At 67.0% G+C, this 54,815-nt stretch carries 54 protein-coding genes and 1 riboswitch (2 of these 55 cut by a window edge); of the genes, 28 read left to right on the forward strand and 26 right to left on the reverse strand.

Annotated features, from left to right (window positions below; all coding sequences use genetic code 11):
* The 3 genes in view from Q0632_RS10355 to Q0632_RS10365 are tightly spaced (at most 9 nt apart) and all read right to left on the reverse strand, a layout consistent with a single transcriptional unit that may run on beyond the window.
* On the reverse strand, positions 1-186 hold the start of the coding sequence (locus tag Q0632_RS10355; protein WP_298928508.1) for a bifunctional adenosylcobinamide kinase/adenosylcobinamide-phosphate guanylyltransferase. Its footprint begins 390 nt before the window's first position; 186 of the gene's 576 nt are visible here — the first part of the coding sequence; it begins with the start codon at positions 184-186; its stop codon lies off the left edge, out of view.
* Positions 179-991 carry a cobalamin-binding protein gene (locus Q0632_RS10360; protein WP_298928511.1) on the reverse strand — a complete coding sequence of 271 codons (813 nt, stop codon included), beginning with the start codon at positions 989-991 and terminating at the stop codon, positions 179-181. Before Q0632_RS10360 ends, Q0632_RS10355 begins: the two co-directional genes overlap by 8 nt.
* Positions 992-1,000: 9 nt before the next feature.
* Positions 1,001-2,788, reverse strand: coding sequence for a TonB-dependent receptor (locus tag Q0632_RS10365; RefSeq protein WP_298928909.1), 1,788 nt, complete (start codon positions 2,786-2,788; stop codon positions 1,001-1,003).
* Between the two features lie 101 nt (positions 2,789-2,889).
* Positions 2,890-3,135: riboswitch (cobalamin riboswitch) on the reverse strand.
* Positions 3,136-3,169: 34 nt separating this feature from the next.
* On the opposite strand from Q0632_RS10365, the gene Q0632_RS10370 reads away from it, so the two are divergent.
* Both Q0632_RS10370 and Q0632_RS10375 read left to right on the forward strand, forming a co-directional pair.
* Positions 3,170-3,382 carry a DUF904 domain-containing protein gene (locus Q0632_RS10370; RefSeq protein ID WP_298928514.1) on the forward strand — a complete coding sequence of 71 codons (213 nt, stop codon included), beginning with the start codon at positions 3,170-3,172 and terminating at the stop codon, positions 3,380-3,382.
* Complete coding sequence (locus tag Q0632_RS10375; protein ID WP_298928517.1) at positions 3,379-3,729, forward strand: cell division protein ZapA; 351 nt, start codon at positions 3,379-3,381, stop codon at positions 3,727-3,729. Before Q0632_RS10370 ends, Q0632_RS10375 begins: the two co-directional genes overlap by 4 nt.
* Before the next feature lie 49 nt (positions 3,730-3,778).
* On the opposite strand, the gene Q0632_RS10380 is transcribed toward Q0632_RS10375, so the two are convergent.
* Both Q0632_RS10380 and Q0632_RS10385 read right to left on the reverse strand, forming a co-directional pair.
* Positions 3,779-5,854, reverse strand: a complete 2,076-nt coding sequence (locus Q0632_RS10380; RefSeq protein ID WP_298928520.1) for a TonB-dependent receptor — start codon at positions 5,852-5,854, stop codon at positions 3,779-3,781.
* A 117-nt stretch (positions 5,855-5,971) separates the two neighbouring features.
* Positions 5,972-6,823, reverse strand: coding sequence for a helix-turn-helix transcriptional regulator (locus Q0632_RS10385; RefSeq protein WP_298928523.1), 852 nt, complete (start codon positions 6,821-6,823; stop codon positions 5,972-5,974).
* A 162-nt stretch (positions 6,824-6,985) separates the two neighbouring features.
* Between Q0632_RS10385 and Q0632_RS10390 the strand changes: the two genes are divergently transcribed.
* From Q0632_RS10390 to Q0632_RS10420, 7 genes are all read left to right on the forward strand, one after another.
* The gene (locus Q0632_RS10390) at positions 6,986-8,152 is read left to right on the forward strand and encodes an iron ABC transporter substrate-binding protein (RefSeq protein ID WP_367181188.1); all 1,167 of its coding nucleotides are present in this window, start codon (positions 6,986-6,988) and stop codon (positions 8,150-8,152) included.
* Complete coding sequence (locus Q0632_RS10395) at positions 8,149-9,066, forward strand: alpha/beta hydrolase-fold protein (RefSeq protein ID WP_298928526.1); 918 nt, start codon at positions 8,149-8,151, stop codon at positions 9,064-9,066. The genes Q0632_RS10390 and Q0632_RS10395 overlap by 4 nt, the downstream gene beginning before the upstream one ends.
* The gene (locus tag Q0632_RS10400; RefSeq protein ID WP_298928530.1) at positions 9,063-10,097 is read left to right on the forward strand and encodes an iron ABC transporter permease; all 1,035 of its coding nucleotides are present in this window, start codon (positions 9,063-9,065) and stop codon (positions 10,095-10,097) included. Before Q0632_RS10395 ends, Q0632_RS10400 begins: the two co-directional genes overlap by 4 nt.
* Entirely contained in the window at positions 10,094-10,921 is an 828-nt protein-coding gene (locus tag Q0632_RS10405; protein ID WP_298928533.1) for an ABC transporter ATP-binding protein, read from the forward strand. The genes Q0632_RS10400 and Q0632_RS10405 overlap by 4 nt, the downstream gene beginning before the upstream one ends.
* Entirely contained in the window at positions 10,909-11,202 is a 294-nt protein-coding gene (locus tag Q0632_RS10410) for a DUF2218 domain-containing protein (RefSeq protein ID WP_298928537.1), read from the forward strand. Before Q0632_RS10405 ends, Q0632_RS10410 begins: the two co-directional genes overlap by 13 nt.
* 265 nt (positions 11,203-11,467) lie before the next feature.
* Positions 11,468-12,268, forward strand: a complete 801-nt coding sequence (locus Q0632_RS10415) for a sulfite exporter TauE/SafE family protein (protein ID WP_298928539.1) — start codon at positions 11,468-11,470, stop codon at positions 12,266-12,268.
* Positions 12,269-12,289: 21 nt separating this feature from the next.
* Positions 12,290-13,213, forward strand: coding sequence for a methionyl-tRNA formyltransferase (locus Q0632_RS10420; RefSeq protein WP_298928541.1), 924 nt, complete (start codon positions 12,290-12,292; stop codon positions 13,211-13,213).
* Here Q0632_RS10420 and Q0632_RS10425 read toward each other — a convergent pair.
* Positions 13,197-14,141, reverse strand: a complete 945-nt coding sequence (locus Q0632_RS10425; RefSeq protein ID WP_298928543.1) for a LysR family transcriptional regulator — start codon at positions 14,139-14,141, stop codon at positions 13,197-13,199. The two genes, Q0632_RS10420 and Q0632_RS10425, sit on opposite strands and share 17 nt — an antisense overlap.
* Before the next feature lie 145 nt (positions 14,142-14,286).
* Between Q0632_RS10425 and Q0632_RS10430 the strand changes: the two genes are divergently transcribed.
* Genes Q0632_RS10430 through Q0632_RS10440 form a run of 3 tightly spaced genes read left to right on the forward strand, consistent with a single transcriptional unit; the run spans position 14,287 to position 16,421 of the window.
* Complete coding sequence (locus tag Q0632_RS10430; RefSeq protein WP_298928545.1) at positions 14,287-14,604, forward strand: hypothetical protein; 318 nt, start codon at positions 14,287-14,289, stop codon at positions 14,602-14,604.
* 18 nt (positions 14,605-14,622) lie between these two features.
* Positions 14,623-15,390 carry a fumarylacetoacetate hydrolase family protein gene (locus Q0632_RS10435; protein WP_298928547.1) on the forward strand — a complete coding sequence of 256 codons (768 nt, stop codon included), beginning with the start codon at positions 14,623-14,625 and terminating at the stop codon, positions 15,388-15,390.
* A gap of 23 nt (positions 15,391-15,413) precedes the next feature.
* Positions 15,414-16,421 carry a 2-dehydropantoate 2-reductase gene (locus Q0632_RS10440; RefSeq protein WP_298928549.1) on the forward strand — a complete coding sequence of 336 codons (1,008 nt, stop codon included), beginning with the start codon at positions 15,414-15,416 and terminating at the stop codon, positions 16,419-16,421.
* A 115-nt stretch (positions 16,422-16,536) separates the two neighbouring features.
* Here the strand turns inward: Q0632_RS10440 and Q0632_RS10445 are convergent, their stop codons facing one another.
* The gene (locus Q0632_RS10445; RefSeq protein WP_298928551.1) at positions 16,537-17,433 is read right to left on the reverse strand and encodes a hypothetical protein; all 897 of its coding nucleotides are present in this window, start codon (positions 17,431-17,433) and stop codon (positions 16,537-16,539) included.
* A 314-nt stretch (positions 17,434-17,747) separates the two neighbouring features.
* Here Q0632_RS10445 and Q0632_RS10450 point away from each other — a divergent pair, with 314 nt between their 5' ends.
* The 3 genes from Q0632_RS10450 (at position 17,748) to Q0632_RS10460 (ending at position 20,970) form a co-directional block, all read left to right on the forward strand.
* The gene (locus Q0632_RS10450; RefSeq protein WP_298928553.1) at positions 17,748-18,773 is read left to right on the forward strand and encodes a tripartite tricarboxylate transporter substrate binding protein; all 1,026 of its coding nucleotides are present in this window, start codon (positions 17,748-17,750) and stop codon (positions 18,771-18,773) included.
* Positions 18,774-18,889: 116 nt separating this feature from the next.
* Positions 18,890-19,399, forward strand: coding sequence for a tripartite tricarboxylate transporter TctB family protein (locus Q0632_RS10455; RefSeq protein WP_298928555.1), 510 nt, complete (start codon positions 18,890-18,892; stop codon positions 19,397-19,399).
* A gap of 41 nt (positions 19,400-19,440) precedes the next feature.
* On the forward strand, positions 19,441-20,970 hold the full coding sequence (locus Q0632_RS10460; RefSeq protein WP_298928557.1) for a tripartite tricarboxylate transporter permease: 1,530 nt from the start codon (positions 19,441-19,443) through the stop codon (positions 20,968-20,970).
* Between the two features lie 86 nt (positions 20,971-21,056).
* On the opposite strand, the gene Q0632_RS10465 is transcribed toward Q0632_RS10460, so the two are convergent.
* The gene (locus tag Q0632_RS10465) at positions 21,057-21,665 is read right to left on the reverse strand and encodes a Crp/Fnr family transcriptional regulator (protein WP_298928560.1); all 609 of its coding nucleotides are present in this window, start codon (positions 21,663-21,665) and stop codon (positions 21,057-21,059) included.
* 207 nt (positions 21,666-21,872) lie between these two features.
* Here Q0632_RS10465 and oxc point away from each other — a divergent pair, with 207 nt between their 5' ends.
* The 6 genes from oxc to fdhF all read left to right on the forward strand — a co-directional run bounded on the left by oxc (position 21,873) and on the right by fdhF (position 31,373).
* The gene (gene oxc / locus Q0632_RS10470; RefSeq protein WP_298928563.1) at positions 21,873-23,603 is read left to right on the forward strand and encodes an oxalyl-CoA decarboxylase; all 1,731 of its coding nucleotides are present in this window, start codon (positions 21,873-21,875) and stop codon (positions 23,601-23,603) included.
* Between the two features lie 26 nt (positions 23,604-23,629).
* Entirely contained in the window at positions 23,630-24,901 is a 1,272-nt protein-coding gene (gene frc, locus Q0632_RS10475; protein WP_298928566.1) for a formyl-CoA transferase, read from the forward strand.
* A 97-nt stretch (positions 24,902-24,998) separates the two neighbouring features.
* Entirely contained in the window at positions 24,999-25,442 is a 444-nt protein-coding gene (locus tag Q0632_RS10480; protein WP_298928569.1) for a PAS domain-containing protein, read from the forward strand.
* Positions 25,443-25,517: 75 nt separating this feature from the next.
* Entirely contained in the window at positions 25,518-26,765 is a 1,248-nt protein-coding gene (gene frc, locus Q0632_RS10485; RefSeq protein WP_298928572.1) for a formyl-CoA transferase, read from the forward strand.
* 56 nt (positions 26,766-26,821) lie between these two features.
* Positions 26,822-28,519: an NADH-ubiquinone oxidoreductase-F iron-sulfur binding region domain-containing protein gene (locus Q0632_RS10490; RefSeq protein WP_298928575.1), complete on the forward strand. Its 1,698-nt coding sequence runs from the start codon at positions 26,822-26,824 to the stop codon at positions 28,517-28,519.
* A 13-nt stretch (positions 28,520-28,532) separates the two neighbouring features.
* Positions 28,533-31,373: a formate dehydrogenase subunit alpha gene (gene fdhF / locus Q0632_RS10495; protein ID WP_298928577.1), complete on the forward strand. Its 2,841-nt coding sequence runs from the start codon at positions 28,533-28,535 to the stop codon at positions 31,371-31,373.
* On the opposite strand, the gene Q0632_RS10500 is transcribed toward fdhF, so the two are convergent.
* From Q0632_RS10500 to Q0632_RS10540, 9 genes are all read right to left on the reverse strand, one after another.
* Positions 31,374-32,576: a M20 aminoacylase family protein gene (locus Q0632_RS10500; RefSeq protein WP_298928580.1), complete on the reverse strand. Its 1,203-nt coding sequence runs from the start codon at positions 32,574-32,576 to the stop codon at positions 31,374-31,376.
* Positions 32,573-33,970: a M20 family metallopeptidase gene (locus Q0632_RS10505; RefSeq protein WP_298928583.1), complete on the reverse strand. Its 1,398-nt coding sequence runs from the start codon at positions 33,968-33,970 to the stop codon at positions 32,573-32,575. Before Q0632_RS10505 ends, Q0632_RS10500 begins: the two co-directional genes overlap by 4 nt.
* Positions 33,967-34,956: an ABC transporter ATP-binding protein gene (locus tag Q0632_RS10510; protein WP_298928586.1), complete on the reverse strand. Its 990-nt coding sequence runs from the start codon at positions 34,954-34,956 to the stop codon at positions 33,967-33,969. The genes Q0632_RS10505 and Q0632_RS10510 overlap by 4 nt, the downstream gene beginning before the upstream one ends.
* A complete protein-coding gene (locus tag Q0632_RS10515; RefSeq protein WP_298928589.1) occupies positions 34,953-35,933 on the reverse strand; it encodes an ABC transporter ATP-binding protein in 981 nt (326 codons plus the stop codon). The genes Q0632_RS10510 and Q0632_RS10515 overlap by 4 nt, the downstream gene beginning before the upstream one ends.
* Positions 35,930-36,781, reverse strand: a complete 852-nt coding sequence (locus tag Q0632_RS10520; protein WP_298928592.1) for an ABC transporter permease — start codon at positions 36,779-36,781, stop codon at positions 35,930-35,932. Before Q0632_RS10520 ends, Q0632_RS10515 begins: the two co-directional genes overlap by 4 nt.
* 3 nt (positions 36,782-36,784) lie before the next feature.
* Positions 36,785-37,702: an ABC transporter permease gene (locus Q0632_RS10525; protein WP_298928595.1), complete on the reverse strand. Its 918-nt coding sequence runs from the start codon at positions 37,700-37,702 to the stop codon at positions 36,785-36,787.
* A 47-nt stretch (positions 37,703-37,749) separates the two neighbouring features.
* Positions 37,750-39,291 carry an ABC transporter substrate-binding protein gene (locus Q0632_RS10530; protein ID WP_298928598.1) on the reverse strand — a complete coding sequence of 514 codons (1,542 nt, stop codon included), beginning with the start codon at positions 39,289-39,291 and terminating at the stop codon, positions 37,750-37,752.
* Between the two features lie 78 nt (positions 39,292-39,369).
* Entirely contained in the window at positions 39,370-39,714 is a 345-nt protein-coding gene (locus Q0632_RS10535; RefSeq protein ID WP_298928601.1) for an antibiotic biosynthesis monooxygenase, read from the reverse strand.
* Positions 39,715-39,732: 18 nt separating this feature from the next.
* Positions 39,733-40,800 carry a cytochrome P450 gene (locus Q0632_RS10540; RefSeq protein ID WP_298928604.1) on the reverse strand — a complete coding sequence of 356 codons (1,068 nt, stop codon included), beginning with the start codon at positions 40,798-40,800 and terminating at the stop codon, positions 39,733-39,735.
* 106 nt (positions 40,801-40,906) lie between these two features.
* Between Q0632_RS10540 and Q0632_RS10545 the strand changes: the two genes are divergently transcribed.
* From Q0632_RS10545 to Q0632_RS10555, 3 genes are read left to right on the forward strand one after another with little or no spacing between them, the layout of a single operon-like run.
* Positions 40,907-41,611 carry a winged helix-turn-helix domain-containing protein gene (locus Q0632_RS10545; protein WP_298928607.1) on the forward strand — a complete coding sequence of 235 codons (705 nt, stop codon included), beginning with the start codon at positions 40,907-40,909 and terminating at the stop codon, positions 41,609-41,611.
* A 29-nt stretch (positions 41,612-41,640) separates the two neighbouring features.
* Positions 41,641-42,255: a DUF4124 domain-containing protein gene (locus tag Q0632_RS10550; RefSeq protein ID WP_298928610.1), complete on the forward strand. Its 615-nt coding sequence runs from the start codon at positions 41,641-41,643 to the stop codon at positions 42,253-42,255.
* Positions 42,256-42,281: 26 nt separating this feature from the next.
* Positions 42,282-42,479 (forward strand): hypothetical protein, encoded by a 198-nt coding sequence (locus tag Q0632_RS10555; RefSeq protein ID WP_298928613.1) that lies wholly within the window; start codon positions 42,282-42,284, stop codon positions 42,477-42,479.
* A 23-nt stretch (positions 42,480-42,502) separates the two neighbouring features.
* Here the strand turns inward: Q0632_RS10555 and Q0632_RS10560 are convergent, their stop codons facing one another.
* The 5 genes from Q0632_RS10560 to Q0632_RS10580 form a co-directional block, all read right to left on the reverse strand.
* The gene (locus tag Q0632_RS10560; protein WP_298928616.1) at positions 42,503-42,742 is read right to left on the reverse strand and encodes a hypothetical protein; all 240 of its coding nucleotides are present in this window, start codon (positions 42,740-42,742) and stop codon (positions 42,503-42,505) included.
* A 56-nt stretch (positions 42,743-42,798) separates the two neighbouring features.
* Positions 42,799-43,587 (reverse strand): enoyl-CoA hydratase/isomerase family protein, encoded by a 789-nt coding sequence (locus tag Q0632_RS10565; protein WP_298928619.1) that lies wholly within the window; start codon positions 43,585-43,587, stop codon positions 42,799-42,801.
* The gene (locus Q0632_RS10570; protein ID WP_298928622.1) at positions 43,584-44,801 is read right to left on the reverse strand and encodes a CoA transferase; all 1,218 of its coding nucleotides are present in this window, start codon (positions 44,799-44,801) and stop codon (positions 43,584-43,586) included. The genes Q0632_RS10565 and Q0632_RS10570 overlap by 4 nt, the downstream gene beginning before the upstream one ends.
* Positions 44,798-45,763 (reverse strand): tripartite tricarboxylate transporter substrate binding protein, encoded by a 966-nt coding sequence (locus Q0632_RS10575; protein WP_298928625.1) that lies wholly within the window; start codon positions 45,761-45,763, stop codon positions 44,798-44,800. The genes Q0632_RS10570 and Q0632_RS10575 overlap by 4 nt, the downstream gene beginning before the upstream one ends.
* Before the next feature lie 63 nt (positions 45,764-45,826).
* Positions 45,827-47,056, reverse strand: coding sequence for an aminotransferase class V-fold PLP-dependent enzyme (locus tag Q0632_RS10580; RefSeq protein WP_298928628.1), 1,230 nt, complete (start codon positions 47,054-47,056; stop codon positions 45,827-45,829).
* Positions 47,057-47,170: 114 nt separating this feature from the next.
* Here Q0632_RS10580 and Q0632_RS10585 point away from each other — a divergent pair, with 114 nt between their 5' ends.
* Genes Q0632_RS10585 through Q0632_RS10595 form a run of 3 tightly spaced genes read left to right on the forward strand, consistent with a single transcriptional unit; the run spans position 47,171 to position 51,430 of the window.
* On the forward strand, positions 47,171-47,866 hold the full coding sequence (locus Q0632_RS10585) for a GntR family transcriptional regulator (protein WP_298928631.1): 696 nt from the start codon (positions 47,171-47,173) through the stop codon (positions 47,864-47,866).
* Positions 47,863-50,946: an FAD-binding and (Fe-S)-binding domain-containing protein gene (locus Q0632_RS10590; RefSeq protein ID WP_298928636.1), complete on the forward strand. Its 3,084-nt coding sequence runs from the start codon at positions 47,863-47,865 to the stop codon at positions 50,944-50,946. Before Q0632_RS10585 ends, Q0632_RS10590 begins: the two co-directional genes overlap by 4 nt.
* A 16-nt stretch (positions 50,947-50,962) precedes the next feature.
* Positions 50,963-51,430: a GNAT family N-acetyltransferase gene (locus Q0632_RS10595; protein WP_298928639.1), complete on the forward strand. Its 468-nt coding sequence runs from the start codon at positions 50,963-50,965 to the stop codon at positions 51,428-51,430.
* 1 nt (position 51,431) lies between these two features.
* Here Q0632_RS10595 and Q0632_RS10600 read toward each other — a convergent pair whose 3' ends face one another.
* Both Q0632_RS10600 and Q0632_RS10605 read right to left on the reverse strand, forming a co-directional pair.
* Positions 51,432-51,704, reverse strand: a complete 273-nt coding sequence (locus tag Q0632_RS10600) for a hypothetical protein (RefSeq protein ID WP_298928642.1) — start codon at positions 51,702-51,704, stop codon at positions 51,432-51,434.
* A 14-nt stretch (positions 51,705-51,718) separates the two neighbouring features.
* The gene (locus Q0632_RS10605; protein WP_298928645.1) at positions 51,719-52,111 is read right to left on the reverse strand and encodes an energy transducer TonB; all 393 of its coding nucleotides are present in this window, start codon (positions 52,109-52,111) and stop codon (positions 51,719-51,721) included.
* Between the two features lie 58 nt (positions 52,112-52,169).
* Here Q0632_RS10605 and Q0632_RS10610 point away from each other — a divergent pair, with 58 nt between their 5' ends.
* Complete coding sequence (locus tag Q0632_RS10610) at positions 52,170-52,793, forward strand: pyridoxamine 5'-phosphate oxidase family protein (RefSeq protein WP_298928648.1); 624 nt, start codon at positions 52,170-52,172, stop codon at positions 52,791-52,793.
* A gap of 4 nt (positions 52,794-52,797) precedes the next feature.
* Here Q0632_RS10610 and Q0632_RS10615 read toward each other — a convergent pair whose 3' ends face one another.
* On the reverse strand, positions 52,798-54,324 hold the full coding sequence (locus Q0632_RS10615; RefSeq protein WP_298928651.1) for a malonyl-CoA synthase: 1,527 nt from the start codon (positions 54,322-54,324) through the stop codon (positions 52,798-52,800).
* 143 nt (positions 54,325-54,467) lie between these two features.
* A protein-coding gene (locus Q0632_RS10620; protein WP_298928913.1) for a tripartite tricarboxylate transporter substrate binding protein crosses the window boundary here: on the reverse strand, positions 54,468-54,815 show its 3' portion. 612 nt of this gene lie beyond the right edge of the window; only the last 348 of its 960 coding nucleotides appear in the window; its start codon lies off the right edge, out of view; its stop codon occupies positions 54,468-54,470.

A 54,815-nucleotide genomic window follows, 5' to 3' on the forward strand; every position in this document is an offset into this window, starting at 1 on the left:
GGCGCGATGGCGCGCGATGCGCTCGCCCATCTCGGCATCCCAGGCCTGTGCGGTGGCGATGTAGACGGCCTTGTGCGCATCCGATTGCGCGAGCCAGGCAGCCGCAAGCTTCTCGGCGCGCGCCGTCTTGCCGCTTTTCTGGCCGCCCAGGATCAGCTCGCTGCGGGCGATGACCAGACTATCCATGGGCCTTGCTCCAGTCCATCACGATCCTGTGCAGTTGCTCCACACCGTCGCTCAACGCGGCCGGGCCCGGCTGCAGGATGTCGGCCGACTTGATCTCGAACAGCTGGCCATTCTTCACCGCCGCCACGTCCTGCCAGCCGGCGCGCGCCGCCACCTTCTCGGGACGGAACTTCTTGCCGCACCAGGAGCCGATGATGATGTCGGGATTGCGCGCCACGATCTGCGCGCTGTCGGCAATGATGCGGTCCTTGCCCAAGGGCATGGCCGCCAGTTCGGGGAAGCAGTCGTCGCCGCCGGCGATGCCGGTCAACTCGCTGACCCAGCGGATGGCACTGATGTGTGGCTCGTCCCATTCCTCGAAGTAGACGCGCGGGCGGCGCGGCAAGGCGCGCGCCGCATCGGCAATCGCGTCCAGCCGTTCGCGCAGCGCGGCCAGCAGGTCCAGGCCGCGCTGGGCCTCGCCGACCATGGCCGCCAGCTGAAACAGCATGGAAAAGATCTCCTGCACGCTGCGCTGGTTGAACACCGTCACCTGCACGCCGTGGCGGATCAGCTGCGCCGCGATATCGGCCTGCAGGTCGGAAAAGCCGAACACGCAGTCCGGCTGCAAGGCCAGGATCTTGTCGATCTTGGCGCTGAGGAAGGCGCTGACCTTCGGTTTTTCCTCGCGCGCCCGGCGCGGCCGCACCGTGTAGCCGGAGATGCCCACGATGCGCGCCTCCTGCCCCAGCAGGTACAGCCACTCGGTCGTCTCCTCGGTCAGGCAGACGATGCGTTGCGGGCCTAGCGCGAAGTCGGGCGTCATCCTGTCAGCTTACTTGGGCTGCCAGCGCAGGGTCAGGTAGGCGCCGCGGCCCGGCTGGTTGTAGCCGTAAGCCGTCTCGTAGACCTTGTCCGTCACGTTATTGAGCTTGAGCTGCAGGCCGAAGTCCTTGCTGAACTGCCAGTCGGCGCTCAAATCCACCGTGGTGTAGGCGCCCAGCTTGCGCACGTTGGCTGCATCGTCGAAGCGCTCGCCCACGTACAGCAGCGAGCCGCCCAGCTTCCACGGACCGCTAGCCCAGTCGGCGCCCAGCGTGACCTGCTGCTCGGCGCGGCGCGGCAGCTGCTTGCCGCTGACCTCGTTGCGCGGGTCCAGCGCGTCATACGCCGCGCGCAGTGCCAAGGCATCGATGCTGCCTTCGTAGCCCAGGGTCCAGCCCTCGATGCGCGCATGCGGAATGTTCTGCGGCAGCGTGGTGTTGGTCATGAAGCCGCGGATCTTGTTGTCGTAGCGCACCAGCTTGACCTCATGGCTGCCCTGGGTCCAGGTCAGGCCCAGGTCCAGGTTCTTGCCCTCTTCCGGCTGCAGGTTGGGATTGCCAAAGCCCGGGTAGTACAGCTGGTTGAACGAGGGCGCGACGAAGGATGTGCCATACGAGGCATTGGCGCGCCAGTTCGGCGTGAAGCGGTAGCCATAGCCGGCAAAGCCGGTGGTGCTGCCGCCGAACTGCGAGTTGCTGTCATGGCGAACATTGGCCTGCCAGCTGTGGCTGCCGGCATTGCCGTGGAGGCCGGCAAAGACCGATTCGATGTCGCGCTGGGTGACTGTGTAAGCGGTGGAGCCGCTGACCTTCTGGGTGCGCTGCTCCAGCCCCGCCAGCACCATACCGACGGCCGTATCGATGTTGTTCTGCCAGCTCCACTGCGATTGTTCGCTCTTGAAGGCGCCGGGCACGGTGGCCTGGATCACGTTGGAGGTGTCGTCGCCCTGGGTGAAGCGCAGCTCGCTTTGCCAGTTGGCGGCCAGCCGGCCCTTGAGGCCGATGTTGGCGGCCAGGGCCCGCACCGCGTTCTGCGAATTGACGCTGGGGCCATCGTCGAAGTTGCTGACGCCGTCGGAGTACAGCGCGCCGACATCCACGCTCCAGTCCTTGCTGAATTCGTAACTGGCCGAGGCATTGACCGCATCCTGCTTGAAGGGGTCGCGGTCGGCGTTGTAGTTGCCAAACTGCACCTTGGGGTTGGTCGAGGAAAAGCCCTTGTCCTGCACGTGCTGCAGGCCCAGCGCATAGCGCCAGGCGCCCTGGCCAGCGCTCAGGCCGGCGGAGGCCAGCACATAGCCCTCGCTGCCCGCGCCCAGCGTGGCGTAAGGGTGGAAGCCGTCCCTGCCCTTGCGGGTGAAGACCTGCACCACGCCGCCCACGCCTTCGCTGCCGTACAGCGCCGAGGCCGGGCCCTTGAGGATCTCGATGCGCTCGATCATCTCGACCGGGATGCCTTCCAGGCTGGGGGTGCCGGCGGTGGCCGAGCCCAGGCGCACGCCGTCGACCAGCAAGATGGTGTGGCGGCTCTCGGTGCCGCGGATGAAGATGTTGGATGTCTTGCCCAGGCCGCCCGAGGCGCTCATCTGCACGCCGGCGGTGCGGGCCAGCAGCTCGGCCAGGGTGCGGGCTGTGGAATTCTCGATCGCCTGGCGGTCGACCACGGTGACGTCACTGACCAGCTGGTCGGCACGGGTCGGGCTGCGGGTGGCGGTGACCACGGTTTCGCCCAGGGCGCTGGTCTGGGCGGAGGCGGGGAATGCGGCGGCAAGCGCCAGCGACAGTGCGGCAAGGCGCACGGGGAGCAAGGAGTTTTTCATTGGTAACGGACACGGATCGGTAACCCGGGCCGGCTTCCCCGCCGGCCCATTGGGCGTCACGGCCGCACCCCTCTTGGGAAAGGCGCGGCCTCCTCGTTGGCCGGTATCCGGGCTGGCGGGTCGTCTCCATCGCCTTCCCAGGCGCGCTGTGTCAGGCGCGCCCAGTGGCTTTGCTTGGATGGAGACGGAAGGCCGCGAGGGCCTTCATCCGCTTACCGTTGCGGGGGCAGCGCAGGTTAGGTCGGCCTGGTCGGCTTCCCCTCCTGCTTCCCGTTGAACTGCGGCATGTGAACCACACCGCGAGCACCAACGCTCTGAATTCTAGTTGGGAAACTGTCTCAAAACCCTACAATCCCCGTCATGCCCAGTGCCGCCCAGATCGACCAGATTGCGGAACGCGTGGAGCGCCTGCTGGTGCGCTACGAGGAACTGCAGCGCACGAACGCGCTGCTGACGCAGCAGGTCGAGGTGCTGACGCAGGAGCGCGACTCGCTCAAGTCGCGCCTGTCGGCCGCCCGCTCGCGCGTCGACGCCCTGCTCGAGCGCCTGCCCGACATCAAGTCCGCCGCATGAAGCAGCTCGAGGTGCAGATCATGGGCCAGAGCTACCTGCTGGCCTGCCCCGAAGGCGGCGACGGGCGCCTGCTCGACGCGGTGGAAAAAGTCGACACCGCGATGTGCCGCATCCGCGATGCCGGCAAGGTCAAGGCGCGCGACCGCATCGCCGTGCTGGCCGCACTCAATCTGGCCTTCGACGTCAGCGACCGCGCCGCCCCGGTGTTCACTTCCAGCCTGGCCGCGCCGCAAGCGCCGGCGTCCGCCAGCGCCACGGTGCTCGCCGATGGCGAAACCGACCCGCGCCTGGGCCAGCTGCTGCAGCGCCTGGACCGCGCCCTGGGCGACGACGGCCGCCTGCTTTAAAGCAGCGCTTGCGCCGGCCCGGCGCTCTACCGGCCGCCCTCTCCCCGCTCTAGAACTGCGCGTCCAGCGTCACCGACAGGCGGCGCCCCTCGTCGACCATCCAGTTGCCATTCAGGCCGGCCGTGCGTGCGCGCGGATCGACCGGCACGATCTTGTCGGTGATGTTCAGCAGCGCGGCCTTCACGCTGAAGCTCTTGTTGATGATGTAGCTGCCACCCAGGTCGAAGGTGGTGGACGAGCCGCGCTCGCGCACGCCCAGCGCGCCGTTGCGGAAGGCCGCCCATTGCTGCTCGCCAAAGTAGGTGGCGTGGGCATAGAGCTTCCAGGCCGCGGTCGGCGCCCAGTCCAGCTGGGCGTTGAACATGTGCTCGGGCGTCTTGTCCAGCGGGCGGCCTTCCAGCGAGCTGCCATTGAAGGCCGGCTCGCCACCGCCCTTGCGCGAGGAGTCGGTGTAGGTGTAGTTGCCCGCCAGCGCCCAGGCGGCCGAGAGCTTGGTCGAGGCGCCCACTTCCAGGCCGCGCAGCGTCACCTTGTCGACGTTGTCGTAGACATAGATGTTGCGGCCGGCCGAGCGCGGGTCACGGATGCCGGTGTCGTAGCTGGCAACCTTGTTCTTGAAGTCGTTGTTGAACAGGGTGGCCGACACGCTGGAGACGCCGCTGTCAAAGCGCACGCCGATCTCGCTGGAGACGCTGGTCTCGGCCTTGAGGTCCGGGTCGCCGCACAGGGTGCCGGGGATGGCGCCGCCCTGGCCGCCGGTGGTCATGCAGTAGCCGGGCGTGCTCTGGCGGATGGTGGGCGCCTTGAAGCCCTTGGCCGCGCCGCCGCGCAGCGTCCAGGCCGGTGCCATCTGGTAGACGCCGTACAGGCGCGGCGTCCAGTGGCTGCCGTAGCGCTCGTCGTCGTCCAGGCGCAGGCCGCCGGTCAGCGTGAACTTGTCGGTGAGGAACAGTTCGTCCTCGGCGAACAGCGACCAGGACTTGAGGCTGACCGTGTTGGGGTTGACCGTGTAGCCGCCGGGCGGCGCATCCTGGGCCGAGATGCCTTCGAGCTCGTTGTGGATGTACTGGCCGCCGAACTTGGCCAGGCTGTTGCCGATGGGCGCGGTCAGCAGCGCGTCCAGCACCGTGTTGGTCAGCTCGGGCACGACCGGGTTCTGGCCGCCCGGGCGCCACTGGATCTGCTTGGCCGATTCGCGGTACAGGGCCACGGTGGACTGGCCGAAGCTGTAGCGGCCGTTGTGCGTGAGAGCCCAGTTGTCGCGGGTATGGCGCGTCTTGAGCACCGTGGTGGCCGCGGCCGGGGTGGTGATGGTGCGGCCCGGCGTGCTGGTGTAGGTGAAGTCCTCGGTGCCCAGCTCGAAAGTCAGCTCGTGGTTGGCCGCCGGCTTGACCGTGAGCTTGGCGGTGAGCGCTTCGTCCTTGGCGCCGTACGCGCCGCTGGTGGCGTTGAGCGGGTAGAAGACGCTGTCTTCCTTGCGGTCGCGCACCTGGCCGTAAAACTGCAGGCCAACCACGTCGTCCTTGACCGGTCCACCGACCCAGAAGCTGCCCAGGGCGGTGTTGCCCAGCTCGTCGTGCTGCTGCAGTGTGCCGCCGGCCGTCAGCGAGCCGCTCCAGGCCTTGGGCACCTTGCGCGTGATGATGTTGATGACGCCGCCGATGGCGTCGGCGCCGTACAGCGCCGACATCGGGCCGCGCACGACCTCGATGCGCTCGATCGCATTGAGCGGCGGGATCAGGTTGGCCTGCACGCCGCCGGTACCGCGGTTCATGGTCTCGCGGGTGTTCTGGCGCTTGCCGTCTACCAGGATCAGGGTGTACTCGCCGGGCATGCCGCGGATGGAGATGTCGGTTTCGTTCGGGCTGCCGCCGACGATGCTCACGCCTTCGAGTTCGCGCACCACCTCCTGCAGGCTGGTGTAGGGCTTCTTGTCCAGGTCTTCCCGCGTAATCACGCTGACGCTGGCCGGCGCGTCCTTGATGGCCTGCTCATGGCCGCTGGCGGTGACGACCACGGGGCTGAGCATGGGCTGGACCTGCTGCGCAAGCACCGGGGCCATGCAGGCCGAGGCGGCCAGGGCAATGACGGAGCGCGACAGATGGAAGGGATGAAGTTGGAGCATGGAGAGCCTGAAGAAGAATTATTCGCATTTGCAAGCTCGGCAATTCTTCCACCCGGTCCGGCGCGCTTTGTTTGCGCGGCCAACAAAATCGTTTGCGCCGCGGCGCGGCGCCGGGCTTCAGACGCGGCTGCGCGCCAACTTGGGCGAGATGCCGAAACGGCGGCGGTAGGCCGTGGAGAAGTTCGCCGCGCTGGAATAGCCGGCGCAGATGGCAGCCTGGCCCACGGTGACGCCGTCGCTTTCCAACGCCTGGCGGGCACGCTGCAGCCGGCTCTCGCGCACGAATTCGAATACCGTCATGCCGTACAGCGCGCGGAACTGCTTTTGCAGCGTGTTGGCATTGGTGCAGGCCTGACGGGCCAGGCTGTCCAGGCTGATGTCGTCGTCCTCGCAATGCGCCAGGTAGTCCCGCAGCTCGCGCATGCGGCGGTGTTCCTGCGGCCGCAACTGCGCGGGCACGGCCATGCCGGGGGCAGCGCCCGGAACCGCGGCCAGCGCGTCGGAAACGATCTCCAGCGCCCGGCTCTCCAGGTAGAGGTGCTGCATCAGCGGCTCGAACTGGGGCGGGCGCACGATCTGTTCGGCCACCGCAGCAATGCGCGGAGAGACGCGCCATTGGTGGACCGACAGGTGTTCGCGCATGAAGTCCGCGATTGCGCTGGAAGCGCCCTCGCCCGCCGCCTGGTCCAGCCAGGGCGCCCCCAGGCCCAGGCTGACACGGCGCGCGTAGCCGCCGCCGCGCGCGCGCCGCACGAACACGTCGGGCTCGGCCACCGAGATCAGGGCCGCGCAGGCGCCGCCGTCACGGGTGGCCAGGCGCATGTTCCGGGCGCCGTAGGACACGTCAACCGCGCCTTCGAGCAGCACCACGATGCGCAAGCCCTCGCTCATCTCGCCCTGGGCGGTCAGGTCGTGCATGTCACGCGCGTCGTCGGCGTGCAGGTGCAGGCCGGGCCGCAACTGGCGCATACGCTGGAAGTGGGCGTGCAGCGTGGAATCGGTGGGAACCGGTCCGTGCCGGCTGTAAGCCGGGGCATCGCTTGCGTGATTCGACGATGGATCAAACATCTTTGTTGGTGCCGCAAACGTCCACGGCCAGGGGTGTGAAATGCTAGCAGTTACACTTCTTGAATGCAAATGATTCTCAATAAGCAGGCCCTCGGCATGTGGCTGAAGCGGTACAGCGCCCTGCTGTTTGCAGGCCTGGCCATGGCCTGCACGGCCCATGCACAGGCCGACAGCGTGCTGGTCCAGGACATCGCCGGCCGCAGCGTGCGCATCCCTGCCAAGGTCGAGCGCGTCCTGCTGGGCGAAGGCCGCCTGCTACCGGCGCTGGCCGTCCTGGACAAGGACGATCCGGCCCGCCGGCTGGTCGGCATGATGGGCGAGTTCGAGAAGCTCGATGCGCCCGGCTACGGCCAATGGCGCGCCCGCTTCCCGAACATCGACAAGGTGCCGCGCGTCGGCCGCACCTCGGGCGGCAGCTTCAGCGACGAGCAGGCCATCGCGCTCAAACCCCAGGTGGCAATCTTCAGCATCGACAGCGGCCACGGCCCGGGCGCGCGCGACCGCGAAACCCTGGCGCGGCTGGAAGCCGCCGGCACGGCCATCGTCTTCATCGACTTGCGCCAGCAGCCCCTGAAGAACACGACGCGCAGCATGGAGATCCTGGGCGAGGTGCTGGGCAAGCGCGCCGAGGCCGCGGCCTTCAACACCTACTGGCGCCAGCAGCTGGACACCGTGACCCAGCGCCTGGCCAGGGCCAGACCCGAAGCGCCCACCGTCTTCCTGGAAAACCGCGTGGGCCTGAACGAGGGCTGCTGCGACACCATGGTGGGCCTGGTCGGCGTGCTGCTGGACGCCGCCGGCGCGAAGAACGTGGCCAAGGGCCTGATCCCCGGCGAACACGGCACGCTCAACCCCGAGCTGCTGATCGCCCAGCAGCCGCAGATCTACATCGGCACCGGCATCGGTTCCATGGCCGAAGCCAAGGCCACGCCGATGCGCATCGTCCTGGGCGCGGGCGCTACGCCCCAGGCAGCGCGTGAATCGCTGCAGCGCGCCGTGCAGCGCCGCGGCATCGGCCAGCTCAAGGCTGTGCAGGAAGGCCGGGCCTACGCGGTCTGGCACCATTTCTACAACTCGCCCTTCAACGTGGTGGCGGTGCAGGCGTTCGCCAAATGGCTACACCCCCAGTTGTTTGCCGACCTGGACCCGCGCGCCACCCTGCAGACCATGTACACCCGCTTCCAGCCGATCCCGCTGGACGGCACCTACTGGACCGGGCTGCAACCGTGAGCACCGCTCCCGGACGCAGGTCCCTGCTGGGATGGGGCCTGGGCATGGGCCTGGCAGGCGCGCTGCCGGGCTGCGCCAGTGCGCCGACAGCGGTCGTGAGCCTGCCCAACACGCGGCAGATCGACACCAAGATGGCGGACGGGCGCGTGCGGCGCATCTTCGTCCTGCTGCCGCAAACACCGGCACCGCCACAAGGCCATGCGGTGCTCTATCTGCTGGACGGCAACGCAATGTTCCCGTTCGCGGCGCAATTGGCCCGCATGCGCGCAGGCCGGCCCGACGCGGCGACGGCCGCCAGCCTCGTGGTCGTCGGCATCGGCTACCCGACGGACGCCTTGTACGACATGAGCGCGCGCGCCCGCGACCTGACACCGCCCGCGCTGCCGCCCGGCAGCGATGCGCCCAACGAAGGCGGCGCCGACCTGCTGCTCGACGACATCGCACAGCAGATCCGCCCGATGGTCGAGCGCATCGTCCAGACCGATCCGGCCCGCCAGACGCTGTGCGGCCACTCGTATGGCGGCCTGTTCACGCTGCATACGCTGTTCACCCGGCCCGCGATGTTCACCCGCTATGTCGCCGCCAGTCCCTCGGTCTGGTGGCGCCAGCACGCCATCCTGGCAACGCGCGACCGCTGGCTGGCGCAGCAGCGCGCCGGCACGGGCGCGGCAACAGGCGAACTGCTGGTGACGGTGGGCTCGCTGGAACAGCAGGCACTGATTCCTGCGCGCGCAGCCCTGGTGCGCGAGCGACGCATGGTCGATGGAGCCCGTGAACTGGCCGCCAGTCTGCAGGGCGTGGCCGGCTGGCCGGTGCGCTTCCAGCTGTACGACGGCGAAGACCACGGCGGCGCCATGGTGCCGGCAGTGGCCCAGGCCGTTCTGATGGCGCAACGCAGCGGCCCGCCCCAATGACATCGCTGGCATCGCGCTACCGGCGCTTCGCGCTGCGCCGCATGGCCGTGCTTGCGCTGCTGGCCAGCGTGCTGGTGCTGGCGCTGGCCATCGACATCGCCACCGGCCCCTCGGTTTTCGCATTGCGTGACCTCTGGACGGGCCTGCTCGATCCCGGCGCACTGCCGGTCGGCCAGCAGGTGATCCTCTGGCAGGTGCGCCTGCCCTATGCGGTGATGGCTGTTCTGGTCGGTGCTTCGCTGGGCCTGGCCGGCGGCGAGATGCAAACGGCGCTGAACAACCCGCTGGCCAGCCCTTTCACCCTGGGCCTGTCCGCCGCGGCGGCCGTCGGCGCCTCGGCGGTGGTGGTCAGCGGCATCACCTGGACGGCCTTCGGTGAGAACCTGGCCGTGCCCCTGGGCGCCTTCCTCGTCGCCTGCCTGGCCACACTGCTGATCCAGGCCCTGGCCTGGCGCTTCGGCGCCAGCGTCGATTCGGTCGTGCTGTTCGGCATCGCCCTGCTCTTCACCTTCGAAGCGCTGCTGTGGCTGCTGCAGTTCGTGGCCGACAGCAATGCGCTGCAGCAGATCGTCTTCTGGACCATGGGCAGCCTGGGCCGTTCGACCTGGAACAAGATCGCCATCGTGGGGGTCGTGCTTGCCGTCTGCGCGGCCTGGACGGCACGCAGCACCTGGGCGCTCACGGCCTTGCGGGCGGGCGAGGACCAGGCCCGAAGCTTCGGCGTGCCGGTGGAACGCCTGCGCCTGCTCACGCTGCTGCGGGTCAGCCTGCTGGCCGCCACGGCGCTGTCCTTCGTCGGCACCATTGGTTTTGTCGGCCTGGTCGGGCCGCACATCTCGCGCATGCTGCTGGGCGAAGACCACCGGTTCTACCTGCCTGGCGCGGCCCTGGCCGGAGCGCTGATGCTCTCGGGCGCGTCCATCCTGAGCAAGACCCTGATTCCCGGCGTGGTGCTGCCAATCGGCATCATCACCGCGCTGGTGGGCGTGCCCATGTTCATGCTGCTGATCCTGCGGCGGCCCAGAACATGAGCGGCGCCGGTCTCTCACTGCAAGGTCTGACGGCGGGTTACGCCCAACGCAGGGTGATCGACGCGCTGGACTTGCCGCTGGTGGAACCGGGGATGCTGGTCGCCGTGGTCGGGCCCAACGCCGTCGGCAAGTCGACCCTGCTCAAGGCCATCGCCGGCCTGCGGCCATCCTCGGGCCGCATCCTGCTCGATGGCCAGGAACTGGGCCGGCTGCCGCCACGCGAGCGGCTGCGCCACGCCGGCTACCTGCCCCAGGCCCTGCCGCAATCGACCTCGCTGGTCGGCTACGAAGCGCTGATGAGCGCGCTGCGTTCGGGCCGGCCGGAGTTGAGCCGCGCGCAGAACGAGGCAGCCATCGAATCGGTGCTCGATGCCCTGGGCCTGCGCGAGCTGGCGCTGCGCCGGCTGGACGAACTCTCCGGCGGCCAGCGCCAGATGATCGGCCTGGCCCAGGTCACCGTGCGCGAGCCCCGCCTGCTGTTGCTGGACGAACCCACCAGCGCGCTGGACCTGCGCTGGCAGCTGCGCGTGCTGGAAAGCGTCAAAGCGCTGTCGGCACGGCGCGGCAGCATCGCCCTGCTGGCCATGCACGATCTCAATCTGGCGCTGCGCTTTTGCGACCGCGTGCTGGTGCTGGGGCCGGGCGGTTTCGTCGCCTCGGGCGATCCGCGCGAGGTGATCGATGCGCCGCTGCTGCGCCGCGCCTGGGGCATCGAAGCGCGCATCGAGCGCTGTTCGCTCGGCCATCCGCTGGTCCTGGCCGACCGCGCCATCGACGAACAACAAATCCACGACGACACAGGACCTACACCATGCTCCAGTTGAAAGGCCGGGTAAGCACCCCGGAGGCCAGCCGCTACATGCAGCGTCTGTGCTACCACTTCAGCAAGAAAATCCAAGTCAGCTACGACGAACACCAAGGCCATGCGCAGTTCCCCTGGGGTACTTGCCGGTTCACGGCGGAAAGCGAATCCCTTGGCTTCGACTGCGAAGCGGCCAGCATCGAGGAACTGGCGCGGGTGAAGTTCGCCATCGACGAACACATCAAGCTGTTTTCGCGCAAGTCCCCCTTGCAGGTCGCGTGGGAGCCGGCCATCGGGTCATGACAGCCGCCGGCCACACGGCCGGCGCCAAGCGCCTACAATGGACCGTGTCTGCAGTGCATGCCGGGCTTTATATTTCCTTGAACCAATGCTCTCTGAGCAAGGGCTGGGAACATCCCCTGGTGAGCGTGATCGTCTCGCGTCAGACGAACCCAACGCCAGGTTGACCCGGTCCGACCTGAACCCTGGTTCAGGATGCCGGTCCGGTGGCAACTGCAGACACCTTTTTTCTCCGCTTCCTTCCGCCATCGGGCCCCGCCCGGCCCGCATGCTGCTCGAACCCCAGCTCATCGCCGAACTCCTCTTGCTGGGCGCCTGCACCGGCTTTCTCGCCGGCCTGCTGGGCATCGGCGGCGGCATGCTGATGGTGCCGTTCATCACCTTCATCCTCACGGCCAAGGGCTATCCGGCCGAACACGTGGTGAAGATGGCGGTGGCCACCTCACTGGCGACGATCTGCTTCACCTCGCTGTCCTCGGTGCGCGCCCACCACAAGCGCGGCGCCGTGCTCTGGCCCATCGTCTGGGTGCTGGCGCCGGGCATCGTGCTGGGCTCGCTGGTGGGCGCGCAAGTGGCCGTGGCCCTGCCCGGGCGCGTGCTGTCGGTGCTGTTCGCCGTGTTCGTGGCCTTCTCGGCCACGCAGATGTTCCTGGACCGCAAGCCCAAGCCCACGCGCACCCTGCCCGGGCGCCTGGGCACCTTCGGCATGGGCTGGGCCATCGGCATGCTGTCGGCTCTGGTGGGCGCCGGCGGCGCCTTCGTCTCCGTGCCCTTCATGACCTGGTGCAACGTGAAGATCCACGATGCCGTGGGCACGTCGTCGGCGCTGGGCTTCCCCATCGCCCTGGCCGGCACCCTGGGCTACATCTGGGCCGGCCAGGGCCTGCCGCAGATGCCGCCGGGCTCGCTGGGCTACCTGTACCTGCCGGGCCTGGTCGTGATCGCCCTGGCCAGCATGAGCACCGCGCCGCTGGGCGCTCGCACCGCCCACCGCATGGACATCCGGCCGCTCAAGAAGGTGTTTGCGCTGGTGCTCTACGTTCTCGCGGCATACTTCCTGCTGCGCTGAGGCAGCGCCACACGGAGACAAATGAGAATCGCATTCATCGGCCAGCAGGAGTTCGGCAAGGCAGCGCTGCAGGCCTTTCTGGCGCGCGGCGACGAGGTCGCCGGGGTTTTTTGCGTGCCGGAGAAAGCCGGTGCCAAGCCCGACGCCCTGCGCGAGGCCGCGCAGGCCCTGCACCTGCCGGTGTTCCAGTTCAGCAGCCTCAAGAGCGAGTTCGCCGAACACGCCATGCGCGAGCTCAACGCCGACATCGGCGTGATGGCCTATGTGGTGCAGTTCGCGCCGCAGGCCTTCGTCAGCATCCCGCGCTGCGGCACCATCCAGTTCCATCCATCGCTGCTGCCGCGGCATCGCGGGCCGTCGTCGATCAGCTGGCCGATCGCGCTGGGCGCGCAAGAGACCGGCATCACCATTTTCCGGCCCACCGACGGCCTGGACGAAGGGCCGGTCATCCTGCAAAAGGCCTGCCCCATCGGAGCCGACGAAACCCTGGGCGAGCTGTACTTCAACAAGCTGTTCCCCATGGGCGTGGCGGCGCTGCTGGAGGCGGCCGACCTGGTGGTGGCCGGCCGCCACCAGGAAACGCTGCAGGACGAGTCGCAGGCCAGCTACGAGGGCTGGGTCCATGAGGAGGAGTCGCGGGTGCGCTGGGCCGGCCCGGTCGATCATGCCTACAACCTGATCCGCGCCTGCAACCCGGCGCCCGGCGCCTGGACCACGCTGGACGGCGTGCGGGTCTGGCTCTACGACTGCCGCAAGCACCCGGCGCGCCGCTTTGCCGACGTGGCGGGCAAGCCCGGCACCATCGCCGCCGTCACGCCCAACTCCATCATCATCAACGCCCAGGGCGGGCAGATCGAGGTCTTCAAGCTCAAGCCCGAGGGCGGCAAGAAGATGGGGGCCGGCGACTACGCGCGCGAGCGCGCCCCGCTCACTTCCGCCGAGTAGGCCGGCGCGGCCTGGCCCCTATCGTCTGCTCGATCAGGGCGGGGCCGTCGCTGAGCAGAAAGCTGCGGAAGGCCTGTGCCACCGGCGGCAGGCGCTTGGTGCGCCGGTGCACCACGTACCAGTGCAGCATCAGCGGGAAGCCCTGCACGTCCAGCACGGCCAGGCTGCCCTCTTGCAGCTCGCGGCCGATGGTGTGGGCCGACAGAAAGCTCAGCCCCATGCCGGCGATCACCGCCTGCTTGATGGTCTCGGTGCTCTTGATCTCCATGGCGATGTTCAGCCGCGCCATGTGGTCGCCGAAAGCGTCCTTCATCGAGTTCCAGGTGTCCGAGCCCTTCTCGCGCACCACGAAGGGCTCGCGCGCCAGCCGTGAGACCGGGATGCGCTTGCGGCCCGCCAGCGGATGGCCGGGCGGCGCGACCAGCACATAGGGGTGCGGCGCGAACGGCTGGTTCACGGTGTCCATGTCCAGCGGCGGGCGCACCATGATGGCCAGGTCGGTGAGGTTGTCGGTGAGTTGCTCGAGCAGTTCCTCGCGGTTGACCACCTTGAAGTTGAGCGTGACGCCCTCGTGGCGGCCGGCGAACTCCACCAGCAGCCGCGGCAGGAAGTAGTCGCCGGCGCTGATCACCGCCACGTTCAGGGCGCCGCCGGCGACGCCCTTGAACTGCGTCATGGTCTGCTCGACTTCCTTGAACTGCTGGATGATGACCCGGCTGGCGTGCAGCATCTCGACGCCGGCCGCGGTCAGGTGGATCTTCTTGCCGAACTGCTCGAACAGTGCGATGCCGGCGTGGTCCTGCAGCTTCTTGACCTGGGTGGACACCGCCGGCTGCGTCAGGTGCAGTTCCTCGGCCGCGCGCGAGAAGCTCAGGTTGCGAGCCACCGCCTCGAACACCTTGAGCTGGCGCAGCGTTGCGTTCTTCATGGCCTTTATCCATTACCTATGAGTAATGGATAGTATCAAATACTTTAACTATCATGAATCGTTCCTTCTCCTTACATTGCATTCACGCCGGTGTCACGGACCTGGCCACGCAGCCGCACCGTCAACCCGTAGAAGGAGACATCCCATGCTCAAAGCCCTGCTCGACCTCAACACAGACGCCTGCGCCGAGGCGCACCGCCACGCCTACAACGCGGCCTTCGAGACGCTGGAGCTGGCCTGGCACTGGGACGCCGCCACCTACGCGCGCATCCAGGCCCAGGGCCCGGGCGGCATGCGCGCCTGGCTGCTCAGCGAATATCCGCACCTGCTGCGCGCCTATGACGCCGACTTCCTGGTGCAGGCCGTCGAAACCGCCAAGGCGCGCTGCTACGCCGGCATGACCGGCAGCCGCGACATCCGCTACGTGCCGACCAGTGCCGAGCCCACCCGCCTGGCCGCCTGAGCCGAAAGAAGAACCAGCATGACCAGCCACTGGGTGCGCTTCATGGACGGCGGCACGCCGCGTTTCGGCACGGTCGAGGGCGACGCAGTGCGGGTCTGCGAAGGCGACATGTTCGCCGGCGCCAGCCCCACCGACCGAATGCTGGCACTGGCCGGCCTGCAGCTGCTGGCGCCGGTGCAGCCCAGCAAGGTGCTGGCCCTGTGGAACAACTTCCATGCGCTGGGCGAGAAGCTCAAGCTGGACGCCCCTGCCGAGCCCCTGTACCTGATCAAGTCGCCCAACTCCTATCTGGCGCCCGGCGGCGTCATCCGCAAGCCCGCCTGTGATGGCAAGGTGGTCTTCGAAGGCGAGCTGGGCATCGTCATCGGCCGCACGGCCAGCCAGGTCAGCGAGCAGCGCGCGCTGGAGCACGTGTTCGGCTACACCTGCGCCAACGACGTGACGGTGGCCGACATCCTCAACCGCGACGCCTCGTTCGCCCAGTGGGTGCGCGCCAAAGGATTCGACACCTTCTGCCCCTTCGGCCCGGTGGTGGCCACCGGATTGGACCCGGCCCAACTGACAGTCAGAACCATCCTGAACGGCGATGTCCGGCAGGACTATCCCATCAGCGACATGCGCTTTTCGGTGCAGCAACTGGTCAGCCTGATCTCCCAGGACATGACCCTGTACCCTGGCGACATCATCTTGTGTGGCACCTCCGTCGGCGTGGGGTCCATGAAACCGGGCAGCCTGGTCGAAGTCGAGATCGCCGGCATCGGCAAGCTGAGCAACCGGTTCGAATAGTTTTTCAACTTTGGAGAAGCGGTGTGAAGATAGCGATCATTGGCGCAGGCGCCATAGGAGGGTATGTGGGGGTGAAGCTGGCCCTGGCCGGGCAGGACGTCACCTTCATCGTGCGTGGTGACAATCTGCAGGCCATCCGCCGCGATGGCATGAAGCTGGTCATGAACGACGGCACCGAGCACGTGGCCAAGGGTGTCAAGGCCACCAACGACTACACCGAGGCCGGCCCGCAGGACATGGTCATCCTGGCCATGAAGGCCCACCAGGTCGAGGCCGTGGCCAGGGACCTGCCCAAGCTGCTGGGTCCAGACACCACGGTGGTGACCATGCAAAACGGCATCCCCTTCTGGTATTTCCACAAGCACGGCGGGCCGTTCGACGGCTCGCAGGTCCACGCCGTGGACCCGTCCGGCCTGCTGGCCGAGCTGATCCCGCCGCGCCGCGTGATCGGCTGCGTGGTCTATCCGGCCTCCGAACTGGTCGCGCCCGGCGTGGTCAGGCACATCGAGGGCGACCGCTTCCCGGTGGGCGAGCTCGATGGCTCGCTCAGCGAGCGTGTCACGCGCGTTTCAGAGTGCTTCACCCAGGCCGGTTTCAAGGCGCCGGTGCTGGACGACATCCGCAGCGAGATCTGGCTCAAGCTCTGGGGCAACCTCACCTTCAACCCGATCAGCAGCCTGTCGCACTCCACCCTGGTGGACATCTGCCAGCATCCGCTGTCGCGCGCCCTGGCCGAGAACATGATGCGTGAGGCGCAGGACGTGGCACACAAGCTGGGCATCCAGTTTCGCGTCAGCCTGGAAAAGCGCATCGCCGGCGCCGAGAAGGTCGGCAAGCACAAGACCTCGATGCTGCAGGACATCGAAGCGGGCCGCGCGCCCGAGGTCGATGCCCTGGTCGGCTCGGTGGTGGAACTGGGCCGCCTGACCCAGACGCCGACGCCGCACATCGACACGGTGTATGCCCTGGTCAAGCTGCTGGCCAGCACCATGGCCAGCGAGCGCGGCCAGGTGCGCCTGCAGCCGGCCTGATCAGCCCCCTGGCGGCGCAAGGCGCTGACCGCCAGCCTCAGTCACCGCCGGGCCGCCCTCAGGTGACTGAAGCCCCCTCGGGGGGCAGCGGAGCAAAGCGTAGCGTGGGGGCCATTCAAGGGCTGGCGGTCAGCGCCTTTTTCATGGCCTGGAGGGCGGCGTCGTCCACCAGCCCGTAGTCGAAGTCCTTGCCCAGGTCCAGCGCCTTGGACAGCATCGGACTGGGCGTCTTCAGGCCGGCGAGCAGCGCCGCCGCCTTCTTCACCGCATCGGCCGGCGCCGCCGGGTGCGCGTACAGGCCGTAGCCCCAGCTCGGGTTGGAGGCCGGCACGATCACCAGCTGCGCCATGTGGATGCGCTCGTCCGTGCCGTAGTGGGTCTTCATGGTCGAGCCCTGGGCCGTCTGCAGCCGCGTGATCAGGCCCACCCAGCGGTCGGCCTGCCAGTGGAAGGCGGCCTTGGTCGGCAGATAGCTCTGGCCCAGGCCCTGCTGCGGCACCACCTCCACCACCGTGCCGCACAGGTTCTCGGCCTGCACCAGGGCGGTGGTCACACCGCTTTTCATGCCGTAGCAGTTGGTGGTCTTGAGCCTGGCCAGCACCTTGGCCCGCTCTTCGGGCGGCAGGCTCTTGAGTTCGACCGGCTTGCCGTCCTTGAGCTTGCCGACGTCGCCCAGAATCAGGATGGCCGACTGGATGGGATCGATGTTGACCGCCACCGGCTTGTAGCCCGAGGCCAGTCCGACCACCGGGTTGCCGTAGACCCAGCAGGGCGGCGCCGGCTTCTTGATGGCGGTCAAGACATCCTGCGTTTCCCGGATGTTGAGCACCGGAGCGGTCGACAGGCCGGTGGGCTTGATGAACTCGATCAGCTCGCGCAGCGCGCTCTCGGTCTGCGACGAGCCTTCGCCGCGGATGACCTGCGGATTGAGGTAGAGACCTCCCTCGCAGGACTGGGCCTGGACGGACAGGCCGGCAGCGGCCAGGCAGGCGAACAGCAACGGCTTCTTCATCATTGTCTCCAACGCTTTTGAATCTTCCGGCAATCGCTGCACACTCCGTCGCCACCGCCGGTCCAGCTGGAATCAGGATACGTGGGGATACATTTTTTTCGTTAGGGGGATACGCTATCGCTTGACGGCGCGCAGTGAAAAGAGGCCTCAGGACAAACCCTAAAGCCCCCCGAGAATTGAGCAAACTTGATCACCGTCAAGAGTTTTTTGGCCCACTTGGGAAGACCATGTTGCCCGTGACGTCCCATCATTGGGACAGGCCCGGAGAAATACCGGACCGCCAGCGAGATCAGCCAACACAGGAGACAACCGAAATGAAAACCAGACTTGCACGCATCGGGAATGGATTGACCAAGGCCGCAGTCGGCGCGATCGCCGCGGCCGCCATGATGGCGACGGGCGCTGCCCACGCTGCCTGGGAGCCGACCAAGCCGGTCGAGTTCGTCGTCCCTGCCGGCACCGGCGGCGGCGCCGACCAGATGGCACGCCTGATCCAGGGCATCATCATCAAGCACAAGCTGATGAAGGAGTCGCTGGTTGTCGTCAACAAGTCCGGCGGCGCCGGCGCCGAAGGTTTCCTCTCGGTCAAGGAAGCCAAGGGCGATCCGCACAAGATCATCATCACGCTGTCGAACCTGTTCACCACCCCACTGGCCACCGGCGTGCCCTTCAACTGGCGCGACATGACGCCGGTGTCGATGATGGCGCTGGACCAGTTCGTGCTGTGGGTCAACGCCGAGAACCCCGCCAAGAACGCCAAGGACTTCTTTGCTGCCGTCAAGGCGCAGGGTCCGAGCAAGGCCAAGATGGGCGGCACCGGTTCCAAGCAGGAAGACCAGATCCTGACGGTGGGCATCGAGAAAGCCACCGGCACCAAGTTCATCTACATCCCCTTCAAAGGCGGTGGCGACGTGGCCGTGCAGCTGGTGGGCAAGCACGTCGATGCTTCCGTCAACAACCCGATCGAAGCCGTCGCCCAGTGGCGTGCCGGCCAGCTGCGCGCCCTGTGCGTGTTCGACGACAAGCGCATGCCTTACAAGACCAAGGTCACCGACACGATGTCCTGGGGCGATATCCCCACCTGCAAGGAGGCCGGCGTGTCGACCGACTACGTGATGCTGCGCGGCATCTTCGCAGCGCCTGGCATCAGCAAGGACCAGCTCGAGTACTACGGCACCCTGCTCAAGAAGGTGCGTGAGACCCCGGAGTGGAAGGAATACATGGAAAAGGGCGCCTTCAACACGACCAGCATGTCCGGCGACGAGTTCGCCAAGTGGCTGGGCAGCGCCGAGCAGATGCACCGCGAGCTCATGAAGGAAGCCGGCTTCATCGCCAAGTGATCCAGTGCGGGGCCCGCTCGGGCCCCGCCTCTTCTCCGGGACCGGCCGCCGCATCGGCCCCGTCATCTCTCCCCGCCCTGAACGGGCATTCTCAAAAAATACAGCAGGAGTTCCTGATGGAAACCGAATCGGGCGTCGAGCATCGCACTGGCGTCGCCACCTACGTCGTTGAAGTCGTCGTTGCCCTTCTTATCGTGGTGCTGGGCCTGGTGGTCCTGCAGGGCAGCTGGAAGCTGGGTTCGGGCTGGACCAGCGATGGCCCAGGCGCCGGCTATTTCCCCTTCTACATCGGCATCATTCTGTGCATCTCCGGTGCCGGCGTGGCCTTCCAGGCGCTCAAGAACAAGAACATGGAAGTGTTCGTCGACAACGAGCAGCTCAAGCGCGTCCTGTCGGTGCTGCTGCCCGCCCTGGTCTATGTGCTGTTCATCCAGCTGATCGGCATCTATGTCGCATCGGTCGTGTACATCGCGCTGTTCATGGTCATCCTGGGCAAGTACTCGCCCATCAAGAGCGTGATCACCGCCATTGCCGTGAATGCGCTGTTCTTCATGATGTTCGAGGTCTGGTTCAAGGTGCCCCTGTTCAAGGGCATGTGGGACCCGATCAGCTTCCTGGGCTACTGATTCTTCGCCCGCCTGCCTCAAAACCTATATAGACAAATGCCATGGACGAACTAAGCGCGCTCTTTCACGGATTCAGCGTCATCCTGACGCCAATGAACATCTTGCTGATGTTCGTCGGCATCATCCTGGGGGTGCTGATCGGGGTGCTGCCCGGCCTGGGCGGCGCCAACGGTGTGGCCATCCTGCTGCCCCTGACCTTCAGCATGTCGCCGACCTCGGCCATCATCATGCTGTCGTGCATCTACTGGGGCGCCCTGTTCGGCGGCGCCATCACCTCCATCCTGTTCAACATCCCCGGCGAACCCTGGTCGGTGGCGACAACCTTCGACGGCTACCCCATGGCCCAGAAGGGGCAGGCCGGCGGCGCCCTGACGGCGGCGTTCACCTCGTCGTTCATCGGCGCCTTCGTGGCCGTGCTGATGATCACCTTCCTGGCGCCCATGGTCGCCAAGTTCGCGCTGAAATTCGGCCCGCCTGAGTTCTTCGCGGTCTACCTTCTGACCTTCTGCAGCTTCGTGGGCATGGGCAAGGGCTCGCCGTTCAAGATCCTGGCCTCGATGACGCTGGGCTTCGCCCTGGCGGCTGTCGGCATGGACACGGTGACGGGCCAGCTGCGCCTGACCTTCGGCATCACCGAGCTGATGCGCGGCTTCGACTTCCTGATCGGCGTGATCGGCCTGTTCGGCATCGGCGAAATCCTGCAGTCGATGGAAGAAGGCCTGGAGTTCTCCGGCAAGAGCGCCAAGATCAGCCCCAAGGTGGTGCTCGAGACCTGGAAGAAGCTGCCGCAGTACTGGATGACCTCGATCCGCAGCTCGCTGATCGGCATCTGGATGGGCATCACCCCCGGCGGCGCCACCCCGGCTTCGTTCATGAGCTACGGCCTGGCCAAGAAAATGTCCAAGAACGGCGCCAACTTCGGCAAGGGCGAGATCGAGGGCGTCATTGCTCCCGAAACTGCGGCCCACGCCGCCGGCACCGCCGCCCTGCTGCCCATGCTGGCCCTGGGCATCCCGGGTTCGCCGACCGCTGCCGTGCTGCTGGGCGGCCTGCTGATCTGGGGCCTGCAACCCGGCCCGCTGCTGTTCGTCGAGCAGAAGGACTTCGTCTGGGGCCTGATCGCCTCGATGTACCTGGGCAACCTGGTCGGCCTGATCGTGGTGCTGACCACCGTGCCGCTGTTCGCCTCGATCCTGCGCATCCCCTTCTCCATCATCGCCCCGGTGATCGTGGTGATCTGCGCGATCGGCGCCTACACCGTGCACAACGCCATGCTCGACATCTGGCTGATGATGCTGTTCGGCGTGGTCGGCTACCTGTTCAAGAAGCTGGACTACCCGCTGGCGCCCCTGGTGCTGGCCCTGGTGCTGGGCGACAAGGCCGAGGACTCGTTCCGCCAGGCCATGCTGGTCTCGCAGGGCGAGCTGTCCATCATGTGGTCCAACCCCCTGGTCGGCGGCATCACCAGCCTGGCCCTGGTCCTGCTGCTGTGGCCGCTGATCTCCAGGCTAATCGCCAAGGTCCGCCCGCCCAAGGTCAATGAGTTCGCCGAAGAGCAACCGGTGGACTGAGCCTCACAGCACCCAACAAAAAAGCGGCCCTCGGGCCGCTTTTTTACTGAAGGACAAGGGCGGCAAGGGCGGCCCTTGTTTTGTCCTTAAATCTTTCCGCGCTGCTTGAGCCGGCTGAGCGTCTCGGCCGACAGGTTCAGGTAGGAGGCCAGCTCCTTTTTCGGGATGCGCTCGAACAGCTCGGGGTGCTTGCGCAAAAAGCGCTTGACCCGGCCCGGCGCGTCCAGCAGGTGCAGCGTGATGGTGTGGGCCATGATTTCGCTCATCAGGAACATCACGTCGCGCTCGAACAGCTGCTTGATCTCGCTGTGCCGGTCCAGGAAAGCGACCCATTCGGGCAGCGACAGCTTGGCCACTCTGGCCTTGGTCACGCTGACGATGCTGTAGGGCGTGGGCTGGCCCAGGCGCCAGGCGGCGTAGCTGGTCTCCATCTCGCGCTCGTCGGCGAAGCGCAGGATCATTTCCTTGGCTTCCTGGTTGCTCACCACCCGCTTGAGGATGCCGTCCAGGATGAAGTACTGCTCCATCTCGTGGACGCCCTGGTTGAGCAGAAAGTCCCCCTTCTGGCAGTCCACGATGACCAGATGGGTCTCCAGTTCGGCCGCCTGCTCGGCCGTCATCCCCTTGAGAACGCCGTTCTGCGCCAGCTGGACGCGAATCACGTTTTTCTCGGGATGGTTTTGGAGTGGCTGCATGGGTGCGGAAGGCTGGGAGATACCCGGGAAACACGGCTTGTGGCCGCCCGAATACTACGAAAATTGACCGTGGTCAATGGTGGAACTCGAATCGATTCCTATGATACCTCGGCGATGCAATGCCCCGCCCCGAGCCCTGGGGGAGGCGGCCGATCCCGGCCGCGTTGCTCGACTTTTACAGCAGTCAAACGAAGAGACATTTCATCCATGACCAATGAAACGCAAACCGGCGAGATGACCGACGGCTTCAACCTCGTCATCGACGCCCTCAAGCTCAACGGCATCGACAACATCTATGCCCTGCCCGGCATCCCGATCACCGACCTGACACGCAAGGCCCAGACCGCCGGCATGCGCGTCATTTCCTTCCGCCACGAGCAGCACGCCGGCAACGCCGCCGCCGCAGCAGGCTTCCTGACGCAAAAGCCCGGCATCTGCCTGACGGTGTCGGCGCCCGGCTTCCTCAACGGCCTGACGGCCCTGGCCAACGCCACGACCAACTGCTTTCCCATGATCCTGATCTCCGGCTCTTCCGAGCGCGAGATCGTCGACCTGCAGCAGGGCGACTATGAAGAGATGGACCAGCTGGCCATCGCCAAGCCCCTGTGCAAGGCTGCTTTCCGCGTGCTGCACGCCGAAGACATCGGTGTGGGCGTCGCCCGCGCCATCCGTTCCGCCCTGTCCGGCCGCCCCGGCGGCGTCTACCTGGACCTGCCGGCCAAGCTGTTCTCGCAGGCCATGGACGCCGTGGCCGGCAAGGCCTCGCTGATCAAGGTCGTCGATCCCGCGCCCAAGCAGATTCCCGCCCCCGAGGCCGTGCAGCGCGCCGTCAACCTGCTCAAGAGCGCCAAGAAGCCCCTGATTCTGCTGGGCAAGGGCGCCGCCTACGCCCAGTGCGATGCTGAAGTCCGCGCCCTGGTCGAAAAGACCGGCATCCCCTACCTGCCCATGTCCATGGCCAAGGGCCTGCTGCCCGACAACCACGCCCAGTCCGCCTCCGCCGCCCGCTCCTACGTGCTGGCCGAAGCCGACGTCGTGGTCCTGGTCGGCGCGCGCCTGAACTGGCTGCTGTCGCACGGCAAGGGCAAGACCTGGGGCAGCAAGGACGCCAAGGAAGCCGGTGGCCAGCAGTTCATCCAGATCGACATCTCGCCGACCGAGGCTGACAGCAACGTGGCCATCGCCGCGCCGCTGGTGGGCGACATCGGCTCCTGCGTCTCGGCCCTGCTGGCCGGCCTGGGCTCGAACATCGCCAAGCCGCCGGCGGAGTGGACCGGTGCGGTGTCCGAAAAGAAGGACAAGAACCTGACCAAGATGGCCGAGACCCTGGCCAAGACGCCCTCGCCCATGAACTTCCACAGCGCGCTCAACGTGGTGCGCAACCAGATCAAGGCCCATCCGGACGCCGTCCTCGTCAACGAAGGCGCCAACACACTGGACTTCGCGCGCAGCATCGTCGACATGTACGAGCCGCGCAAGCGCCTGGACGTGGGCACCTGGGGCATCATGGGCATCGGCATGGGCTTTGCCATCGCCGCCGCCGTGGAAACCGGCAAGCCGGTGATCGCCGTCGAGGGCGACAGCGCCTTCGGTTTCTCCGGCATGGAAGTCGAGACCATCTGCCGCTACAACCTGCCGGTGTGCGTGGTGGTCTTCAACAACAACGGCATCTACCGCGGCACCGACGTCAACGGCAGCGGCGGTACCGATGTGGCGCCCACGGTGTTCGTCAAGAATGCACGTTATGAAATGATGATGCAGGCCTTCGGCGGCGTCGGTGTGGTGGCCAACACCGCAGCCGAACTCGACAAGGCCATGACCGAAGCCATCGCTTCGGGCAAGCCCACGCTGATCAACGCGATCATCGATGAAACCGCAGGCACCGAGAGCGGGCGCATCACCAGCCTGAACCCGACCAGCGCTGCCAACAAGAAATAACCGAGTCACCCCCTAGGAGCAATGAAATGAGCAACAAACCCCTCGAAGGCATCAAGATCATCGACTTCACGCACGTGCAAGCCGGTCCTGCATGCACGCAGCTGCTGGCCTGGTTCGGCGCCGACGTGATCAAGGTCGAGCGTCCCGGCTCCGGTGACGTCACCCGCACCCAGTTGCAGGACATCCCGAACGTGGACGCCCTGTACTTCACGATGCTCAACAGCAACAAGCGCTCGCTGACGCTGGACACCAAGAAACCCCTGGGCAAGGAAGTGCTGGAAAAGCTGATCCGCGAATCCGATGTGATGGTCGAGAACTTCGGCCCCGGCGCGCTCGACCGCATGGGCTTCACCTGGGAACGCATCCAGGAACTCAACCCCAAGATGATCCTGGCTTCGGTCAAGGGTTTTTCCGACGGCCACCACTACGAAGACCTGAAGGTCTATGAAAACGTGGCCCAGTGCGCCGGCGGCGCCGCCTCCACCACCGGCTGGTGGAAGGGCGAGAACTCGCAGCCCACCATCTCCGCGGCCGCCCTGGGCGACAGCAACACCGGCATGCACCTGGCCATCGGCATCCTGACGGCCATCATCGGCCGCCAGCAGACCGGCAAGGGCCAGAAGGTCGCCGTCTCCATGCAGGACAGCGTGCTCAACCTGTGCCGCGTCAAGCTGCGCGACCAGCAGCGCCTGGAAAAGCTCGGCTACCTGGAAGAGTATCCCCAGTACCCGCACGAGATGGATGCGTTCAAGGACAAGGTGACGCCGCGCGGCGGCAATGCCGGCGGCGGCGGCCAACCGGGCTGGATTCTCAAGTGCAAGGGCCATGAGACGGACCCCAACGCCTACATCTATTTCACGGTGCAGGGCCACGCCTGGGCACCGATCTGCGATGCCATCGGCAAGCCCGAGTGGAAGACCGACCCGCTGTACATGACGGCCAAGGCCCGCCAGCCGCACATCAACGACATCTTCGCCACCATCGAAGACTGGCTCAAGGACAAGACCAAGTTCGAGGCCGTCGACGTGCTGCGCAAGTTCGACATCCCCTGCGCACCTGTGCTGTCGATGAAGGAAATCCTGGTCGACAAGTCGCTGATCGCGTCCGGCACCATCGCCGAAGTCAAGCACAAGACCCGCGGCAGCTACTGGACGGTGGGCAGCCCGATCAAGTTCTCCGACATGAAGCCCGAGATCACCGGTTCCCCCCTGCTGGGCGAGCACTCCGATGAAGTGCTGGCACAACTGGGCTACAGCAAGGAACAGATCGCCGACATGCACGCCAAAGAGGTGATCTGAGGCCGCACTTCCCAGCAAAAGCTGCGGGCTAGGAAAGACGGCGCCCACTCAGGCGCCGTTTTTTTTCCGCCCCACCCAGCCAGGACACGAGACAAGCATGCAATCGACAGTGAATTACCAACAGTTGGTCGAGGCCGTCGGCGATGCCGTCATGGCCGCCGACGCCAGCGGCGCCATCAACCTGTGGAACCCCGCCTGCGAGCGGATGTTCGGCTACACCGAAGCCGAGGCGCTGGGCAAGTCGCTGGACATCATCATTCCCCAGCGCCAGCAACAGCGCCACTGGGACGGCTATGCCCACACCATGGCCTCGGGCAAGACCAAGTACGGCACAACCGTGCTGCGGGTGCCGGCCGTGCACAAGGACGGCCACACCCTGTCCATCGCCTTTTCCGTCGCCCTGCTCTTCACGCCGGAGGGCAAGGTGGCCTCCATCGTCGCCGTGGTGCGCGACGAGAGCGCCAAGTTCGCCGAGGAGCGGGCCCTGCGCAAACGCCTGACCGAGTTGGAAACCCAGGCTGCCGGAGTCAAAACTGCATGAACCGCACGGGAAAGCGCCAACCCGGCCCGGTGATTACCATCGGAAGTTGAACCTTTCACTTCCAGCAGGATTTTTATGAGCAAAGCCTTAGACGGGGTCCGCATTCTCGATTTCACGCACGTCCAGTCCGGGCCGACCTGCACCCAGCTGCTGGCCTGGTTCGGCGCCGACGTGATCAAGGTGGAGCGCGCCGGTGAAGGCGACGCCACGCGCGGCCAGCTGCGCGACATCCCCGGTGTCGACAGCCTGTACTTCACCATGCTCAACCACAACAAGCGCTCGATCACGCTGGACACCAAGAAGCCCAAGGGCAAGGAGGTGCTGGACGCGCTGATCAAGACCTGCGACGTGCTGGTGGAGAACTTCGCGCCGGGCGCCCTGGACCGCATGGGCATCACCTGGGAGCACATCCAGAAGCTCAATCCGCGCATGATCGTCGCCTCGGTCAAGGGCTTCGGCCCCGGCCCCTACGAGGACTGCAAGGTCTACGAGAACGTGGCGCAATGCGCCGGCGGCTCGGCCTCGACCACCGGCTTCGACGACGGCCCGCCCATGGTCACCGGCGCCCAGATCGGCGACAGCGGCACCGGCTTGCACCTGGCCCTGGGCATCATGGCCGCCCTGTACCAGCGCAACACCACCGGCCGCGGCCAGAAGGTGCTGGCGCCCATGCAGGACGCCGTGCTCAACCTGTGCCGCGTCAAGCTGCGCGACCAGCAGCGCCTGGAGCGCACCGGCACCATGCACGAGTACCCGCAGTACCCGGACGGCAAGTTCGGCGAGGCCGTGCCGCGCGCCGGCAATGCCTCGGGCGGCGGCCAACCCGGCGCCATCCTCAAGTGCAAGGGCTGGGAGACCGATCCCAACGCCTACATCTACTTCATCACCCAGGGGGCCGTCTGGCCGGCGGTGTGCAAGGTGATCGGCGAGGAAGGCTGGATCGACGACGAGGCCTATGCCACGCCGCAGGCCCGATTGCTGCACCTCAAGCCCATCTTCGCGCGCATCGAGCAGTGGACCATGACCAAGACCAAGTTCGAGGCCATGGACATCCTCAACAAGTTCGACATCCCCTGCGGCCCCATCCTGTCGATGAAGGAAATCGCCGAAGAGCCCGCATTGCGCGAGACCGGCACCATCGTCGAGGTCGACCACCCCACCCGCGGCAAGTACCTCACCGTGGGCAACCCGATCAAGCTGTCGGACAGTCCGACCGACGTCACGCGCTCGCCCCTGCTGGGCGAGCACACGGACGACGTCCTCCAACAACTGGGCTACGGCGCCCAGGACATCGCCCAGTTGCGCGCCGAGCGTGTGATCTGAGCCTTTCCTGAGACGACCAGCCCGCACCGCAAGCAAAAGAACGAGACATCGCCTCCATGAACCATCCCATCATTCCCATCGCGGTGCTGGAAGTCTCCAAACAACGCAAGCGCCAGGCCCCCAAGGGCCGGCGCGTCGATCCGGCCGCGCTGGCCGAGGTGCAAGGCCTGCTGGGCGACGCGCCCCGCCGCGCCGACCTGCTGATCGAGCACCTGCACAAGATCCAGGACCATTTCGGCCACCTGCCTTCGGGCCATCTGGCGGCGCTGGCGCAGGAGATGCGCTTGTCCCAGACCGAGGTCTATGAGGTGGCCAGCTTCTACCACCACTTCGACGTGGTCAAGGAAGGCCAGGACGCGCCCGCCGCCCTGACGGTGCGCGTCTGCGACGGCCTGTCCTGCGAGATGGCCGGCGCCAAGGACCTGCTGGCCAAGCTGCCCTCTATCCTGGGCCGCGACGTGCGCGTCATCCCGGCGCCCTGCGTGGGTCGCTGCGAACAGGCCCCGGTGGCCGTGGTGCACCAGAACCCCATCCCCAACGCGAGCTGCGAGGCCGTGCAGGCGGCAGTGGCCGCCGGCGCCACCACCGACACGGTCGAAGGCTTCATCGACATGGCCGCCTACCAGCAGGACGGCGGCTATGCCCTGCTCAGGCAATGCATGAGCGGCGAGCGCGATGTGGAGGCTGTCATCAAGACCATGGAAGACTCCGGCCTGCGCGGCCTGGGCGGCGCAGGCTTCCCCACCGGGCGCAAGTGGCGCATCGTGCGCGCCGAAAAAGGCCCGCGCCTGATGGCGGTGAACATCGACGAGGGCGAGCCCGGCACCTTCAAGGACCGCGTCTACCTCGAAAAAGACCCGCACCGCTTCCTCGAAGGCATGCTGATTGCCGCCTGGGCGGTAGGCATCGAGAAGATCTACATCTACCTGCGCGACGAATACCACGGCTGCCGCACCATGCTCGAGGCCGAGCTGGACAAGCTGCGTCTGGCCCCGCCCGTGGCCGGCCTGCCCGAGATCGAGTTGCGCCGCGGCGCCGGCGCCTACATCTGCGGCGAAGAGTCGGCCATGATCGAGTCGATCGAAGGCAAGCGCGGCATGCCGCGGCTGCGCCCGCCTTACGTGGCCCAGGTCGGCCTGTTCGGCCGCCCGACGCTGGAGCACAATTTCGAGACGGTGTACTTGGTACGCAAGTTCCTGGAGCAAGGCACGGAATGGTTCACCAAGCAGGGCCTGAACGGGCGCAAGGGCCTGCGGGCATTCTCGGTGTCGGGCCGGGTGCGTGAGCCGGGCGTGAAGATCGCACCGGCCGGCATCACCATCCAGGCGCTGATCGACGACTACTGCGGCGGCATGCTGGAGGGCCAGAGCTTCTACGGCTACCTGCCCGGCGGCGCCTCGGGCGGCATCCTGCCGGCCTCGCTCAACGCCATCCCGCTGGACTTCGACACCCTGCAGCCCTACGGCTGCTTCATCGGATCGGCCTCGGTCATCGTTCTGTCCGACAAGGACACGGCCACCGAAGCGGCGCGCAACATGATGCGCTTCTTCCACCATGAGTCCTGCGGCCAGTGCACGCCCTGCCGCGTCGGCACGGCCAAGGCCGCCCACCTGATGGAACAACCCAAGTGGGACCTGCCGCTGCTGGCCGACCTGTCGCAGGTGATGCGCGATGCATCCATCTGCGGCCTGGGCCAGGCTGCGCCCAACCCCATGGACTGCGTCATCAAGTATTTCCCGCACGAGCTGAATTGAAGGGCTTCCGACCATGAACGCAATCACCCGACAAGAACTGGCCCAGCTCGACACGCCCACCGTCAGCTTCAGCCTCAACGGCCGTGAAGTGACAGGCCGCGCCACCGAAACCATCCTGGAAGTGGCCAAGCGCGAGGGCATCGAGGTGCCCCACCTCTGCTACAAGGAAGGCATGGAGGCCGTGGGCAACTGCCGCTCCTGCATGGTGGAGATCAACGGCGAGCGCGTGCTCGCCCCCTCCTGCTGCCGCGCCCCCACGGCCGGCATGAAGGTCACGACCGACAGCGAGCGCGCCGTCGCCGCCCAGAAGATGGTGCTGGAGCTGCTGCTGTCGGACATGCCCGAGAAGGACTACACCCGCCACAACGAAGTCGACCAGTGGGCCGCAAAGATCGGTGTGGGCAAGCCCCGCTTCGAGGCGCGCGCACCTGTCCAGTACGACTACTCCCACCCGGCCATCGCCGTCAACCTGGACGCCTGCATCCAGTGCACGCGCTGCCTGCGCGCCTGCCGCGACGAACAGGTCAACGACGTGATCGGCCTGGCCTTCCGCGGCGACCAGGCCAAAATCGTCTTCGACATGGACGACCCCATGGGCGCGTCCACCTGCGTGGCCTGCGGCGAATGCGTGCAGGCCTGCCCCACCGGCGCCCTGATGCCGGCGCGCGACGCGGCCCTGGCCGTGCCGGACAAGCAGGTCGAGTCGGTCTGCCCCTATTGCGGCGTCGGCTGCCAGCTGACCTACAACGTCAAGGACGACAAGATCCTGTTCGTCGAGGGCCGTGACGGCCCGGCCAACCACGGCCGCCTGTGCGTCAAGGGCCGCTACGGCTTCGACTACGCCCACCACCCGCAGCGTCTGAAGGTGCCGCTGATCCGCCGCGCCGGCGTGCCCAAGACGGGCGACTTCATCATGGATCCGGACCGGGTGATGGACGTCTTCCGTGAAGCCACCTGGGAAGAGGCGCTGGAGTTCGCCGGCGGCAAGCTGGCCGCCATCCGCGACCAGCACGGCAAGAAGTCGCTGGCCGGCTTCGGCTCGGCCAAGGGCAGCAACGAAGAGGCCTACCTGTTCCAGAAGCTGGTGCGCACCGGCTTTGGCAGCAACAACGTCGACCACTGCACCCGCCTGTGCCACGCCTCCTCGGTCGTGGCCCTGCTCGAGGGTATTGGTTCGGGGGCAGTCTCCAACCCGGTGATGGACGTGACCAAGGCCGACGTGGTCGTCATCATCGGCGCCAACCCCACGGTGAACCACCCCGTGGCCGCCACCTGGATCAAGAACGCGGTGCAAAACGGCACCAAGCTGATCGTCATGGACCCGCGCCGCTCGGACCTGACCCGCATGGCCCACCGCCATCTGCAGTTCAAGCCCGACACCGACGTGCCCATGCTCAACGCGATGATGAACGTCATCGTCACCGAAGGCCTGGTCGACAAGGAGTTCATCGAGAGCCGCACCATCGGCTACGAGGAGCTGCGCAAGAACGTCGAGGGCTACACGCCCGAGCTGATGGCCCCCATCTGCGGCATCGACGCCGACACCCTGCGCTACGTGGCCCGTTTGTTCGCCACCTCCAAGGGCTCGATGATCCTGTGGGGCATGGGCGTGTCGCAGCACGTGCACGGCACGGACAACGCGCGCTGCCTGATCGCCCTGTCGCTGATGACAGGCCAGATCGGCCGTCCCGGCACCGGCCTGCATCCCCTGCGCGGCCAGAACAACGTGCAGGGCGCTTCCGACGCCGGCCTCATCCCCATGATGCTGCCGGACTACCAGCACGTCTCCAAGCCCGAGGTGCGCGCCAGTTTCGAGAAGGCCTGGAAGCTCTCGCCCGGCACGCTGGACGACCAAGTCGGCCTGACGGTGGTCGAGGTGATGCACGCCATCAAGAAGGGCGGCATCAAGGGCATGTACGTGCAGGGCGAGAACCCCGCCATGTCGGACCCGGATGCCAACCACGCCCGTGAAGCCCTGGCGGCGCTGGACCACCTGGTGGTGCAGGACATCTTCCTGACCGAGACCGCCTACCTGGCCGACGTCATCCTGCCGGCTTCCGCCTTCCCCGAAAAGGACGGCAGCTTCACCAACACCGACCGCCTGGTGCAGATGGGCCGCAAGGCCATCAACCCGCCCGGCGACGCCCGGCAAGACCTGTGGATCATCCAGGAGATCGCCAATCGCATGGGCTGCGGCTGGACCTACAAGCATGTGAGCGAAGTCTTTGACGAGATGCGCCACACCATGCCCAGCATCGGCGGCATCACCTGGGACAGGCTGGAGCGCGAGCATTCGGTCACCTACCCCTGCATGAAGGAAGGCGACCCGGGCGACTCGGTGGTCTTCGTCGACGAGTTCCCGCGAGAAGGCGGCCGCGCCCGCTTCGTGCCGGCCGACATCATCCCGGCCAACGAGCGGCCCGACACCGAATACCCCCTGGTGCTGATCACCGGCCGCCAGCTGGAACACTGGCACACCGGCAGCATGACGCGCCGCGCCACGGTGCTGGATGCGCTGGAACCCGATCCGGTCGCCCTGGTCCATCCGCTGGACCTGGCCGCCATGGGCGGCAAGCCGGGCGACGTGATCACCATCGAGTCGCGCCGCGGCGAGGTGGTGCTCTATGCGCGCGCCGACGAGAACTCGCCGCGCGGCGCGATCTTCGTGCCCTTCTGCTACTACGAGGCGGCCATCAACCGGCTGACCAACGCGGCGCTGGACCCGTTTGCCAAGATTCCGGAGTTCAAGTACTGCGCCATCCGCGCCACGCTCGGCGGCCAGCTGCAGGAGCAGGATAGCTACGGCGGCGGCCAGGCCCTGAAGAACGCCGTCGTGGCGGCTGCAGCGGCCTGATCAGGCGGCGGCTGCGTCGGGCGCCAGGAAGCGCTCGACCAGCCGCGTCCAGTAGGCGGCGCCCACCGTGAGGTTGGCGTCGTTGAAGTCGTAGGCGGCGTTGTGCAGCATGGGGCTGGCCTCACCGTTGCCCAGGCGCAAAAAGCAGCCAGGCCGGTGCAGCAGGTAATGGGCAAAGTCCTCGCTGCCGGTCACCGGGCCAAAAGGCGCGACCGTCCGTTCGGACCCCACCAGTTCTTCGGCGACGCCACGTGCGAATTCGGTCTCGGCCGCGCTGTTGACCAGCACCGGATGGCCGCGGTGGTAATCGATCTCCACCGTGCCGCCGTAGCCCGCCACATGCTGGGTCACCAGCTCGGTGATGCGCTGCTGCAGGCGATCACGCACCGCGGGGTGGAAGGAGCGCACGCTCAAGCCCATGGAGGCGCTCTCGGGAATCACGTTGTTGGCGATGCCGGCGTTGAGCGTGCCGATGGTCACCACGGCCGTCTGCACCGGGTCGATGTTGCGCGCCACCACGCTTTGCAGCGCCATCACCAGGCTGCCGGCAATCAGGATGGGATCGACCGCTAGGTGCGGCCGCGCCGCATGGCCGCCCTTGCCGTGGATGAGAATCTCCACCGTGTCGGACGCGGACATGAAGGGCCCGCTGCCGAACAGAAAAGTGCCGGCCGGCGCGCCCGGGTGGTTGTGCAGGCCGAAGATGGCATCGCAGGGAAAGCGCTCGAACAGGCCGTCGGCAATCATCTGCTGGGCGCCGCTGTTGCGCCCGCCCTCCTCCGCCGGCTGGAACACCAGGTTGAGCGTGCCGGAGAACTGCTTTGTCCTGGCCAGTTGCCGCGCCGCGCCCAGCAGCATGGTGGTGTGGCCGTCGTGGCCGCAGGCATGCATGGCGCCGGCCACCTGGCTGGCGTGCTGCACGCCGCTGGCCTCCAGGATGGGCAGGGCGTCCATGTCGGCGCGCAGGCTGACTTTGCGTTGGCCATCGCCCAGCTGCATGCGCCCGACCACGCCGTGGCCGCCGACATTGCGCGTCACCTCGTAGCCCCACTCCGTCAGCCGTGAAGCCACCATTTCGGCGGTGGCTGCCTCCTTGAATGAGAGCTCGGGGTTGCGGTGCAGCTGGTGGCGGATCTGCGTGAGGAAGTCCTGCGCATCAGCCAGGTCGCCGACCTGGCAGTAGGCCTTGTAGGCCGTGCTCATGCTGCTGCCCCGTGCGGTGTGCCTCCCGCACCCAGGTCCCAGTACAGGCCGGTCATGATGCCCAGGCCCTCGCGCAGGATCTCGGGCGGCAGGTGCTCGTTGGGCGCGTGCTGCGAGCAGCCCGGGTAAGAGTGCGGCACCCACACGGCTGTCAGGCCCAACACGTCGGTGAAGATGTCGTTGGGCAGGGAGCCGCCCAGGTTGGGCAGCACGGCCGGCTTCTTGCCACTGCTCTCGGTGATGGACGCCACGGCCCACTGCACCCAGGCGTTGTCCGGATCGATGCGTGTGGCGGCGAACATCTCATCGCGCGCCATGCTCAGTTTCACCATGGGAAAGCCCGCGGCATCCAGGTGGCGGCGCAGGGCCGGCAGGATGTCTTGCGGGTCTGGCCCCACGACAAAGCGCAGCTGGCAGCGGGCCCAGGCGCGCGGCGGGATGGCGTTGACCGGCGTGTCGGGATTGCCGGTCTTGAAGGCCAGCACCTCGAAGGAGCTCCAGCCGAACACCCGCTCGGCCGGCGACAGGCCGGGCTCGCCCCACCAGGGCTCGATCTGCGGGCCATCGGCGCCGCCATCGACCTCGCAGTCGGCCAGAGCGCGGCGCACCGAAGCCGGCAGTTCCTTGGGCACCCATTCGGGCACGCGGATCTGGCCGGTGGGCGAGGTGATGCTGGCAATCGCATGGGCCAACTGGATGCCTGGGTTGGAGATCAGGCCACCCCAGTTGCCCGAGTGGTGGCCGCCCTTGCGTGCCTCGATGGTCAGGTCGAAGTTGCAGCAGCCGCGCGAGCCCAGGAAGATGGTGGGACGCTCGGCGCGCAGGCGCGGGCCGTCGGAAGCGAGCATGACGTCGGCGTTGAACAAGGCCTTGTTGGCCTCGCACAGCTCGCGCAGGCCGGGCGAGACCACTTCCTCGCCCATCTCGATCAGGTACTTGGCATTGAAGCCGAGGCGGCCGCGCAGCTTGAGCACGTTGGCCATGGCCTGCATGTTGACCGAGTGCTGGCCCTTGTTGTCGGCGATGCCGCGGCCATACCAGCGGCCTTCCGACTCGGTCAGCTGCCAGGGTGAGAGGCCAGCCTTCCATTCCGGCTCCAGGCCGCGTATCACGTCGCCGTGGCCATAGCCAAAGACAGTGGGCAAGGCCGGGTCCTCGATGCGCTGGGCAAACAAAAAGGGCGCCTTGGCCTTGGGGTGGGTCAGCAGGCGGCACTCGAAGCCCATGGCCTCGAAGGCCGGCTGCATCTCCGCCTCCAGGTACTGCTGCAGGGCGGCGCCGCGCTCGGGATTCTGGCTCTCTGTGGGGATGGCCACACGCCGCGCCAGGGTCTGGCGGAAGTCGCCGGAGTCGAATTGGGCGTGGGCTGCTTGCAGGGCTTGGGCACGGGTCATGCGGGTTCCTCAGCGGCCACAGGGGCGGCGGCGTACAAATGACAGGCTACTCTTCCCGGCGCGCCGGCGGAAGCCTGGAGCAGGGGCATGGCGCTGTCGCAGTGCGCCATGCGCTGCGGGCAGCGCGGGTGGAAGGCGCAGCCGCTGGGCGGGTTGAGCGGATCGGGGAAAGACAAGCCCAGGCCGGTCTCGGGCAAGCCCAGGCCGGGCTCGGGCGTGAGCACCGACGCCAGCAGGGCTCGGGTGTAGGGATGGCGCGGCCCATGGAACAGGTCGGCCGTGGGCGCCTGCTCCACCACCTTGCCCAGGTACATCACGGCGACCTGGGTGGCGATGTGCTCGACGACAGCCAGGTTGTGGCTGATGAAAACGTAGCTCAGGCCGAACTCGCGGCGCAGTTCCAGCAGCAGGTTCAGGATCTGGGCCTGGACCGACACGTCCAGCGCCGAGGTCGGCTCGTCGCAGATGACGATCTCCGGCCGCATCACCAGGGCACGGGCGATCGCCACCCGCTGGCGCTGGCCGCCCGAGAGCTGGCCCGGCGTGCTGGCCGCATAGCGCGCAGGCAGGCCCACGCGTTCGAGCATCTCCATGGACTGGCGGCGCCGCTCTGCACGTGTGCCAATGCCGTGCACTTCCAGCGGCAGGCTCACGATGTCGGCGATGCTGCGGCGCGGATTGAGCGAGGAGTACGGATCCTGGAATACAGGCTGGATGCGCCGCGCCACGGCCTTACGGTCCAGTCCTGCAACGTCCTGGCCGTCCAGGGTGATGCGGCCGCCACTGGGCGCTGTCAGGCCCAGCAGCATGCGCGCCAGGGTCGACTTGCCGCAGCCGGATTCGCCGACGATGCCCAGCACCTCGCCCTTTTTCAGTGTCAGGTCCACGCCGTTGACCGCGTGCAGCGTACGCTTGGGCTGGAAGAAGCCTCCGCCGATGGCGAAGCTGCGGCTCAGGCCATGGGCTTGCAACAGAGCTTGGCTCATGCCGGCACCTCGTCGAGGATGCAACGCCAGCTCTGGCCGGCGTCCGAGGCCTTGACCGGCACCTGCTGGGCGCAGACCGGCTGGGCGAAAGCGCAACGCTCGCGGAACCCGCAACCCTGCACCTCACCGACCAGCGAAGGCACGACGCCGGGAATGGTGCCCAGCAGGCCGCCGGGCGCGGTGCGCCCCGGCACCGGGATGCAGGCCAGCAGGCCCCGGGTATAGGGATGGTGCGGCTCGGCGAACATCTCGCGCACCGGGCCCTCCTCCACCACCTGGCCGGCGTACATCACGGCCACGCGGTGGGCGATGCGCGCCACTACGCCCAAGTCGTGGGTGATCAGCACCATGGCGATGCCCAGCTCCTGCTGCAGGTCGGCCAGCAGCCGCAGGATCTGCGCCTGGATGGTCACATCCAGCGCGGTGCTGGGCTCGTCAGCGATCAGCAGCTCGGGGCCGCACATCAAGGCCATGGCGATCATCACCCGCTGGCGCAGGCCGCCCGAAAGCTGGTGCGGGTACTGGCCCAGCCGCTGCGCGGCGGAAGCGATGCCCACCTTGCCCAGCAGCTCGATGGCACGATCGCGCGCCTCGGTGACGCTGGCCTTGCGGTGGTGCAGATAGGGCTCCATCAGCTGGTCGCCGATGGTGTAGGCCGGGTTCAAAGCCGTCATCGGCTCCTGGAAGATCATGGCCATCTTGTTGCCGCGCAGCGCGTTGATGCGCTGCGCACTGGCGGTGGCCAGGTCTTCGCCCAGGAAGGACAGTCGCCGGGCGCTGCGCTTGGCCGCCTTGGGCAGCAGGCTCATCAAGGCCAGCGAGGTGATGGACTTGCCGCAGCCCGACTCGCCGACGATGCACAGGGTCTCGCCCCGGCGCACGCTGAAGGACACGTCGCGCACCGCGTGCAGGCTGCCGCGGCCGGTGGCGATGTCCACCGACAGGCCTTGGACTTCAAGCACCACATCGGCGCTCATGCGCGCTCCCCCGGCGCCATCAGCTGGTGCAGGCCATCGCCCGCCAGGTTGATGGAAAAGATCAGCAGGGCCAGGGCGCTGCCGGGCAGCGCGATCAGCCAGAACGAGAAGAACATCGAGGCCTTGGCTTCCGAGATCATCAGGCCCCAGGAGGGCAGCGGCGGCTGCACGCCCAGGCCCAGAAAGGACAGGGAGGCCTCCAGCAAGATGGCACTGGCCGCCTCCAGCGTGGCCACCACGATCAGCTGCGGCAGCACATTGGGCAGCACCTCGCCCAGCAGGATACGGCGGGTGGAGGCGCCGGCCGACTGCGCGGCCGCCACGTAGTCCAGCGAGCGCACCTGCTGCGTGGCGCTGCGCATGACCACGGCGAAGCGGTCCCACTTGAGCAGGCCCAGCACCAGGATGACCACCGTGAGCGAGCCGCCCAGCAAGGCCACCGTGGCCAGGGCCACCAGGATCACCGGCATGGCCAGGCGCGTGGTGACCAGAAAGCTCACCACCATGTCGGCCTTGCCGCCGAAGTAGCCGGCCAGCATGCCCATGGTGGTGCCGATCAGGCCGGAGATCAGGGCTACGCTGGCCCCGATCAGCAACGAGATGCGCGCGCCGTACAGCAGGCGCGACAGGTAATCGCGGCCCAGCGGGTCCGTGCCCAGCACGTGGTTCCAGGCGCCGCCCTCGTACCAGCCGGGCGGCACGTTGCGATTCGCCAGGTCTTGCGCATAGGGGTCGTAGGGTGCGAACAGCGGCGCGAAGACGGCCATGAGCAGGATCAGCAGCAACAGGCCGCCGCCGACCAGCAAGGCCTTGTTGCGCAGCAGCTTCTGGAACAAAGTGGCGTTCATGCTTCAGGCGACGCGGATGCGCGGGTCCAGCCAGGCGTTGGCGATGTCGGAAGCCAGGGTCAGCACCACGTAGATCACCGACAGCAGCAGCACGATCAGCTGCATCACAGGGTAGTCCTTGAAGGTGATGCTCTGGTAGGCCAGGTAGCCCAGGCCGTCCAGAGCAAAGATGGTTTCGATGACCACCGAGCCGCCCAGCAGAAAGCCCAGTTGCACGGCGGTCAGCGCCACCACCGGCACCACGGCATTGCGCAGTGCGTGCTTGAAGATCACGGTGCGCACCGGCAGGCCCTTGGCGCGGGCCGTGCGGATGTAGTCGGCCTCCAGCACCTCGATCATGCCGGCGCGAATCAGGCGCATGAAGGCCGGCGCCGCGTAATAGCCCAGGGCGATGGTGGGCATGATGAAGTGCAGCCAGCTGTCGCTGCCCGACACCGGCAGCACGGCCAGGGTGATGGAGAACAGCATGATCAGCAGCAGGGCGAAGAAGAAGTTCGGCAAGGCCTGGCCGATCACCGCGATGCCCAGGCAGAGACGGTCGATCCAGCTGTTCTTGTAGACCGCCGCCAGCACGCCCAACGGCACCGAGATCAGCAAGGCGAACAGCAGCGAGCTCAGGCCCAGCAGCAAGGTGGTGGCCAGCTTGTCCAGGATCAGCGGGCCCGCCGCCGTCTTGAAGTAGATGGACTCACCGAAGTCGCCGCGCAGGAGCTGGCCCAGCCAGCTGCCGTACTGCACGGGCAGCGGACGGTCGAAGCCGTAGGTCTTGCGAATCAGCTCGATGTCGGCCTGACGGGCACCCTCGCCGGCGATGGCGATGGCCGGGTCGCCCGAGAGGCGCAGCAGCAGGAAGGCGGCCATGGAGACGGCCAGCGCCACCAGCAGGGCCAGGCCCAGCCGTTTGAGGATGTAGGCTGACATTCAGGAGGCGGGATGCTGCTGCTGGCGGAAGGCTGGCTGCGGCAAGCTCACTTCCAGCCCATTTCCCAGAAGCGCACCAGTTCGTCGGGATAGGCCTTGAACGTCAGCTCCTTGCTGGCCACGTAATAGACCGGCAGCGACCACAGGGGCACGGCATGGGCGCGCTCCGCAATCAAGGCCAGGGCCGTCTTGTAATAGGCCTTGCGGGTGGTCGGGTCGACCGAGTTGTTGCCGCGGTTGAGCAGGTCGCGCACCTCGCCGTCGCGTGTGACGTCGTCCGACTCGAAGCCGAAGTACACCGGCGTGGCGGCGGAGACGTCGTTGACCGAGAACGAGCCCCAGGTCTGGTGCGTGAGCTGCGCCTTGTTGGCGCGGATCTGCTCGCGCATGGCGGCGTACTGCGGGAAGCTGAGCTTGGCGCGGATGCCCACAGCGCGCAGGTAGTTGATCAGCGCCTCGGTCTGGTTGCGCTCGCGGTAGGCCACGATTTCCGTGTCAAAGCCGTTGGGGAAGCCCGCCTCGGCCAGCAGCTTCTTGGCCAGCTCCGGGTCGTACTTGTAGCGCGCCGCACCCTCGTCCGAGCAGCCGAACTGGGCCGGGAAGCAGATGGTGTTGATCACGCGCGAGCCGCCGCCGACGATGCTCTTGCTGATGGCCTCACGGTCGATGGCATGGTTGATAGCCTTGCGCACGCGGATGTCCTTGAACTGCGGCGAGGGGCTGCCGTCCATGGCATTGAGCTGCATGAAGACGATGCGCATGGTCTCGCCACTGACCACCTGCAGCTTGGGCGCCTTGGCGGCCTGGTCGGCCTGGTCCTTGGGCACATGCATGATCAGATCCGTGCTGCCGGAGAGCACTTCGGCCATCTGGGTCTGGCGGTCCGGGATGAAGCGGATCTCGATCTTGGCGATCTTGGGCAGGGGCTTGGGCGAGTCCTTGAAGTAGGCGGTGTTGCGCTCCAGCACGATGGACTTGCCCGGCGTGTACTGCGTGACCTTGTAGGGGCCCGAGCCCACCGGCTTGAGGTTCATGCCCTTGGGGCCGGCTTCGGTGTAGTACTTGACCGGATGGATCACCACGGGGCCGGCCAGGTACTCGATGGCGGCCGGGAAGATCTTCTTGGTGGTCAGCCGCACCTTGTACTTGCCGAGTTTTTCGGCCTTCTCGATCCAGTTGACGTTGGCCTGGGTCGTGACCTTGTTGGCCGGGTCGGCGATGAAGTTCAGGGTGTAGACCACCGAATCGGCGTCGAACTCTTCGCCGTTGTGGAATTTGATGCCCTCGCGCAGGTCGAAGTCGATGACACGCTCATTGACCTGCTTCCAGCTCTTGGCCAGCTGGCCCTTGTACTCGTTGGTCACCGGGTCGCGGTAGATCAGCGTGTCCCAGACGTTGGCGCCGATGATGACGCCGATGCGCACGTTGTTGAAGAAGGGGTCGACGCTTTCTGGTGCCTGGTCGTAGGCGAAGCGCAGTGTGTCGTCTTTTTTGGCCGCTTGCGCCGTGCCTGCGAGGCCGGCCATGGAGAACAAAAGTGCGCAGGTGATGGACCGCGCAATGGACTTCTTTGTGACTTCGAACTTCATGTCGCCCCTCGGTCGATGTGTGAAATTCAGTGTAAGCCAGAATCAGGCCAGCCCCTGCAGGGCAGGCCCCAGGCACGGTCAGCCGTGGGCTGCGCGCGAGTCCTTTGGCGCCTGCTCTCGCTCTTGCAAGCCGTAGTCGCGGGTGACTTCGGCGATGCGCAGCCGGTAGTCCTTGAACATGGTGGTGCGGCCGGCGCTCTGAGCGGCGCGGTGCGCCTCCAGGTTGCGCCAGGCCGTCAGGCAGGCGTCATCCCGCCAGAACTGCAGCGACAAGAGCTTGTCCGGATCGGTCAGGCTCTGGAAGCGCTCGATGGAGATGAAGCCATCCATCTTCAGCAGTTCGGTCTTGAGTTCGGCGGCCCAGTTCAGGTAGCCCTCGCGGTGCGCCGGGTCGGGCCAGACTTCAAAGATCACGCTCACCATGGTGTGTCCTTTCTTCTTTCAATGCACAAACAGGGGGCTGCTGATGTTGGCCAGCGGCCGGAACCCTTCCTGCGCCCCGAAATACGAAGCAAACTGGCCTGTAGAGCGCATGGATATTGCGAAAGTTGCTACGATTTCAATAGCAATTGCAGCGCCGGGGCAGGCATGGCAGCCCTCGCCGAAGCCCATGCTGCGCGGCTGCGGGCGCTGCGGGTCGAAGCGCTCAGGCTCGATATTGAGCGCAGCGTCGCGGTTGGCGGCGGCCAGAACCACCAGCACGCCCTGCCCCGCCGCGATGCGCTGGCCGGCGAGTTCCAGGTCCTGCGCGGCAAAGCGCCGCGTGTTCTGCGTGGGCGCGCACCAGCGCTCCACCTCGGTCACGAAGGAGCGCATGTGGTCCGGCGCCGGCTGCTCACGCAGCTGCAGCACTGTGTGGCCGATCAGGGCGGCAGTGGCGTCCAGCGACTGCTGCATGAACGCGATGCGGTTGGCCGCCTGCACAGACCCCAGGCCCAGGGCCTGGCCTTGTGCCATCAAGGCGGCCGCGCCCTCCACCGCCCGGCCGACCGCATCCGCCGACGCACCTGGCGCGATGCCGGCGACAAAGCTGCGCACCCACTCGCATGTGGCGTCGCGCTGCGCCGCGGGCACACCCAGCAGCAGAGCCAGGGCCCGCACCGGCAGGCGGGCCATGAAGGCGTTGGGATCTTCGACATCCGCCAGTTCCTGCGAGGCCGCGCGGGCTGCGGCCGCCACGTCGTCCAGGCTCCAGCGGCGCGCCGCCTGTTCCACTGCCGGCTTATGAGCGGCGTGGAAGTCACCATCCGTCATGCGCACCAGCTGCGCAAAGACCTCGCCCGCGGCCGTGCCCAGCAAGGCCGTTGGCACGGGCTCGGCCGGCGGCCGCACGCGCAGCTGCGGATGGGCCAGGGCCGCGGCCACGGTCGCTAGGCTGCTGGCCACCCAGAGATTCAGCGTGGGGTCGAAAAACAGCGGCTGCTCTTCGCGCAGGCGCCGGTAGTAAGGCCAGGGATCAGCGTGGGTGACGGCAGTGACAGCGTTGATAGCGGCGTTCTCAGGATGCATGGGGCAAGTGTGTTTGCCGCCTGCCGGTTTGTCGAGCCGGAACAGTTTGGCGGCGGGCAAACTGTTGGCGCTAGCCAGGCGCTGCGCCGGGCAGTATGGTTGCACCATGCCCTCCTCTGCTTCCACCACCGAACCCGACATCGCCCGCCTGGCCGCCACCGTGGGCGACGCCCGCCGCATCCAGATGCTGTGCCTGCTGATGGAGGGCCGCGCGCTCACCGCCAAGGAGCTGGCCCTGGGCGCCGGCATCGAGCCGGCCACCGCCACCGCGCATCTGAAGCGCCTGCTCGATGACGGCCTGCTGGAATCCACCGCCCAGGGCCGCCACAAGTACTTCCGCTTTGCCTCCGAGCAGGTGGCGCAGATGGTGGAGTCGCTGATGCGCGTGGCTCCGCCGCGCAAGCTGCAACCGGCCGCCAAAGCCGATGAGCCGATTCGCCGTGCGCGCTTTTGCTACGACCACCTGGCGGGCAGTCTGGGCACGGGCTTGTTGGCGCTGCTTCTGAAGAAGGGCTGGCTGGAGACAGATGCGGAAGACCCGCGGCAACTGCTGATCACGGCCAAGGGCGACAAGGCGCTCACGGCACTAGGCCTTGATGTGGACGCCGCCCGCGCCCGCCGCCGCCAGTTTGCCTGTCGCTGCCTGGATTGGTCCGAGCGCAAAGACCATCTGGGCGGCGCATTGGGCGCGGCGCTGGCGGAGCAGTTCAAGGCACTGAAGTGGATCAGCCGGGAGAAGCACAGCCGGGTGGTGAAGGTGACGGCGCTGGGGAGGTCGCAGTTGCAACAACTGGGACTGGCGCTAGCATGAAGCCTGCCCCTCGCCAAAGGAGAAATGCCATGTGGATCCAGGCCGCCCCCGCGCTCATTGCTTTCACTACCCTCCTGCTCCCCGCCATGGCGCAAGCCCAGGTGTTCCGCTGCACCAATGCAGCAGGCCAGACCGAGTACATGGACGCGCCCTGCGCCGGCGGCAAGGGCCGCACGGTTGAGGTCGACCAGAACACCTTGCCCGGCCAGGCCGGCCGTGAGCAGGTCTTGAAGGACGAAAACGAACGCTTGCGCAACGCCCAGGCGGCCAACCAGCGCAATGCAGCGGCCGATGTCCCCCTGGGCCGCACCGAGGCCGATCTGCAGGCCGAGCGGGCCAACTCTTACGAATGCAAGCGTGCCACGCGCAGCTACGAGGTGGCGGCCAGCTCAATCCACTCCTGGCGCAACACCGAGCCGGAGGAACTGGCCATGTACAGCGCCTGCGGCATGCGCGTGCCGGACAAGACCGTGGTCAACAACGTCTACGTCAGCGGCTGGGCGCAGCCTGTGCGCATGGCCCGCTGCGACCGGCGCGACTGCCGCGATGCGCTGGGCAACCAGTACACCCGCGGTCCCGGCGGCAGCTACCGCAATGCACGCGGCATCTGTACCCTGTCAAATGCCCGGCTTCAGTGCCCCTGAGCGAAGGCGCGGCAATGGCCTTCGGGATGTCCAAAAGCGGAACGAAAAAGCCCGTCAAGGCGCCGGCTGCCGCCAGCAAGCCCCGCCTGGTGACCGTTGAGGTGAAGCTGACGCCTGCACAGCAAAAGAAATTCCAGGCTCTGGGCGGCGATGGCTGGCTGCGCGACCGGATTGACGCAGCAGACGCCGAGTCTGCGGCCAACCCCTTCAAGCTTGAGGATTGACGGCGCCTGCGGCGAGGCCTGAATCAAGCCCCCGGCTCCGTGCCCACCCTGCCCGTCCCATCGCAGTCCGGACACGGCCCGCCATTGAGCATGCCGTCGCCGCCGCAGGCGCGGCAGAAATCGTTGTCTTCGTTCAGCTTGAGGGCGGCGGCCACGCCGCGCGGCGGGATGTCCAGCGAGGCACCGGGATCCTCTTCGCCGGCCACCGATTCATCGGCGATGTCAACGGGGCGGTTGGAGGCGGGAGCAGGTACGGCGGTCATGCAGCCATCCTAAGCCCGCGCGCGCTGCGCCGGCTGTAGGACGGCGGCGTGCGCGCTCAGCGGTTGCGCCAGACCGGCTTGCGCTTGGCGTTGAAGGCCTGCACGCCTTCGCGGAAGTCCTCGCTGCCGTAAGCGCGGCGGATCAGGTCTTCCGCTTCCGGCAGTTGGTGCGCCACCAGGCGGCTCAAGGCCTCCTTGGTCACAGCCTGGGTCACCGGCGCCAGCGAGGCCAGTTGCTTGCAGCGCTCCTGCACGGCCGCATCCAGGGCCTGCGCCGGCAGCACCTGGGCCAGGTAGCCGCAGGCCAGGCCTTCGGCCGCCTCCAGAACCTCCGCGCCAACCAGCATGCGCTGCACGCGGCCGCGGCCGAAAGCAGCCACCAGCCGCGCCAGGTTGGCGATGGACAGGCAGTTGCCCAGGGTGCGCGCGATGGGCACGCCCAGCTTGGCGTCTGGCGTGGCGATGCGGATGTCGCAGGCCGTGGCAATCGCCAGGCCGCCGCCCACGCACCAGCCCTCGATCACGGCCACCGTGGCCATGGGCAAGGACTCCAGCAAGGCGATGGCGGCGTCGATCTGGCGCTCGTAGGCCACGCCGTCCTCGCCGCCCGTGAAGTCCTTGAACTGCGCGATGTCGGTGCCGGCCACAAAGGCCGCGCCGCCGGCGCCGCGCAGCGTCACCACGCGCACTGCGCTGTTGGCCTTGAGCTGTTCGCAGGCCCCGCCCAGTTGCTGGTACATGGACCAGGTCATGGCGTTGCGTGCCTGCGGCCGGTCGAAGACGATGGAGGCGAAGGCGCCCTCCACTTTCAGGTGAACGGCTGCTTCGTCGTTGGTCGCGCTCATGAGGAGAACGCGCCTTCCAAGCCCAGCCGGGTGCGCTCCTCAGCGCCGATGCCCAGCTCCTGCAGCACCTCGTCCGTGTGCTCACCCAGGCGCGGCGGGTACCGGCGCACCTGCTGCGGCGTGCCCGAGAGCTTCACGGCAAAGCCGATGTTGGGCACCTTGCCTTCCACCGGATGGTCGATCTCCATGCGCATCTCTCGCGCCTTGGCGTGATCGCTCTCGAAGGCCTCGGGGTAGGTCAGGATGGGGCCGGCGGGAATGCCGGCCTCCAGGAAGGTGGAGACCCAGTAGTCCTTGGGCTGCAGGCGGAATGTTTTTTCCAGCTCCACCTCCAGCGCGTGGCGGTTGGCCAGGCGCAGCGAGATGCTTGAAAAGCGTTGGTCTTCCAGCAGCTCCTTGCGGTCCATCAGATTGCACAGCTGGATCCAGAGCTTCTGGTTGTTGGCGCCCATCACGAAGTAACCGTCGCTGCAGGCCATGGCCTGGTAAGGCGCAGTCATCTTGTTGCTGGTGCCCAGCGGCTCGGGCGGCTTGCCCGTGCCCCAGTAGTCGCAGATGTCCCAGACCGAAAACGCCAGGGCCGAGTCGAACAGGGACGCGTCCACATGCTGGCCCAGGCCACTGGCCTTGGCGCCGATGTAGGCCGACAGCGTGGCGTACACCGCGAACAGCGCACAGCCGATGTCGGCCACAGGCACGCCGGCCTTGACCGGCGGGCCGCCCGGATAACCCGTCACGCTCATCACGCCCGACATGGCCTGCGCCATCAGATCGAAGCCCGGCCTGTCCGACCAGGGCCCGGTCTGGCCAAAGCCCGAGATGCTGGTGTAGACCAGGCGCGGGTTCACCTCTTTCAAGACCTCGTAGCCCAGGCCCAACCTCTTCATCGCGCCGGGGCGGTAGTTCTCCAGCAGGATGTCGGCGTCTTTCGCCAGGCGCAGCAGCACTTCCTTGCCCGCCTTGGACTTCAGGTTCAGCGCCACGCTGCGCTTGTTGCGGTTCATGTTGAGGAAGCCCAGGCTGTCGGGGCCCTTCATCTTGAAACCCATGGCGCCGCGGGTCTGGTCGCCCGTTCCGGGCGGCTCGATCTTGATGACGTCGGCGCCCAGGTCGGCCAGCAGCATGCAGGCATAGGGCCCGGCCATCACCTGGCTGATGTCCAGCACGCGGACACCGGCCAGGGGCAAGGGACGTTTGGCTTCGCTTGCGCTCATGCCTCTCCCTTGACTCCGCCGTCCTTGATGATCTTGGCCCACTTGATCTGCTCGGCGTGCATGAAGTCGGCAAACTTCTCGACCGAGCCGCCGCCATCCTGCGCGCCGGAAGCGTTGAGCTTCTCCACCACATCGGGCATCTGCATGGCCTTGTTGATGTCCTCGTTCATGCGCCTGGCCATGGCGGCGGGCAGCTTGGCCGGGCCGGCGAAGCCGTACCAGGTGGTGGCTTCGAAGCCGGGGAAGCCCGACTCGGCCATGGTCGGCACATTGGGATAGGCCGGCACGCGGTTCTGCCGCGTTTGCGCGAGGGCAATCGCCTTGCCGCTCTTCACATGGGGCGTGGCCGCCGTCATGGTGTCGAAGCTGTACTGGATCTGGCCGCCGATCAGGTCGGTCAGCATGGGGCCCGAGCCCTTGTACGGCACATGGATGGCCTTGACCTTGGCGGCCAGCATGAACATCTCCAGCGCCAGGTGCTGGGCGCTGCCGGTGCCGGCCGAGCCGAAACTCACCTTGCCCGGGTTGGCGCGGCACAGTTCGACCAGATCCTTCACCGTCTTGGCCGGCTGGCTCTCGTTGCAGATCAAGAGGTTGGGCGTCACACCCACCAGCACGATGGGCGCGAAGTCCTTGGCGGCGTCGTAGTTGACCTTCTGCAGTGCCGGCGTGATGGCCTGGCTGTTGATGTGGGCCATCAGCAAGGTGTTGCCGTCGCCGGCGGCCTTGGCCACGTAGTCGGCGGCGATGGTGCCCGAGGCGCCGGCCTTGTTCTCCACGATGACCTGGGTCTTCCACATCTCGCCCAGCTTCTGGCCGATGACGCGCGCCAGGATGTCGGTGCCGCCGCCGGGCGCGAAGCCCACGATGATGCGCACCGGCCCGCCGGGCAGGTTCTGGGCACGGACCAGGGGCGCCGCGATGGTGGCGGTCGTCGCGATGGTGAAGGTTCTACGCTGCATGCTTGTCTCCTGTTATAAAAATCACAAGGACGCGTGTGCCGCAGGCACCGCGTTATCGTCCGTTCATGCTGCCTTTTGCATCGGCACGTGGGCCGGATGCGAAGCGAAGAAATCCATCGCGGCCTGCACGCCCGAGCCGGCGAGCTTGACGCCGGCGAGCTTCAGGCCCATCTCGCAGCCGGACAGGGCCGCCATCAAGGTCAGGTCATTGCAATCGCCCAGGTGGCCGATGCGGAACATGCGGCCCTTGACCTTGCCCAGGCCTGTGCCCAGCGAGCAGTCGAAGCGCTCGTAGATGATCTTGCGCACCGCGTCGGCGTCCACGCCCTCGGGCGTGATCACGCCGGTGAGCACAGGCGAATAGACCGAGGCATCGGCGCACTGGATCTCCAGGCCCCAGGCCTTGACGGCGCCGCGCACGCCCTCGGCCCAGCGCTGGTGCCGCGCAAACGTGGCTTCCAGGCCGCCGTGCGTGGGGTCCAGCAGCATGTCGCAGGCCTCGGCCAGGCCGTACAGCAGGTTGGTGCTGGGCGTGTACGGGAAGTAACCCGTCTTGTTCATCTCGATGATCTCGTCCCAGGCCCAGAAGGCCTTGGGCAGCTTGGCGCTCTTGCTGGCCTCGATGGCCTTGGGCGAGAGCGCGTTGAAGCTGATGCCCGGCGGCAGCATCAAGCCCTTTTGCGAGCCGCTGACCGTGACGTCCACGCCCCAGTCGTCGTGCTTGTACTCGGCCGAGGCCAGGCCGGAGATGCTGTCCACCAGCAGCAGGGCCGGGTGCTTGGCCGCATCGATGGCCTTGCGCACGGCGGCGATGTTGCTGGTGACGCCGGTCGAGGTCTCGTTGTGCACCACGCAGACGGCCTTGATGGCGTGGCCGCTGTCGGCCTTGAGCTTCTCTTCGATCATGGAAGCCTGGACACCGCGGCGCCAGCCTTCCACACCGGGCAGGCCCACAACCTGCGCGTTCAGGCCCAGGCGACTCGCCATCTTGATCCACAAGGATGCGAAGTGGCCTGTCTCGTACATCAGCACCTGGTCGCCGGGCGACAGCACATTGGTCAGCGCCGCTTCCCAGGCGCCGGTGCCGGACGCCGGGTAGATCACGACGGGATGCCTGGTCTGGAAGATCTGCTGGATGCCGGACAGCACGCGCTTGCCCAGTTCGGCGAACTCCGGGCCGCGGTGGTCGATGGTGGGCAGGCTCATGGCCCGCAGGATGCGGTCGGGCACGGGCGAGGGCCCGGGGATCTGCAGGAAATGGCGGCCGGTGGGGTGGTAATCGAGGTTGAGCATGCTGGAAGGTCTCCGGAGAATGGGCAAATTTTTGCATACAAAACTTTCTTGTCAAGAGGATCACCACTGAAGAGCCCTTTGACAAAGCAGCTAATTTGCATACAAAATCCCGCCATGACAGCTGAAGTGATCTCCATCCCGCGCACCGCCCTGCATGAGCAGGTCGCCCTGCGCCTGCGCCAGATGCTGGTGGAAAGCCGCATCCCGCCGGGCGCCAAGCTCAACGAACGTGAACTGGCCGAGGTGCTCCAGGTCTCGCGCACCCCCCTGCGCGAGGCCATCAAGATGCTGGCCGCCGAGGGCCTGGTGGAACTGCTGCCCAACCGCGGCGCCATCGCCGTGTCGCTGAGCGAGGCCGACGTGCTCAACACCTTTGAGGTGATGGCCGGCCTGGAAGCGCAGTCGGGCGAACTGGCGGCGCAGCGCATCACCGATGCGGAGCTGGCCGAGATCCGCGCCAGCCACTACGAAATGATGGCCGCCTACACCCGGCAGGACCTGTCGGCCTACTACCGGCTCAACGCCCAGATCCACAACGCCATCAACGCCGCCGCCAAGAACCCGGTGCTCACCAGCACCTACAACCAGGTCAACGCCCGGCTGCAGGCCCTGCGCTTTCGCTCCAACCAGGACGGCGACAAGTGGAAGCGCGCCATGAAAGAGCACGACAGCATGATCGAAGCCCTGGCCGCACGCGACGGCGCCGCGATGCGCGCCGTGCTGTTGCAGCACCTGCACAACAAGCGCGACGTCGTTGTGGAGCAACTGCGCGCAGAGAACGCGCCGCAAGCCGTGGGAGGGAAGCAATGAACGCTCCCCTGCCCTTGAAGGTGACGCGCGAAGTCGCCGGCCAGGCCTATGACGCCGTGGCCGCCGCCAGCAACGAGGTGGCCGGCAAGCTGGCCCAGCGGCTGGCGCAGGAGACCCAGGGCGAGGTGCTGTTCTCCCCCGCGGACCGCGGCCGCTACGCCACCGACGCCTCCATCTACCAGGTGCTGCCCATCGGCGTCTTCGTGCCGCGCAGCCCCGAGGACGTGAAGCTGGCGCTGGACATCTGCCGCGACTTGGCTGTGCCCATCGTGCCGCGCGGCGGCGGCACCAGCCAGTGCGGCCAGACCGTGGGCGCCGGCCTGGTGATCGACCACGCCAAACACGTGCGCCGCGTGCTGGAGGTCGATGCCGCGCAGCGCACCGCGACGGTGGAGCCGGGCATCGTGCTGGACCACCTGAACGCGCAGCTCAAGAAACTGGGCCTGTGGTATCCGGTGGACGTCTCCACCAGCGCCCAGGCCACGCTGGGCGGCATGGCTGGCAACAACTCCTGCGGCAGCCGCTCCATCGCCTACGGCAACATGGTGCACAACGTGCTGGCGGCCCAGGCCTGGACCTCGGACGGCGCGCTCCATGCCTTCGGCCGCTACGAAGACGCCACGGGCACGGCCCGCGCCATCGGCGAGCGCGTGCGTGACCTGGCGGCCACGCTGGCACCCGAGATCGATGCACACTGGCCCAAGGTGATGCGCCGCGTCGGCGGCTACAACCTGGACATCTTCCGCAACCAGAGCGAGAAGCCCTACACGGCCGACGGCGGCGTCAACCTGGCGCATCTGCTCATTGGCAGCGAGGGCACGCTGGCCCTGACCAAGACCTTGACGCTGCAGCTGGCCGAGCTGCCCACGCACAAGGTGCTGGGCGTGGTGAACTTCCCCAGCTTCTACAAGGCCATGGACACGGCCCAGCACATCGTCGGCCAGCTCAGTGCCGGCGAAGGCACACTGACGGCGGTGGAGCTGGTGGACCGCACCATGATCGAGCTGTCGCTGCAGAACCCGGCCTTCGCGCCGGTGATCCGCAGCGCCGTCATCGGCCAGCCCGACGCCGTGCTGCTGGTGGAGTTCGCCGGCGCCGACCACGCGGCCCTGGTGCGCAAGCTGAACATGCTGGTGGAACTGATGGCCGACCTGGGCCTGCCCGGCTCGGTGGTGCGCATGACCGAGGAGGCGCCGCAGAAGAACCTGTGGGAGGTGCGCAAGGCCGGCCTGAACATCATGATGAGCCTCAAGGGCGACGGCAAGCCGGTGAGCTTCATCGAGGACTGCGCCGTGCCCCTGGCGCACCTGGCCGAATACACGGACGCGCTGACCGAGGTCTTCCGCAAGCATGGCAGCAAGGGCACCTGGTATGCCCACGCCTCGGTCGGCACCCTGCATGTGCGGCCCATCCTGGACATGCGGCGTGACGGCGCGCCCAAGATGCGGGCGATTGCCGAAGAAGCCTCCGCCCTGGTGCGCAAGTACAAGGGCGCCTACAGCGGCGAGCACGGCGACGGCCTGTGCCGCGGCGAATGGATCCACTGGCAGTTCGGGCCGAAGATCGACGAGGCCTTTGCCGACATCAAGACCTTGTTCGATCCCATCGCCCTGCTCTCGCCCCAGCGCATGGTCAACCCGCCCAAGATGGACGACACCCGGCTGATGCGCTTTGCGCCCAGCTACAAGGTCATCCCGCTGACGCCGGCGCTGGACTGGAGCGCCTGGGATGTGCAGAACGACCCGGCCACCGAGCGCACCAGCGCCCCCGGCACCGGCGGCGACCCCGCCCAGGGCCTGGCCAAGGCGGTGGAGATGTGCAACAACAACGGCCACTGCCGCAAGTTCGACGCCGGCACCATGTGCCCCAGCTACCGCGTCACGCGTGACGAGAAACATGTGACGCGCGGCAGGGCCAACACCTTGCGGCTGGCGCTGTCGGGCCAGTTGGGCCCACAAGGCCTGGTCAGCGACGCCGTGGCCGAAGCGATGGACCTGTGTGTCGGTTGCAAGGGCTGCAAGCGCGACTGCCCCACCGGCGTGGACATGGCCAAGATGAAGGTCGAGTACCTGCACCAGCGCAACAAAGTCCAGGGCCTGTCGCTGAAAGACAAGCTGGTCACCCGCCTGCCTGACTACGCCCGCTGGGCCGCCCGCTTCGCGCCCCTGCTGAACCTGCGCAACCGCAGCAAAGTGCTGGCCGGCCTGGGCGAGAAGCTGCTGGGCCTGTCGGCCCAACGCAGCCTGCCGGCCTGGCAGTCGCGCCACTTCTTCAACAGCCCATCGACCGCCGCCACGCGCGAGCAGGTGCTGCTGGCGGCCAAGCCCGCCGTGCTCTTTGTCGACACCTTCAACGGCCATTTCGAATCGGCCAACGCCCGCGCCGCGCTGCAGGTGCTGCAGGCCGCCGGCTACACCGTCCATGTGGCGACGAAACAGAAGGATGGCGGCGGCCATCTGTGCTGCGGCCGCACCTACCTGGCCGGCGGCCTGGTCGATGAAGCCCGCGCCAAGGCGCGCGAGGTGATCGAGGCCTTGCTGCCCTTTGCTCAAAAAGGCATCGCCATCGTCGGCCTGGAGCCCTCCTGCCTGCTGACGCTGCGCGACGAATACCTGTCACTGGGCCTGGGCGCGCCGGCCCAGGAGGTGGCGCGCCACGCCCTGCTGCTGGAGGAGTTCCTGGCGCGCGAGCTGGCTGCAGGCCAGTTGCAGCCCCTGCAGGAGCGCCTGCAGCCGCTGGACAAGCCTGTGCTGCTGCACGGCCACTGCCACCAGAAGGCCTTTGGCGCGGTCACGCCCATCCTGGAGGTGCTCAAGCTCATTCCCGGCTGCAAGCCGCAGCTGGTGGAGAGCAGCTGCTGCGGCATGGCAGGCGCCTTCGGCTACGAGGCCGCGCACCACGAGGTGTCGATGCAGATGGCGGAGCTGAGCCTGTTACCGGCCGTGCGCCAGCAGCCCGATGCCATCGTGGTGGCCGACGGCACCAGTTGCAGGCACCAGATCCACGATGGTGCGCAGCGTGAAGCAGTGCACGTCGCGGCCCTGTTGGCGGCCCAACTCAGCTCAATGACAGGACGATGACGGCACAATCATCCGCATGCCCACTCTTCCCACCACCGCCCTGATCCGCGCCGCCCTGCCCGCCGACGAGACCGCCTGGCGCCAGTTGTGGCGTGGCTACTGTGACTTCTACAAGGTCAAGCTGTCGGACGAGGTCAGCAACCGCACCTGGAAGCGCATCCTGGACCCCGACTCCGCCGTCATGTGCATCGTGGCCGAGGTCGACGGCCAGGTCTACGGTTTTGCCAACTGCGTGGTCCACGAGAACACCTGGGAGACCCAGCCCGTGTGCTACCTGGAAGACCTGTTCGTCATCCCCTCAGCGCGTGGCAAGGGCATAGGCAAGGCCTTGATCGAGTGGCTGCGCAACGCCATGCGCGCCGAAGGCTGGGCCCGCCTGTACTGGATGACGCGCGAAGAGAACAACGAAGCGGCGCGCGGCCTGTACGACCAGTTCGCCCAGGCCGACGGGTTTGTGCGCTACGTGGTGCGGCAGCCGCGCTGATTCAGCGCCGGGCCAGCAGTCTGGCCACCATCACGGCCACGCCCCACCAGATGGCTGCCCACAGACAGCCCACCACCACCCATCCCAGCAGCGACGGCGCCGCCCAGCCGCCTGACTGCGCCGTGGCAAACACAGGAACACCAGCTGTGTGAAAGGCCATGAGCGGCAGGTACACCGTCCCCGCCCCCGCGGGCGCAAAGGCCTGCGGCTGGAAGACCAGCACTGCGGCGTGGCAACTGGCCAACAGGGCAAAGAGAATCCAGCGAAGCGGCATGGGCGGAAGTGGGCTCAGGGCGCGGCCTGTGCCTTGGCGACGGGGAAGTGCAGCGGCACGACCAGCGTGACCTCGGACGGCTGACCTTCGACCAGCTTGGGTTCGAAGCGCATGGCCAGCATGGCGTCCATCGCCGACTTGTCAAAGGCCGGGCTACCGCAGCTTTGAACAAGCACGACACGCCGGACCAGGCCTTGCGCGTCGAGGTGGGCCCGCAATACCGCAGGGCCAACCAGACCCTTCTCGGCTTCCCGCCTGTTCCTGACGACGCGAAACTGCATTCGCGTCAGCGGGACGAGGTCCTCGATGGTGACGATCTTTTCGGGCCAGCCGGCCTCTGCCCTCGCGAGCGGAGCAAGGCCCAGCAATGCCAGGACTAGCACAGCAGCGAGCAGCGGTCTGGTCATTTGGTTCTCCCTTGTCAGCCGGGATTTATACCAGGACGGCCTGTCGCAAAATGTCTCCATGGCCGCCCCCTCCCACACCATCACCACCCTGCCCCAGCTCCAAGCCCTGTACGGCGACGTCGGCGAAGCGTCCGTGCGCAAGGAGGTGGACCACATCCACCCGGCCTACCGCGCCTGGATCGAGGCCTCGCCGTTTGCCGTGCTGGCCACCAGCGGCCCGGACGGGCTGGACGCCTCGCCGCGCGGCGACCCAGCGGGCTTTGTCGTGGTGGAGGACAGCAAGACCCTGCTGCTGCCGGACCGGCGCGGCAACAACCGGGTCGACAGCCTGCGCAACCTGCTGACCGACCCGCGCGTGGCCCTGCTGTTCATGACGCCGGGTGTGGGCGAGACCTTGCGGGTCAACGGCAAGGCCAGCATCAGCACCGACCCCGCGCTGCTGCAGCGCTTTGCCATGGACGGCAAGCTCCCGCGCTGCGTGCTGGTGATTGCCGTGGAGGCGGTGTACTTCCAGTGCGCGCGGGCCATCCAGCGCTCGAAGCTGTGGCCGCCGGCGGATGCGGATGTGAAGGCCAAGGTGCCGACCGCGGGCGCGATGCTGGCGGCGCTGACCGCCGATGCCATCGACGGCGCGGCCTACGACAAGGCGCTGCCGGAGCGGCAGCGCAACACGCTGTACTGAAGCCTCAGGCGAACAATCCCTTGTGCTGCTCGCGCAGCAAATTCTTCTGCACCTTGCCCATGGTGTTGCGCGGCAGCTCGGGCACGATGAAGCAGCGCTTGGGGATCTTGAAGTTGGCCAGTTGCGCCTTCAGGCTGGCGACGATGGCATCGCCGTCCACCTTGGCGCCGGGCTTGGCGATCACCACGGCCACACCCACTTCGCCGAAATCCGGGTGCGGCACGCCGACCAGTGCACTCTCGGCCACGCCAGGCATCTCGTTGATGTAGCCCTCGATCTCGGCCGGGTAGACGTTGTAGCCGCCGCTGATGATCAGGTCCTTGCTGCGGCCCACGATCACCACATAGCCCATGCCGTCGATCTTGCCGACGTCGCCGGTCTTGAACCAGCCGTCGGCGGTGAATTCTTCCTTGGTCTTCTCCGGCATGCGCCAGTAGCCCGGAAAGACATTGGGGCCGCGCACCTCGATGTTGCCGATCTCGTCGGTCACACACTCCTGACCGTCGTCGCCGCGCACCCGCAGGCCCACGCCGGGCAGCGGGAAGCCCACCGTGCCGCCGCGCCGCTCGCCCTGCACCGCCGCATAGGGGTTGGAGGTGAGCATGATGGTCTCGCTCATGCCGTAGCGCTCCAGGATGGTCTGGCCGGTGCGCTCCTGCCAGGCCTGGAAGGTCTCGACCAGCAGCGGCGCCGAGCCGGCGATGAACAGCCGCATGTTGGCCACGGCGCGCCGCGTCAGGCCGGGCTCGGCCAGCATGCGCACGTAGAGCGTGGGCACGCCCATGAAGACCGTGGCCTCCTGCATGGCCTGGACCGCCTTCCTGGGGTCGAATCTGGCCATCCAGAGCATCTTGCTGCCATTGAGCAAGGCCCCATGGATGGCGACGAACAGGCCGTGCACATGGAAGATGGGCAGGGCGTGGATCAGCACGTCACCCTGCTTCCAGCCCCAGTAGTCCTTGAGCACCTGGGCGTTGGACAGCAGGTTGCCGTGCGTCAGCATCGCCCCCTTGCTGCGGCCTGTGGTGCCGCTGGTGTAGAGGATGGCGGCCAGGTCATCGGCGCCGCACACGGCGACCGCATGCTTGTCGCTGCATGTGGCGGCGCGCTCCAGCAGCGTGCCACTGCGGTCGTCGCCCAGGGTCAGGACATGGGCCGTGCCGGCGGCCTTGGCGATCTGCCCCACCCAGGCTGCGTTCTTCGGGCTGCAGACCACCACCGAGGGCTCGGCGTTGCCCAGGAAGTAGGCCACCTCGGCGCTCTGGTAGGCGGTGTTCAGGGGCAGGAAGACATAACCGGCGCGCAGCGTCGCCAGGTACAACAGCATCGCTTCCACCGATTTTTCCACCTGCACCGCCACCCGCGCGCCCTTGGGCAGCTTGAGCGACTTGAGCAGGTTGGCCAGCATGGCCGTGGCCCGCTCCATGTCGCGCCAGGAGTAGCGCAGGCCGTCGTCGGTCTCCACCGCCACCGCATCGAGCTCGCCGGGAAAGGCGCCGCGCAGCGCGGCAAACAGGTTGTTGTTCTTCATTTCTTCTGGGATGCGAGAGGTGTCGGGTGGCGTTTGCTATTGTATTTGTAGCTGATTGAGCCCTGTCTGCGCGGGCTTCAAGCCGATTTGATGCATGAAACGGGCCGAGACAGCAGCCATGCCGTCCCGGCACCGGTGGCGTCCTAATCCAGTCGCGCGCCCGAGGCCGTGACCACGGCCGCCCAGCGCTTGATCTCGCTGCTGACGAAGCCGCCGAACTGCACCGGCGTCATGTTGGGGAACTCGGCGCCCTGGTTGGCCCAGACTGCCTTGAGCTCGTCCGAGCTGATGGCCTTGCGCATCTCTTCGACGATCCTGGCCTGCACGTCGGCCGGCGTGCCCTTCGGCGCCCACAGGCCGTACCAGGTGGTGACGGTGTAGTCGGGCAGGCCCACTTCGGCGGCGCAGGGGATGTCCGGGAAGGCGGCATTGCGCTTGCTGCCCGAGACCATCAGGCCCTTGATGCGGCCGCCCTTGATGTGGGCGGCGCT

This window comes from uncultured Ramlibacter sp., assembly GCF_936925435.1.
Taxonomy (GTDB): Bacteria; Pseudomonadota; Gammaproteobacteria; order Burkholderiales; family Burkholderiaceae_C; genus Ramlibacter.

Excerpts from the sequence above, each read along its gene's own strand:
- Q0632_RS10455 (WP_298928555.1), top strand. The coding sequence starts at position 18,890 with ATGGAAACCGAATCGGGCGTCGAGCATCGCACTGGCGTCGCCACCTAC.
- Q0632_RS10405 (WP_298928533.1), top strand. The coding sequence starts at position 10,094 with ATGAGCGGCGCCGGTCTCTCACTGCAAGGTCTGACGGCGGGTTACGCC.
- Q0632_RS10385 (WP_298928523.1), bottom strand. The coding sequence starts at position 6,823 with ATGCGCCAGTTGCGGCCCGGCCTGCACCTGCACGCCGACGACGCGCGT.
- frc (WP_298928566.1), top strand. The coding sequence starts at position 23,630 with ATGAGCAACAAACCCCTCGAAGGCATCAAGATCATCGACTTCACGCAC.
- Q0632_RS10400 (WP_298928530.1), top strand. The coding sequence starts at position 9,063 with ATGACATCGCTGGCATCGCGCTACCGGCGCTTCGCGCTGCGCCGCATG.
- Q0632_RS10525 (WP_298928595.1), bottom strand. The coding sequence starts at position 37,702 with ATGTCAGCCTACATCCTCAAACGGCTGGGCCTGGCCCTGCTGGTGGCG.
- Q0632_RS10530 (WP_298928598.1), bottom strand. The coding sequence starts at position 39,291 with ATGAAGTTCGAAGTCACAAAGAAGTCCATTGCGCGGTCCATCACCTGC.
- Q0632_RS10515 (WP_298928589.1), bottom strand. The coding sequence starts at position 35,933 with ATGAGCGCCGATGTGGTGCTTGAAGTCCAAGGCCTGTCGGTGGACATC.
- Q0632_RS10370 (WP_298928514.1), top strand. The coding sequence starts at position 3,170 with ATGCCCAGTGCCGCCCAGATCGACCAGATTGCGGAACGCGTGGAGCGC.
- Q0632_RS10410 (WP_298928537.1), top strand. The coding sequence starts at position 10,909 with ATGCTCCAGTTGAAAGGCCGGGTAAGCACCCCGGAGGCCAGCCGCTAC.
- Q0632_RS10480 (WP_298928569.1), top strand. The coding sequence starts at position 24,999 with ATGCAATCGACAGTGAATTACCAACAGTTGGTCGAGGCCGTCGGCGAT.
- Q0632_RS10535 (WP_298928601.1), bottom strand. The coding sequence starts at position 39,714 with ATGGTGAGCGTGATCTTTGAAGTCTGGCCCGACCCGGCGCACCGCGAG.
- Q0632_RS10415 (WP_298928539.1), top strand. The coding sequence starts at position 11,468 with ATGCTGCTCGAACCCCAGCTCATCGCCGAACTCCTCTTGCTGGGCGCC.
- Q0632_RS10520 (WP_298928592.1), bottom strand. The coding sequence starts at position 36,781 with ATGAACGCCACTTTGTTCCAGAAGCTGCTGCGCAACAAGGCCTTGCTG.
- Q0632_RS10465 (WP_298928560.1), bottom strand. The coding sequence starts at position 21,665 with ATGCAGCCACTCCAAAACCATCCCGAGAAAAACGTGATTCGCGTCCAG.
- Q0632_RS10380 (WP_298928520.1), bottom strand. The coding sequence starts at position 5,854 with ATGCTCCAACTTCATCCCTTCCATCTGTCGCGCTCCGTCATTGCCCTG.
- Q0632_RS10595 (WP_298928639.1), top strand. The coding sequence starts at position 50,963 with ATGCCCACTCTTCCCACCACCGCCCTGATCCGCGCCGCCCTGCCCGCC.
- frc (WP_298928572.1), top strand. The coding sequence starts at position 25,518 with ATGAGCAAAGCCTTAGACGGGGTCCGCATTCTCGATTTCACGCACGTC.
- Q0632_RS10360 (WP_298928511.1), bottom strand. The coding sequence starts at position 991 with ATGACGCCCGACTTCGCGCTAGGCCCGCAACGCATCGTCTGCCTGACC.
- Q0632_RS10570 (WP_298928622.1), bottom strand. The coding sequence starts at position 44,801 with ATGAGCGCAAGCGAAGCCAAACGTCCCTTGCCCCTGGCCGGTGTCCGC.
- Q0632_RS10540 (WP_298928604.1), bottom strand. The coding sequence starts at position 40,800 with ATGCATCCTGAGAACGCCGCTATCAACGCTGTCACTGCCGTCACCCAC.
- Q0632_RS10375 (WP_298928517.1), top strand. The coding sequence starts at position 3,379 with ATGAAGCAGCTCGAGGTGCAGATCATGGGCCAGAGCTACCTGCTGGCC.
- Q0632_RS10505 (WP_298928583.1), bottom strand. The coding sequence starts at position 33,970 with ATGACCCGTGCCCAAGCCCTGCAAGCAGCCCACGCCCAATTCGACTCC.
- Q0632_RS10425 (WP_298928543.1), bottom strand. The coding sequence starts at position 14,141 with ATGAAGAACGCAACGCTGCGCCAGCTCAAGGTGTTCGAGGCGGTGGCT.
- Q0632_RS10600 (WP_298928642.1), bottom strand. The coding sequence starts at position 51,704 with ATGCCGCTTCGCTGGATTCTCTTTGCCCTGTTGGCCAGTTGCCACGCC.
- oxc (WP_298928563.1), top strand. The coding sequence starts at position 21,873 with ATGACCAATGAAACGCAAACCGGCGAGATGACCGACGGCTTCAACCTC.
- Q0632_RS10610 (WP_298928648.1), top strand. The coding sequence starts at position 52,170 with ATGGCCGCCCCCTCCCACACCATCACCACCCTGCCCCAGCTCCAAGCC.
- Q0632_RS10580 (WP_298928628.1), bottom strand. The coding sequence starts at position 47,056 with ATGCTCAACCTCGATTACCACCCCACCGGCCGCCATTTCCTGCAGATC.
- Q0632_RS10565 (WP_298928619.1), bottom strand. The coding sequence starts at position 43,587 with ATGAGCGCGACCAACGACGAAGCAGCCGTTCACCTGAAAGTGGAGGGC.
- Q0632_RS10390 (WP_367181188.1), top strand. The coding sequence starts at position 6,986 with ATGCAAATGATTCTCAATAAGCAGGCCCTCGGCATGTGGCTGAAGCGG.
- Q0632_RS10500 (WP_298928580.1), bottom strand. The coding sequence starts at position 32,576 with ATGAGCACGGCCTACAAGGCCTACTGCCAGGTCGGCGACCTGGCTGAT.
- Q0632_RS10575 (WP_298928625.1), bottom strand. The coding sequence starts at position 45,763 with ATGCAGCGTAGAACCTTCACCATCGCGACGACCGCCACCATCGCGGCG.
- Q0632_RS10430 (WP_298928545.1), top strand. The coding sequence starts at position 14,287 with ATGCTCAAAGCCCTGCTCGACCTCAACACAGACGCCTGCGCCGAGGCG.
- Q0632_RS10545 (WP_298928607.1), top strand. The coding sequence starts at position 40,907 with ATGCCCTCCTCTGCTTCCACCACCGAACCCGACATCGCCCGCCTGGCC.
- Q0632_RS10585 (WP_298928631.1), top strand. The coding sequence starts at position 47,171 with ATGACAGCTGAAGTGATCTCCATCCCGCGCACCGCCCTGCATGAGCAG.
- Q0632_RS10490 (WP_298928575.1), top strand. The coding sequence starts at position 26,822 with ATGAACCATCCCATCATTCCCATCGCGGTGCTGGAAGTCTCCAAACAA.
- Q0632_RS10460 (WP_298928557.1), top strand. The coding sequence starts at position 19,441 with ATGGACGAACTAAGCGCGCTCTTTCACGGATTCAGCGTCATCCTGACG.
- Q0632_RS10510 (WP_298928586.1), bottom strand. The coding sequence starts at position 34,956 with ATGAGCCAAGCTCTGTTGCAAGCCCATGGCCTGAGCCGCAGCTTCGCC.
- Q0632_RS10555 (WP_298928613.1), top strand. The coding sequence starts at position 42,282 with ATGTCCAAAAGCGGAACGAAAAAGCCCGTCAAGGCGCCGGCTGCCGCC.
- Q0632_RS10615 (WP_298928651.1), bottom strand. The coding sequence starts at position 54,324 with ATGAAGAACAACAACCTGTTTGCCGCGCTGCGCGGCGCCTTTCCCGGC.
- Q0632_RS10550 (WP_298928610.1), top strand. The coding sequence starts at position 41,641 with ATGTGGATCCAGGCCGCCCCCGCGCTCATTGCTTTCACTACCCTCCTG.
- Q0632_RS10605 (WP_298928645.1), bottom strand. The coding sequence starts at position 52,111 with ATGACCAGACCGCTGCTCGCTGCTGTGCTAGTCCTGGCATTGCTGGGC.
- fdhF (WP_298928577.1), top strand. The coding sequence starts at position 28,533 with ATGAACGCAATCACCCGACAAGAACTGGCCCAGCTCGACACGCCCACC.
- Q0632_RS10445 (WP_298928551.1), bottom strand. The coding sequence starts at position 17,433 with ATGAAGAAGCCGTTGCTGTTCGCCTGCCTGGCCGCTGCCGGCCTGTCC.
- Q0632_RS10590 (WP_298928636.1), top strand. The coding sequence starts at position 47,863 with ATGAACGCTCCCCTGCCCTTGAAGGTGACGCGCGAAGTCGCCGGCCAG.
- Q0632_RS10420 (WP_298928541.1), top strand. The coding sequence starts at position 12,290 with ATGAGAATCGCATTCATCGGCCAGCAGGAGTTCGGCAAGGCAGCGCTG.
- Q0632_RS10560 (WP_298928616.1), bottom strand. The coding sequence starts at position 42,742 with ATGACCGCCGTACCTGCTCCCGCCTCCAACCGCCCCGTTGACATCGCC.
- Q0632_RS10435 (WP_298928547.1), top strand. The coding sequence starts at position 14,623 with ATGACCAGCCACTGGGTGCGCTTCATGGACGGCGGCACGCCGCGTTTC.
- Q0632_RS10450 (WP_298928553.1), top strand. The coding sequence starts at position 17,748 with ATGAAAACCAGACTTGCACGCATCGGGAATGGATTGACCAAGGCCGCA.